The 57,239-nt window shown below is 70.0% G+C and carries 50 protein-coding genes and 1 tRNA gene (2 of these 51 only partly in view); 18 read left to right on the top strand and 33 right to left on the bottom strand.

Features of this window, described 5'->3' with window-relative positions; translation table 11 throughout:
• The 6 genes from ACYVGI_RS05315 to ACYVGI_RS05290 form a co-directional block, all read right to left on the bottom strand.
• On the bottom strand, positions 1-1,631 hold the 5' portion of the coding sequence (locus ACYVGI_RS05315) for a transglutaminase family protein (protein ID WP_460631626.1). It extends 637 nt beyond the left edge of the window; the window shows 1,631 of its 2,268 coding nt (coding positions 1-1,631); it begins with the start codon at positions 1,629-1,631; its stop codon lies beyond the left edge, outside the window.
• The gene (locus tag ACYVGI_RS05310) at positions 1,624-2,937 is read right to left on the bottom strand and encodes a DUF58 domain-containing protein (RefSeq protein ID WP_460631625.1); all 1,314 of its coding nucleotides are present in this window, start codon (positions 2,935-2,937) and stop codon (positions 1,624-1,626) included. The genes ACYVGI_RS05315 and ACYVGI_RS05310 overlap by 8 nt, the downstream gene beginning before the upstream one ends.
• Before the next feature lie 3 nt (positions 2,938-2,940).
• Positions 2,941-4,032 (bottom strand): AAA family ATPase, encoded by a 1,092-nt coding sequence (locus tag ACYVGI_RS05305; protein WP_460631624.1) that lies wholly within the window; start codon positions 4,030-4,032, stop codon positions 2,941-2,943.
• Positions 4,029-4,511: a pantetheine-phosphate adenylyltransferase gene (coaD, locus tag ACYVGI_RS05300; protein ID WP_460631623.1), complete on the bottom strand. Its 483-nt coding sequence runs from the start codon at positions 4,509-4,511 to the stop codon at positions 4,029-4,031. The genes ACYVGI_RS05305 and coaD overlap by 4 nt, the downstream gene beginning before the upstream one ends.
• A 110-nt stretch (positions 4,512-4,621) precedes the next feature.
• Positions 4,622-6,829 carry an ATP-dependent DNA helicase RecG gene (locus tag ACYVGI_RS05295; protein ID WP_460631622.1) on the bottom strand — a complete coding sequence of 736 codons (2,208 nt, stop codon included), beginning with the start codon at positions 6,827-6,829 and terminating at the stop codon, positions 4,622-4,624.
• Positions 6,826-7,566 (bottom strand): tetratricopeptide repeat protein, encoded by a 741-nt coding sequence (locus ACYVGI_RS05290; protein ID WP_460631621.1) that lies wholly within the window; start codon positions 7,564-7,566, stop codon positions 6,826-6,828. Before ACYVGI_RS05290 ends, ACYVGI_RS05295 begins: the two co-directional genes overlap by 4 nt.
• Positions 7,567-7,615: 49 nt before the next feature.
• On the opposite strand from ACYVGI_RS05290, the gene rsmD reads away from it, so the two are divergent.
• The gene (gene rsmD / locus ACYVGI_RS05285; RefSeq protein WP_460631620.1) at positions 7,616-8,182 is read left to right on the top strand and encodes a 16S rRNA (guanine(966)-N(2))-methyltransferase RsmD; all 567 of its coding nucleotides are present in this window, start codon (positions 7,616-7,618) and stop codon (positions 8,180-8,182) included.
• 19 nt (positions 8,183-8,201) lie between these two features.
• Here the strand turns inward: rsmD and thiL are convergent, their stop codons facing one another.
• Positions 8,202-9,203 (bottom strand): thiamine-phosphate kinase, encoded by a 1,002-nt coding sequence (thiL, locus tag ACYVGI_RS05280; protein WP_460631619.1) that lies wholly within the window; start codon positions 9,201-9,203, stop codon positions 8,202-8,204.
• Positions 9,204-9,227: 24 nt separating this feature from the next.
• On the opposite strand from thiL, the gene ACYVGI_RS05275 reads away from it, so the two are divergent.
• Complete coding sequence (locus ACYVGI_RS05275) at positions 9,228-9,746, top strand: DUF3515 family protein (RefSeq protein WP_460631618.1); 519 nt, start codon at positions 9,228-9,230, stop codon at positions 9,744-9,746.
• Between the two features lie 86 nt (positions 9,747-9,832).
• Here ACYVGI_RS05275 and ACYVGI_RS05270 read toward each other — a convergent pair whose 3' ends face one another.
• The 16 genes from ACYVGI_RS05270 to ACYVGI_RS05195 form a co-directional block, all read right to left on the bottom strand.
• Positions 9,833-10,927, bottom strand: a complete 1,095-nt coding sequence (locus tag ACYVGI_RS05270; protein WP_460631617.1) for a D-alanine--D-alanine ligase family protein — start codon at positions 10,925-10,927, stop codon at positions 9,833-9,835.
• A complete protein-coding gene (locus ACYVGI_RS05265) occupies positions 10,830-11,972 on the bottom strand; it encodes an NAD(P)H-dependent glycerol-3-phosphate dehydrogenase (protein ID WP_402849258.1) in 1,143 nt (380 codons plus the stop codon). The genes ACYVGI_RS05270 and ACYVGI_RS05265 overlap by 98 nt, the downstream gene beginning before the upstream one ends.
• Positions 11,962-12,726 (bottom strand): lysophospholipid acyltransferase family protein, encoded by a 765-nt coding sequence (locus ACYVGI_RS05260; protein ID WP_460631616.1) that lies wholly within the window; start codon positions 12,724-12,726, stop codon positions 11,962-11,964. The genes ACYVGI_RS05265 and ACYVGI_RS05260 overlap by 11 nt, the downstream gene beginning before the upstream one ends.
• A 58-nt stretch (positions 12,727-12,784) precedes the next feature.
• Entirely contained in the window at positions 12,785-14,155 is a 1,371-nt protein-coding gene (murA, locus tag ACYVGI_RS05255; RefSeq protein WP_055892977.1) for a UDP-N-acetylglucosamine 1-carboxyvinyltransferase, read from the bottom strand.
• On the bottom strand, positions 14,152-14,751 hold the full coding sequence (gene leuD / locus ACYVGI_RS05250) for a 3-isopropylmalate dehydratase small subunit (protein ID WP_460631615.1): 600 nt from the start codon (positions 14,749-14,751) through the stop codon (positions 14,152-14,154). Before leuD ends, murA begins: the two co-directional genes overlap by 4 nt.
• Complete coding sequence (gene leuC / locus ACYVGI_RS05245) at positions 14,751-16,232, bottom strand: 3-isopropylmalate dehydratase large subunit (protein ID WP_460631614.1); 1,482 nt, start codon at positions 16,230-16,232, stop codon at positions 14,751-14,753. The genes leuD and leuC overlap by 1 nt, the downstream gene beginning before the upstream one ends.
• 154 nt (positions 16,233-16,386) lie before the next feature.
• Positions 16,387-16,881, bottom strand: coding sequence for an FHA domain-containing protein (locus ACYVGI_RS05240; protein WP_460631613.1), 495 nt, complete (start codon positions 16,879-16,881; stop codon positions 16,387-16,389).
• A 295-nt stretch (positions 16,882-17,176) separates the two neighbouring features.
• A complete protein-coding gene (locus ACYVGI_RS05235; protein ID WP_460631612.1) occupies positions 17,177-19,573 on the bottom strand; it encodes a transglutaminaseTgpA domain-containing protein in 2,397 nt (798 codons plus the stop codon).
• Entirely contained in the window at positions 19,570-20,916 is a 1,347-nt protein-coding gene (locus ACYVGI_RS05230; protein ID WP_460631611.1) for a DUF58 domain-containing protein, read from the bottom strand. The genes ACYVGI_RS05235 and ACYVGI_RS05230 overlap by 4 nt, the downstream gene beginning before the upstream one ends.
• 31 nt (positions 20,917-20,947) lie before the next feature.
• Complete coding sequence (locus ACYVGI_RS05225; protein ID WP_460631610.1) at positions 20,948-21,916, bottom strand: AAA family ATPase; 969 nt, start codon at positions 21,914-21,916, stop codon at positions 20,948-20,950.
• Positions 21,917-21,941: 25 nt separating this feature from the next.
• A complete protein-coding gene (locus tag ACYVGI_RS05220) occupies positions 21,942-27,221 on the bottom strand; it encodes an Ig-like domain-containing protein (protein ID WP_460631609.1) in 5,280 nt (1,759 codons plus the stop codon).
• 75 nt (positions 27,222-27,296) lie between these two features.
• Positions 27,297-28,073 (bottom strand): hypothetical protein, encoded by a 777-nt coding sequence (locus ACYVGI_RS05215; protein WP_460631608.1) that lies wholly within the window; start codon positions 28,071-28,073, stop codon positions 27,297-27,299.
• A complete protein-coding gene (locus ACYVGI_RS05210) occupies positions 28,070-29,830 on the bottom strand; it encodes a serine/threonine-protein kinase (protein ID WP_460631607.1) in 1,761 nt (586 codons plus the stop codon). Before ACYVGI_RS05210 ends, ACYVGI_RS05215 begins: the two co-directional genes overlap by 4 nt.
• Positions 29,827-31,128, bottom strand: coding sequence for an FHA domain-containing protein (locus ACYVGI_RS05205; RefSeq protein WP_460631606.1), 1,302 nt, complete (start codon positions 31,126-31,128; stop codon positions 29,827-29,829). The genes ACYVGI_RS05210 and ACYVGI_RS05205 overlap by 4 nt, the downstream gene beginning before the upstream one ends.
• 11 nt (positions 31,129-31,139) lie before the next feature.
• Positions 31,140-31,952 (bottom strand): PP2C family protein-serine/threonine phosphatase, encoded by an 813-nt coding sequence (locus tag ACYVGI_RS05200; RefSeq protein WP_460631605.1) that lies wholly within the window; start codon positions 31,950-31,952, stop codon positions 31,140-31,142.
• Complete coding sequence (locus ACYVGI_RS05195) at positions 31,949-33,055, bottom strand: TerC family protein (RefSeq protein WP_460631604.1); 1,107 nt, start codon at positions 33,053-33,055, stop codon at positions 31,949-31,951. The genes ACYVGI_RS05200 and ACYVGI_RS05195 overlap by 4 nt, the downstream gene beginning before the upstream one ends.
• 202 nt (positions 33,056-33,257) lie before the next feature.
• On the opposite strand from ACYVGI_RS05195, the gene ACYVGI_RS05190 reads away from it, so the two are divergent.
• The 4 genes from ACYVGI_RS05190 to ACYVGI_RS05175 all read left to right on the top strand — a co-directional run bounded on the left by ACYVGI_RS05190 (position 33,258) and on the right by ACYVGI_RS05175 (position 36,290).
• Positions 33,258-33,485: a KTSC domain-containing protein gene (locus tag ACYVGI_RS05190; RefSeq protein WP_460631603.1), complete on the top strand. Its 228-nt coding sequence runs from the start codon at positions 33,258-33,260 to the stop codon at positions 33,483-33,485.
• Between the two features lie 62 nt (positions 33,486-33,547).
• Positions 33,548-34,237: a response regulator transcription factor gene (locus ACYVGI_RS05185; RefSeq protein ID WP_460631602.1), complete on the top strand. Its 690-nt coding sequence runs from the start codon at positions 33,548-33,550 to the stop codon at positions 34,235-34,237.
• A complete protein-coding gene (locus ACYVGI_RS05180) occupies positions 34,230-35,615 on the top strand; it encodes a HAMP domain-containing sensor histidine kinase (RefSeq protein ID WP_460631601.1) in 1,386 nt (461 codons plus the stop codon). The genes ACYVGI_RS05185 and ACYVGI_RS05180 overlap by 8 nt, the downstream gene beginning before the upstream one ends.
• Before the next feature lie 24 nt (positions 35,616-35,639).
• Positions 35,640-36,290 carry a hypothetical protein gene (locus tag ACYVGI_RS05175; protein WP_460631600.1) on the top strand — a complete coding sequence of 217 codons (651 nt, stop codon included), beginning with the start codon at positions 35,640-35,642 and terminating at the stop codon, positions 36,288-36,290.
• A gap of 89 nt (positions 36,291-36,379) precedes the next feature.
• On the opposite strand, the gene ACYVGI_RS05170 is transcribed toward ACYVGI_RS05175, so the two are convergent.
• From ACYVGI_RS05170 to ACYVGI_RS05160, 3 genes are all read right to left on the bottom strand, one after another.
• A tRNA-Glu gene (locus tag ACYVGI_RS05170) sits at positions 36,380-36,452 on the bottom strand.
• A gap of 98 nt (positions 36,453-36,550) precedes the next feature.
• Positions 36,551-37,450: a YegS/Rv2252/BmrU family lipid kinase gene (locus ACYVGI_RS05165; protein WP_460631599.1), complete on the bottom strand. Its 900-nt coding sequence runs from the start codon at positions 37,448-37,450 to the stop codon at positions 36,551-36,553.
• 254 nt (positions 37,451-37,704) lie between these two features.
• The gene (locus ACYVGI_RS05160; RefSeq protein ID WP_460631598.1) at positions 37,705-39,834 is read right to left on the bottom strand and encodes a heavy metal translocating P-type ATPase; all 2,130 of its coding nucleotides are present in this window, start codon (positions 39,832-39,834) and stop codon (positions 37,705-37,707) included.
• A 92-nt stretch (positions 39,835-39,926) separates the two neighbouring features.
• Between ACYVGI_RS05160 and ACYVGI_RS05155 the strand changes: the two genes are divergently transcribed.
• The gene (locus ACYVGI_RS05155; RefSeq protein WP_460631597.1) at positions 39,927-40,565 is read left to right on the top strand and encodes an MBL fold metallo-hydrolase; all 639 of its coding nucleotides are present in this window, start codon (positions 39,927-39,929) and stop codon (positions 40,563-40,565) included.
• 6 nt (positions 40,566-40,571) lie between these two features.
• Entirely contained in the window at positions 40,572-41,957 is a 1,386-nt protein-coding gene (locus ACYVGI_RS05150; protein WP_460631596.1) for a cryptochrome/photolyase family protein, read from the top strand.
• A 115-nt stretch (positions 41,958-42,072) separates the two neighbouring features.
• Here the strand turns inward: ACYVGI_RS05150 and ACYVGI_RS05145 are convergent, their stop codons facing one another.
• Positions 42,073-42,336: a hypothetical protein gene (locus ACYVGI_RS05145; protein WP_460631595.1), complete on the bottom strand. Its 264-nt coding sequence runs from the start codon at positions 42,334-42,336 to the stop codon at positions 42,073-42,075.
• Positions 42,337-42,384: 48 nt separating this feature from the next.
• Between ACYVGI_RS05145 and ACYVGI_RS05140 the strand changes: the two genes are divergently transcribed.
• On the top strand, positions 42,385-42,657 hold the full coding sequence (locus ACYVGI_RS05140) for a hypothetical protein (protein WP_460631594.1): 273 nt from the start codon (positions 42,385-42,387) through the stop codon (positions 42,655-42,657).
• Between the two features lie 65 nt (positions 42,658-42,722).
• Positions 42,723-43,532: a nuclease-related domain-containing protein gene (locus ACYVGI_RS05135; RefSeq protein ID WP_460631593.1), complete on the top strand. Its 810-nt coding sequence runs from the start codon at positions 42,723-42,725 to the stop codon at positions 43,530-43,532.
• A 55-nt stretch (positions 43,533-43,587) separates the two neighbouring features.
• On the opposite strand, the gene ACYVGI_RS05130 is transcribed toward ACYVGI_RS05135, so the two are convergent.
• The 3 genes from ACYVGI_RS05130 to ACYVGI_RS05120 are packed head-to-tail and all read right to left on the bottom strand — an operon-like array spanning position 43,588 to position 47,554.
• A complete protein-coding gene (locus ACYVGI_RS05130; protein WP_460631592.1) occupies positions 43,588-44,496 on the bottom strand; it encodes an alanyl-tRNA editing protein in 909 nt (302 codons plus the stop codon).
• A gap of 26 nt (positions 44,497-44,522) precedes the next feature.
• A complete protein-coding gene (locus ACYVGI_RS05125; RefSeq protein WP_460631591.1) occupies positions 44,523-46,232 on the bottom strand; it encodes an ABC transporter permease/substrate binding protein in 1,710 nt (569 codons plus the stop codon).
• Positions 46,232-47,554, bottom strand: a complete 1,323-nt coding sequence (locus ACYVGI_RS05120; protein WP_460631590.1) for a quaternary amine ABC transporter ATP-binding protein — start codon at positions 47,552-47,554, stop codon at positions 46,232-46,234. The genes ACYVGI_RS05125 and ACYVGI_RS05120 overlap by 1 nt, the downstream gene beginning before the upstream one ends.
• A 469-nt stretch (positions 47,555-48,023) precedes the next feature.
• On the opposite strand from ACYVGI_RS05120, the gene ACYVGI_RS05115 reads away from it, so the two are divergent.
• The 5 genes from ACYVGI_RS05115 to ACYVGI_RS05095 all read left to right on the top strand — a co-directional run bounded on the left by ACYVGI_RS05115 (position 48,024) and on the right by ACYVGI_RS05095 (position 52,270).
• Complete coding sequence (locus ACYVGI_RS05115; protein ID WP_460631589.1) at positions 48,024-48,992, top strand: Dyp-type peroxidase; 969 nt, start codon at positions 48,024-48,026, stop codon at positions 48,990-48,992.
• A 263-nt stretch (positions 48,993-49,255) separates the two neighbouring features.
• The gene (locus ACYVGI_RS05110) at positions 49,256-50,104 is read left to right on the top strand and encodes an ABC transporter substrate-binding protein (RefSeq protein ID WP_460631588.1); all 849 of its coding nucleotides are present in this window, start codon (positions 49,256-49,258) and stop codon (positions 50,102-50,104) included.
• A 207-nt stretch (positions 50,105-50,311) separates the two neighbouring features.
• Positions 50,312-51,088, top strand: coding sequence for an amino acid ABC transporter permease (locus ACYVGI_RS05105; protein WP_460632403.1), 777 nt, complete (start codon positions 50,312-50,314; stop codon positions 51,086-51,088).
• Positions 51,085-51,879: an amino acid ABC transporter ATP-binding protein gene (locus ACYVGI_RS05100; protein WP_460631587.1), complete on the top strand. Its 795-nt coding sequence runs from the start codon at positions 51,085-51,087 to the stop codon at positions 51,877-51,879. Before ACYVGI_RS05105 ends, ACYVGI_RS05100 begins: the two co-directional genes overlap by 4 nt.
• Positions 51,880-51,988: 109 nt before the next feature.
• Complete coding sequence (locus ACYVGI_RS05095; protein ID WP_460631586.1) at positions 51,989-52,270, top strand: hypothetical protein; 282 nt, start codon at positions 51,989-51,991, stop codon at positions 52,268-52,270.
• A 219-nt stretch (positions 52,271-52,489) separates the two neighbouring features.
• Here the strand turns inward: ACYVGI_RS05095 and sufU are convergent, their stop codons facing one another.
• The 3 genes from sufU to ACYVGI_RS05080 form a co-directional block, all read right to left on the bottom strand.
• Complete coding sequence (gene sufU, locus ACYVGI_RS05090; protein WP_460631585.1) at positions 52,490-52,936, bottom strand: Fe-S cluster assembly sulfur transfer protein SufU; 447 nt, start codon at positions 52,934-52,936, stop codon at positions 52,490-52,492.
• Positions 52,933-54,210 (bottom strand): SufS family cysteine desulfurase, encoded by a 1,278-nt coding sequence (locus ACYVGI_RS05085; protein ID WP_460631584.1) that lies wholly within the window; start codon positions 54,208-54,210, stop codon positions 52,933-52,935. The genes sufU and ACYVGI_RS05085 overlap by 4 nt, the downstream gene beginning before the upstream one ends.
• Positions 54,211-54,366: 156 nt before the next feature.
• Positions 54,367-54,693, bottom strand: a complete 327-nt coding sequence (locus ACYVGI_RS05080) for a hypothetical protein (protein WP_460631583.1) — start codon at positions 54,691-54,693, stop codon at positions 54,367-54,369.
• 233 nt (positions 54,694-54,926) lie between these two features.
• Here ACYVGI_RS05080 and ACYVGI_RS05075 point away from each other — a divergent pair, with 233 nt between their 5' ends.
• The 3 genes from ACYVGI_RS05075 to ACYVGI_RS05065 form a co-directional block, all read left to right on the top strand.
• The gene (locus ACYVGI_RS05075; RefSeq protein WP_460631582.1) at positions 54,927-56,576 is read left to right on the top strand and encodes an HAD family acid phosphatase; all 1,650 of its coding nucleotides are present in this window, start codon (positions 54,927-54,929) and stop codon (positions 56,574-56,576) included.
• A gap of 79 nt (positions 56,577-56,655) precedes the next feature.
• Positions 56,656-56,853 (top strand): hypothetical protein, encoded by a 198-nt coding sequence (locus tag ACYVGI_RS05070; protein WP_460631581.1) that lies wholly within the window; start codon positions 56,656-56,658, stop codon positions 56,851-56,853.
• Between the two features lie 6 nt (positions 56,854-56,859).
• Positions 56,860-57,239: the 5' portion of a Ppx/GppA family phosphatase gene (locus ACYVGI_RS05065; protein WP_460631580.1), read on the top strand. The gene runs 547 nt beyond the window's last position; only the first 380 of its 927 coding nucleotides appear in the window; it begins with the start codon at positions 56,860-56,862; its stop codon lies beyond the right edge, outside the window.

Raw genomic sequence — 57,239 nt, 5'->3', positions numbered from 1 at the left:
AACGCCACCCAGCCGACCCCGGCGAAGTACAGCTCCGGCCAGGCGTGCAGGTCGTCGCTCGTCACCGTGTACTGGCCAGGGTTGTTCGCCGCTCCCCCGCTGGTCGCCCCGGGCAGGTAGCCCTCCGCGACCCTGGATGGGATGCCGAGCGTGCGCGCCATCAGCGCCATCGCCGACGCGAAGTGCACGCAGTATCCGCTCTTCACCTGCAGGAATTTGGCGATCACGCGGCCGCCGTCGCCGTCGTACCCCTGCTTCAGCGGGGTCTGCGTCGAGTATGTGAACCCGTTGTCGCGGAAGTAGTCCTGCAGGGCGACCGCCTTGTCGTACTCCGACATCGCTCCCTGCGTGGCTGTGACGGCGGTGGACGCGATGATCCCCGGCAGGTCCGGCGGCAGGAACAGGTCGCGCTCGACGGAGGCAGGCACGAATCCGCCTGCGGCCTGGAGCTGGTCGGCCGTCGGCTGCAGGATGAGGCTGGTCGCCGTGTACTTCTGGCCCTGGGTCGTGGTGTTGATCGCGCCGACCGTGAGGTCGTCCGGATCCCACGACCAGGTGCCGTTGAGGCCGCTCACTCCCTGCACGGGGTACGGGACGGGCAGCCAGCGGCTCTGCATGTTGTCGATCTCGACCTTCGTCGTGATCTTCGTGGTCGCCACGGTGTCCGACAGGCCGAACACCGGCCCGATGGTGTTGCCGCTCGGCAGCCGTTTGGTGTCGCGCTCCCTGTGCTTCCAGACGCTGCCGGTGAACTGGTCGAGCGATGCAAGCTTGAGGTACTGCCCGGTGGATGCGGTGGTCGTGTACGTGAGCGCTCGCACCGCAGCCGGTCTCCGCAGGTCTTTGCCGAGATCGATCAGCGGGGTGACAGTGCCCCCGATGGAGATGCCGCCTGCGGTGAACGAGGTCGCCCCTCCCCTGTCGAAGCCGGGAGCCGTTCCGCCGAGGACGAGGGCCACGATCACCGCGGACGCCGAGATGGCGAGGGATGCGGTGGGCCTGGGCGTGCCCGGCCGCCTGGTGCGCACGTCGCAGCGCAAGAGCCAGAGGAACGCAGCGGCCGACGCTGCGAGCGCGAACGGGTCGAGGCCGTCGCCGAGCAGGGCGCCGGGGACGACGAGCACGATTCCCACGCCGATCGCGGTGAACGCGGGGGCGCGCAGCGCGATGGCGAGGGTGTCGAGGAGGACGGCGAGGACGCATCCGCCCCCGACGACCAGGAACATGAACTCCGGGAGGCTTTCCGCCGGCGTGCCCTGCTGGTAGATCGAGAGCATCGCCTGGTTGGCGTAGTCGCCCCACACCGCGAACGTGCGCGGCGTCGGGATGAGGCCGAGCAGTCCTGTGCCCCGCCCGAAGGCGACCGTCATCAGCATCGCGCCCTCGACGGTCAGGAGGACGGGGACGAGGCGCCTGCTGACGCCGAGGTTGCGCAGGCCGGCGCCGGTGACGAGCAGGAGGGCGGCGGAGGACACCAGCGCGAACCACCAGCCGGCGCCCTGGATGAGGCCGACCAGTGCGAAGCTGACGGCGACCACCTGCAGCAGCAGCGCCGCTGTGAGCCGCCAGTACCCGTGCTTGCGCGTCCTGGCGATGGGCAGCGACCCCGCGAAGGCCTGCTCGCTAGCCACGGCTCACCTCTGCTCTGCGGCGGCCGAGAGCGCGCTGCCAGCAGTCGGCCGGGTCGTCTCCCCCTGCGAAGGAGACGCAGAGCCACCCGGCGTCGGTGAGGACTTCCTCCACCTCCGCGGGCGCCGACGCTCCGATGAACGCGACGGCGGGGTCGCACATCGACCGCACGGCAGCGAGCGCTCCGAGCTCGTTGAGGGCTCCGCCGAGGAGAACGGCGAAGACGGGCACCGCGCGGCCGGACCGGCGGAGCCCTGCCGCGAGCTCGGCGACGGCGTCGTCGCGGAGCACATCGCTCGGCTCGACCGCGGCGAGGTCGGAGAGCAGCAGCCGGTCGGCGCTGCCCACGTCGTAGGTCGGCGTCGCCGCCCCCAGCGTGCCCGTCCTGCCCGCTCCGCTCCTGCCCGAGAGCTGCCGAGGCCCCGTCTCGACGACGCTCACCACGAATCCCTCGTCGAGAAGGTGCACGCCGATCGAGGCGACCAGTTCCACCAGGGTCTCGAACTCCGCATCCGGCGCCGTGGTGTCGCGCGTGTCGGCGATCAGCCAGGCCTCCGGGTTGCTGCGTCGTTCCTCTTGGCGGACCATCAGCTTGTCGTGCTTGGCCGTCGCCCTCCAGTGCACGCGGCGGAGCGGGTCGCCCGGCCGGTACTCGCGGGCGATCAGCTCATCGGCGCTCGGGATGCTGTGGCGCAGCAGCTCGTGCTCGGTGCCTTCGCTGCGCGCGACGTCGAGCTCGCCGCCCGGCAGCGCCGTCACGCGCGGGGTGACCACGAACTGCTTGGGCTGCCCGAGCGCGTACTCGGCGTACGCCAACCCGAACGGGTCGGCCCTGCTGACGATGAACGGGCCGATGGGATGCGATCCCCTGTGCCTGGCACGCACATCCTGTCTCAGCACGATCGTGTCCCTGCCGTGGCTCACGGTGGCCTGGTGCGCGCCGAGCCGTGGGAACGGGGCGAGGCCCTGGACGCCGACGGCGCCAGGGGCCGATTCGCGCCAATTGGCGGCCGGGCTCGGCCTCGGCGACTCGTTGCGGGCCGTCGTCACGACGGTCGCGGTCTCGCCTGCGGCCACGATATCGGGGTGGAAGCTGCGCGTCACCGTGAGCCGCGGCCGGTCGATCGTCACCGAGATCATCGCCGCGAGCGGCAGGACCGTGAGGAACAGCCCGACGAACAGCACGTCCGTCCTGCCGAGCGCCACCGAGGCGATGAGAGCGACGACTCCGACGGCGAACAGCGCCCACCCTCGTGCTGTCGGTCGGGGCTTCCTGACCGGCGACGAGGATCGGACGCGCCCCGGCATCGGTCAGCCGGCCTGTCCCGACCTGGCTGGCCGTGACGCACCGGCGGAGGCCCCGCCGATCGCGCCGGAGCCGACAGGGACGGGCGTCGCCGCGACGATGCGGCGCACGATGTCGGCGATGACCGGCGCGCTCTCGTGGTGGTGGCCGAGCGCCCTGCTGGTGGGCAGCAGCCGGTGGCCGAGCACGGGAACGGCGAGGGTGTCGATGTCGTCCGGCAGCACGAAGTCGCGGCCGTCGAGCGCCGCCATCGCCTTCGCGGCCCGCACGAGCTGCAGGGTGGCCCTCGGGCTCCCGCCGAGCCGGAGGTCTCTGTCCTCACGCGTCGCCCGCACGATGTCGACCGCGTACTGCTTGACCGGCGTGGAGGCGAACACGCTGCGCGCCGTCGCCATCATGGCCCGCAGCTCGTCCGAGGTGACGACCGGGCCGATCCTGGACAGCGGGCTGGAGGTGTCCCTGGTGGTGAGCATCGCGAGCTCGGAGGCGTCGTCGGGGTATCCCATGGCGATCCGCGCCATGAACCGGTCGCGCTGCGCCTCGGGGAGTGCGTATGTGCCCTCCATCTCGACCGGGTTCTGCGTGGCGACCACGATGAACGGAGCGCTGAGCGGATACGTCGAGCCGTCGACGGTGACCTGCCGCTCCTCCATGCACTCCAACAGGGCCGACTGGGTTTTCGGGCTCGCCCGGTTGATCTCGTCGCCGATGACGATGTTCGCGAACACCGCGCCCGGCTTGAACTCGAACCGACGCTCCGCCTGGTTGTACACCGAGACGCCGGTGACGTCGCTCGGCAGCAGGTCGGGGGTGAACTGGATGCGGCTGACCGTGCAGTCGACCGATTTGGCCAGCGATTTCGCCAGCATCGTCTTGCCGACGCCGGGGACGTCCTCGATGAGCAGGTGCCCTTCCGCGAGCAGCACCGTCAGGGCCGTCTGCACCGCCTCGTGCTTCCCGTCGATGACGGACTCCACATTGGCGGTGATCTGTGCCGCGGCGCGCCTCAGCTCGTCGAGGTCCATCCCTGTTGTCTGCTCGGCCTCGTCGGGGGCGACGGATGATTCGGTCGGCTGGCGCGTCGCGTAACTGTTCATGTCTCCTGCAAATACTCGTAGACGGCGGTGGGGACGTAAGGACTCACGTCACCCCCGAGCGCGGAGACCTGGCGCACGAGAGAGCTGGAGACGTGGGCGTTGGCGGGGTTGGGCAGGATGAACACGGTCTCGACGGCCGCGAGATGCCGGTTCACGATCGCCATCGGCGTCTCGTATGCCACGTCCACCTGCGACCGGATGCCCTTGACGAGCACGTGCGCGCCCACATCCGTGCAGTAGTCGACCAGCAGGCCGACGCTCCAGGATGCGACGACGATGTTGCCGACGATCCCCGCGTCCTCGATCGAGCGCTCGATCAGAGCGACGCGCTGGGCGATGGGCAGGAGGGCGCTCTTGTCCGGGTTGTGCACGACGAGCACGTGGACCTCGTCGAACAGGCCTGCGGCGCGTTCGATGACGTCGAGGTGCCCGAGGGTGACCGGGTCGAACGATCCAGGGACAACGGCGATCCTGTTCATAGACCTTCAGACTATCCCGCTGTACCCGGCATTTCGTTGTGAATCCGTTACCAAAGTACGGCGTGGTCCCCACCCCCTTCCGGGGGGCACGCCAGCGCCCCGCGCAGTGGTCAGGACTTGCCGAGGAAGGCCCGCTCGCTCTCGTCCAGCCGCCTGGCAAGAGCGGCAGCCAACGCGGGATGCGCTGCAAGCCCTGCGTCGTCGGCGAGCGTCTCCTCCGCCGCCGTCCTCGCCTCCTGGATCAGCTCGCCGTCGGTGACGACGCGCAGCAGGCGCAGCGACGACCGGCCGCCGGACTGGCGGCTGCCGAGCACGTCGCCCTCGCGGCGGAGCTCCAGGTCGATGTTGGCGAGCTCGAAGCCGTCGAGCGTCGCAGCGACCGCCTCGACCCGCTCCCTGGCGAGGGTCTCCTGCTCGGCGGAGGTGACCATCAGGCAGAGCCCAGGCACGCCGCCCCGGCCGACCCGGCCGCGGAGCTGGTGGAGCTGGGAGACGCCGAACCGGTCGGCGTCGAGGATCACCATGGCCGACGCGTTCGGCACGTCGACACCGACTTCGATGACGGTGGTGGCGACGATCAGGTCGAGGTCGCCAGAAGCGAACGCGCGCATCGTCTCGTCCTTGGCGTCGCTGCTGAGCTTGCCGTGCAGCATCCCGATCCGTGCATTCAGGAACAGCGGGTCTGCACGCAAATGGGCCGTGACGGACTCGACATTGGCGATGGGCCTCGCCGGCGCTCCGTCCTCGTCCTGCTCTGCGTCCTCGCCGTCGTCCTCTCGGTCTTTGCCGGTGATCGCCGGGCACACCACGAAGACCTGCCTGCCCTTGCCGATCTCCTCGGCCGCGCGCTCCCAGATGCGCCGCTCCCAGCCTGGACGGTCGGCGAGCGGAACGACGAAGCTCTCGATGCCCTGCCGTCCGGCCGGAAGCTGCGCGATGGTCGACACGTCCAGGTCGCCGAACACCGTCATCGCCACCGTGCGCGGGATGGGCGTCGCCGTGAGCACGAGGACGTGCGGCGGCGTGCCGCCCTTCGCCCGCAGCGCCTCCCGCTGCTCGACACCGAAGCGGTGCTGCTCGTCCACCACGACGAGGCCGAGGTCGAAGAACGTGACGGCGTCGCCGAGCAGCGCGTGTGTCCCCACCACGATGCGGGACTGGCCGGACACCGTGCGCAGCAGCGCCTTCTTGCGCTCCGCCGTGGACAACTGCCCGGTGAGCAAGGTCGGCATCAGGTCGGCGGCGAGGTCGGGGCCGAGCATCTTCACGATGGAGCGCAGGTGCTGCCCCGCGAGCACCTCGGTCGGCGCGAGCAGCGCGGCCTGTCCTCCCGAGTCGGCGACGGCGAGCATCGCGCGCAGCGCGACCAGGGTCTTGCCCGAGCCGACCTCGCCCTGGACCAGCCGGTGCATCGGGGCGGTGTCCGCGAGGTCGCGGGCGATCTCGGCGCCGACCGTCGCCTGGTCGGCGGTGAGCTCGAACGGCAGCGTCGCGTCGAGCCGGTCGAGGAAGCCGCCCTGCTTCGCCGTGCGCGGGGTGGCGGCGACGGCTCGCGATGCCGCCCGCTGCTGCAGCAGCGCCGCCTGCAGCACGAACGCCTCGTGGAAGCGCAGCGTGTCGCGTGCCCGCTGCCACTGGGAGTCCTTCTCCGGGCGGTGCATGTACTCGAACGCCGTGCGCAGCCCGAGCAGGCCGCGCTCGGCCACGATCCTGGCCGGCACAGGGTCAGGCACGTCTGTGACCGCATCCAGAGCGAGGGCGACGGCCTTCTGCACCTGCCAGCTCGCGACCGTCCCCGTGGCCGGGTAGATCGGGATGGGGGTCTGCGCCCAGTTCTTGGCGGCAGCGCTGCCGGGCACGACGGCGTTCTCAGCATCCGGCTCGAACAGCTCGTAGTCGGGATGCGCGAGCTGGAGCGCACCGCGATAGTCGGACACCTTGCCGGCGAAGATGCCGCGCACGCCGGGCACCAGCTCCTTGGAGCGCCACGCCTGATTGAAGAAGGTGAGAGTCAGGATGCCCTCGCCGTCCGTGATCTTCACCTCCAGGATGGAGCCACGGCGGGCGCGCATCGGGCGCTCCTGCACCCGGATGACCTCGGCGACGATGGTCACGTTCTCGTCGAGCGGCAGGTTCGCCAGCGCGGTCAGCTCGCCGCGCTTGGCGTAGCGGCGCGGGTAGTGGCTGAGCAGATCGGCGACCGTGCGCATCCCGAACGCCTTCTCGAACGCCGAGGACGTTCGCCCGCCGAGGACTCCGCTGAGCTTGGAGTCGAGACTGATCGCACCATCGACGGCCGGTGCGGAAACGGAACTCATGGATCGATCGTATGCGCCGCATCCGTCAGTGCGGCGAGCTCGGCGGCCACAGCCTCGTCCTCCGGCCGCTCGTGCGCGAGGGCGTGCACGATGTGCTCCGCCTCCTGGATGCGCCCGAGCTCACGCAGACAGCGCGCGACGGTCCACTCGGAGGCGAAGCGCTGCTCGTCCGTTCCGTACGCGCGAGCCGCATCCACGGCTGCTTCGAACTCGGCGAGAGCGGACACCGGCGTCCCCTCCTCGAACAGCCGCCAGCCGCGATTGTTGTGCAGCGCTACGCCCCAGCGCAGCGTGCGCGGATCGCTGGTGGCGGAGAGGAGGTCGAACGCCTCGGCCGTCCACTGCTCTGAGCGCTCTGGGTCGGAGATGGCGAGCATGTGCGCCGCGTCGACGGCGAGAAAGGTCTCCCCCTGGCGCCTGGCGGCGTCGAGAGCGTCCTCGAACAGGGCGGTCCCCTCCGCAGCGCGTCCTGCCGAGTTGCGCAGCCGTCCGCGTTCGAGCGTCACCCGCACGCCGAGGGTGTCCGTCGCCGGGCTGAGCAGATCGAGCAGGGCGTCGGCCTCGTCGTAGCGTCGCTGCAGGCCGAGCGCGCGGGCCCGCTGCGTCTCGAGCTCCGCCCTGACCAGCTCCGGCCGATGCGGTTCCGCCGCCTCGGCTGCGAAGCGGTCGGCGGAGGCGACGGGGTCGTCGAAGTTCCAGATGGCATCGAGTTCTGCCTGTTCCAGGCGGTCTACCATCCCCCCATCTTGGCCGCCCATGCCGCGCTGCCGCTAGGCTCGAAATGCCATGACACGTATCGTCGCCGGTTTCGCCGGCTCGCTCAGCCTGCAGGTTCCGAAGAGCGGGACCCGCCCGACGAGCGACAGGGTGCGCGAGGCGATCTTCTCCGCGCTCGACGCCCGCGACGCCATCCAGGGCGCGCGCGTGCTCGACCTGTTCGCCGGGTCCGGCGCGCTCGGGCTGGAGGCGGCGAGCCGCGGCGCGACCCATGTGACCCTTGTGGAGAAGAACGCCGACGCCGCCCAGGTCTGCCGCCGCAACGCCCAGTCGGTCGCCAAGGCGGCTCCGCGCTACGCCGTGCCGGTCATCGAGGTGCGGGGAGCCGCGGTGCAGAGCTACCTGGCCGGGGCGGGTTCGACCTACGATCTGGTGTTCATCGACCCGCCGTACGACGTGGACGACGACGAACTGCTCGCGGTGCTGACCGCCCTGGTGCCCAGGCTCGCCCCGCACGCGACCGTGTGCGTCGAGCGCAGCACCCGAACGCCGGAGCCGACGATGCCGGCCGGGCTCGTCGTCGAGCGGCGCAAGGACTACGGGGACACGGCCCTGTACTGGGTCGAACCCGACTGACCGGGCCGGCGCGACGCGCTCAGCCCGCGTTGCCGTCCCACCCGTCGTATGGGTCCCAGCCGCCGCGCGCGTCGAAGGCGCGCCCGCCGACGAGCACGCCGTCGCCGTCGCGCACCGTCCCGATAGCGCGGAAGCCGCCGGGCAGCTCTGTCCCGGCGGGGAAGGTGGCGAGCAGCCCGTGGTCCTCTCCCCCGGTGAGCGCGGCCTGCACGTCGTCGCCGAGCGCCGCGGGGTCGATGTCGATCGCCACCCCGCTCGCCGCGGCGACCCTGCGCGCGTCGAGCGCGAGTCCGTCGCTCAGGTCGAGCATGGCCGTCGCACCTGCGATGGCGGCGCGCGGCCCGTCCTGGATGGGCGGCTCCGGGCGCACCTGGGCCGTCACCGCATCCGGATGCGCGGCGAGCACCTCCGCGAACCGTGCGCGGTCCGGCTCCCCCGCGTCGTCGACGGCGCGCTCGAACAGCAGACGCAGCCCGGCGCCCGCCCGGCCGAGGGCACCCGACACCGCCACCGTGTCGCCGGCCCGCGCGCCGCTGCGCAGCACCGGCGCGCGTCCCTCCAGGTCGCCGAACGCCGTCACGGCGATGGTGAGGACGTCGGAGGCCGACAGGTCTCCTCCGACCACGCCGCATCCAGGCGCGAGTGCTTCGCAGGCGTCGCGGAAGCCGTCGGCGATGCGCTCCAGGTCGACCACCGGGGTGGTCGCCGGGGCCGCGATGGCGACGACGAGGGCTGTGGGGACGGCGCCCATCGCCGCGACGTCCGACAGGTTGGTCGCCGCCGCCTTCCAGCCGAGGTCGTACGGCGTCGACCAGGCGAGGCGGAAGTCGGGGCCGTGCACCATCATGTCCGTTGTGACGACGTATCGACCGTCCGGGGCGGCGAGAACGGCGGCGTCGTCGCCGGGGCCGACGATCGTGGCCGAGGAGGCGGGAAGCCGGGGGAAGATCCGCTTCAGGGCTTCGACCTCCGACGCCTCCCCGATGGTCGCTCCTGCGGTTCCGCTCCCAGACATCGTCATGCATCAAACGGTAGCCTGAAACCGATGTCCACCCGTCACCGCGCCCAGCGTCGCACCTCAGCCGTCCTCACGATCGTCCTCGGCGCAGGCATCGCCCTCGCCGGCTGCGCGCCGATCGTCTCGCTCCAGCCCGCAGCAGAGGCCAACGACCCGGGATGCGCGGAGGTCAGCGTCCGCCTGCCGGACACCGTCGCGGGCAAGGCCGAGCGTCAGACCGACGCGCAGGCGACCGGCGCGTGGGGCGATCCGACCTCTGTGCTGCTGCGCTGCGGCGTGCCGCCGATCGGCCCGACCACCAAGCCGTGCGTGTCGGTCAATGGCGTGGACTGGGTGCTGATGACCGACCCGGACGCGAAGACCATCGTCTATCAGACCTTCGGCCGCACTCCGGCGACCGAGGTCGTCATCGACCACGTCTCCGGCGTCTCCGACTCGGCGGTCCTCCCCGAGTTCGCCAGCGCCATCCAGACCATCAAGCAGACGAGCAAGTGCCTCTCCACCCTCGACACCTCGCTCACCCCCACCCCCACGCCCACCCCGTAGCAATCGAGCCCAGCCTTTTTCACCGCAAAACGCGTTTTTAGGGTGAAAAAGGCTGGGCTCGATTGCGGAGGGGCGCGGGAGGGCGGCTAGGCGGCGGCGCGGGTGAGGGCGACGTCGATGAGCTCGTCGATGAGGGCCGGGTATGACAGGCCGGACTCCTGCCAGCAGCGCGGGAACATCGAGATCGGCGTGAAGCCGGGCATCGTGTTGATCTCGTTGACGACGAAACCGTCCGCCGTCAGGAAGAAGTCGACGCGCGCGAGCCCCTCTCCCCCGATGGCGTCGAACGCCCGCGCGCCGAGCTCCTGCATCGTGGCCAGCTCGGCAGCGGTCAGGTCGGCGGGGCACACCAGGTCGATGCCCGGTGCATCCAGGTACTTCGCCTCGAAGTCGTAGAAGTCTCTGCCGGTGACCACGATCTCCCCGGCGACGGATGCGCGGGTCGCCTGCCCTGGACGCCCGCCGAGCACGGCGATCTCCACCTCGCGCCCAGACAGCCCGGACTCGATGAGCACGCGGTCGTCTTCGGCGAAGGCCGTCTCGATGGCCGCGTCGAGCTGCGACCAGTCGGACACCTTGCTCACGCCGACGCTGGAGCCGGCGCGCGCCGGCTTCACGAACGCGGGAAGGCCGAGCTCCGTTGCGGTCCTGCGGACAGCATCGGGAGCGGTGCGCCACTCGTAGGCCGTCACCGTCCGCCACGGCGCGACGGGGATGCCGGCCTGCTGCAGCACGGTCTTGGTGAAGTGCTTGTCCATCCCGAGCGAGCTGGCGAGCACGCCGCTGCCGACGTACGGAAGGTCGACGAGTTCGAGCATCCCCTGGATGGTGCCGTCCTCTCCCCACGGTCCGTGCAGGATCGGGAACACCAGGTCCACGTCGCCGAGCGAGCGCGTCTCGCCGTTCTCCGTGACGGTCAGCTCGCGCGTCGCGGCCGATTCCGGCCAGTGGATGCGCGTGCCGTTGTCCTCGACGGCCGGCAGCTTCTCCGCGTTCAGCGCGAACAGGGCCGCGTCGTCGGGCTGCAGGGTGAACGCACCGTCGCGGGTGATTCCGACCGGGATGACGTCGTAGCGGGCGCGATCAATTGCGCCCAGCACCCCCGCCGCCGTTGCGCAACTGATCGAATGCTCGCTTGAACGCCCCCCGAAGAGAAGCACGACCGCGAGTCTGTCCGTCATCCGTTGTCCTTTCACCCTGAGGTTCGTCCGAATCGGTGGTCAGATGCGGCGCAATGTCTTTCGGATCGAGCGTACCGGCAAGCACCTGGCTCACCTGGCGCACGATGGGCATGTCCACCCCGCGGGCCTCCGCGAGCGTCAGAATGGGGGCGACGGACGCCAGACCCTCCGCGGTCTGGTTCATCTGCTTCACGACGTCGTTGAAGCTGTAGCCCTGGCCGAGCAGCCGTCCCGCCGTGTTGTTGCGGCTGAGCGACGACTCGCAGGTGGCGATGAGGTCGCCGAGCCCTGCAAGGCCGGAGAGCGTGACGGCCTCCGCGCCGTACGCCACAGCGAAGTCGGTCATCTCGACCAGCCCGCGCGTGATGATCGACGCCTTCGTGTTCTCTCCGTAGCCGACTCCGTCGACGATGCCGATGGCGACGGCGATCAGGTTCTTGAGCACGCCGCCGAACTCCGTGCCGATCACGTCGGTGTTCACGAAGCTGCGGAAGTACCGGTTGGTGGCGGCCATCGCCACCGCCTGCGCGGTCTCCAGGCTGACCGAGGAGACGACGGCGGCCGTCGGCTGCTCCCGGGCGATCTCCAGCGCCAGGTTGGGCCCGGATGCGACGGCGATGCGCTCCAGCTCGATCGGCAGCCCCTGAGCGATCACCTCGCTCATCCGCAAGCCCGTGCCCTTCTCGACGCCCTTCATCAGGCTGACGACGATGGTCGACGGACCGAGGTACGGCGCGATGGCCTCGAGGTTGGAGCGCAGGGTCTGGCTCGGGATGGAGACGAAGACGAGTTCAGCATCCCGCATCGCGTCGGCCAGCTTGGAGGTGGCCTTCAGCGTGCGCGGAAGATTGATGCCCTCGAGGTAGTCGCTGTTGCGCTTCACCTCGTTGATCTCGCGGGCCAGTTCCGGCCTGCGCGCCCAGAGGGTCACGTCCGCCCCACCGTCGGCGAGGATCTTCGCGAACGTCGTTCCCCAGCTTCCTGCGCCGAGGACGGCGATCTTGCGGGGGGCGACGACAGGGCGTCTGGCAGAACTAGCCTTCAAAACGGCCGGTCTCCTTCTGGTCGTGCTCGGCGGGGTTCCACCGGGTGGCAGGCGCCTTCTCGCCGCGGAGGTCTTCCAGCAGCGCGGTGATGGCGTCCATGATCACGGCGGTCGCTTCGTTCAGCGTCGCCGCGTCGAGATTACGGCCTCGGAAGGCGGACAGGTCGACCGGATCGCCGATCTTCACGTCGATGGTCTTGCGCGGGAAGAAGCTGATCTTCTTGCCGTAGCGCGCCATGACCTGCTGCGTGCCCCAGTGCGCGACGGGGATCACGGGCAGGTCGTTCTCCAGCGCCATGCGGGCCGCGCCGGTCTTGCCGCGCATCGGCCACATGTCGGGGTCGCGGGTGAGCGAGCCTTCCGGGTAGATGATGACGATGCGGCCGTCGCGCACGATCTCCTTGGCCGCCGTGAGCGGCGCCGAGCCGCGCGACGACCCGGCGCGCTCCACCGGCACCTGGCCGGACTTGCGGAGGAACCAGCCGACGACCGGGATGCGGAACAGGCTGCCCTTGGCGAGGAACCGCGGCATCCTCCCGAGCTTCCAGCTCACCATCCCGATCATCACCGGGTCGATCTCGCTGTAGTGGTTGGGCGCGACGACGTACGCCCCGCGCCGTGGCAGCTTGTCGCCGTCCACGATGCGGAAGCGCGCCGCGATGCTCATGATCGGGATCACGAGCCCGGCCAGCACCCAGAAGATCGAGGGGGTGCTCGTCTCCTTGCGCGGAAGCTTCTCTGCGCGCCCGCTCACGGGTTTGCTCGAATCGGACACCGGGTTCTGCTCTGAAGAGGGTCGGGACACCCCTCCATTATCCTTCGAGAACGAAGTCGGCTCCCAGAAGCTGCAGCTTGGTGATGAAGTTCTCGTAGCCGCGGCTGATGATCCCGACGTTGCTGACGGTGGAGCGTCCCTCCGCCGTCAGCGCTGCGATCAGGTGGCTGAAGCCGCCGCGCAGGTCGGGAACCTCGATGTCGGCGCCCTTCAGGTCGGTCGGGCCCATGATGACCGCCGAGTGGTTGAAGTTGCGCTGGCCGAAGCGGCAGGGGTGCCCGCCGAGGCATTCCTTGTGGATCTGGATCTTGGCGCCCATGTCGATGAGCGCGTCGACGAAGCCGAAGCGCTGCTCGTACACGGTCTCGTGCACGATCGAGACGCCTTTCGCCTTGGTGAGGGCGATCACGAGCGGCTGCTGCCAGTCGGTCATGAAGCCGGGGTGCACATCCGTCTCGATGACGACGGGCTTGAGCTCGCCGCCCGGGTGGAAGAACCGGATGCCGTCGTCGTGGATCTCGAAGGCGCCGCCGACCTTGCGGAAGACGTTGAGGAAGGTGAGCATCTCCGGCTGGCGTGCTCCGCCGACGTAGATGTCTCCGCCGGTGGCGAGGGCCGCGGCGGCCCAGCTCGCGGCCTCGTTGCGGTCGAACAGCGCGGTGTGGCTGTAGCCGACGAGCTTCTTGACGCCCTCGATGCGGATGACGCGGTCGGTGTCGACCGTGATGATCGCGCCCATCTTCTGCAGGATGTTGATGAGATCCATGATCTCGGGCTCGATCGCCGCACCCTTCAGCTCGGTGATGCCCTCCGCGCGGACGGCGGTGAGCAGCACCTGCTCCGTCGCACCGACACTCGGGTACGGCAGGTCGAGCTTGGCGCCGTGCAGGCCGTTCGGGGCCGTCATCCGGATGCCGGTCGGCAGCTTGTCGACGATGGCGCCGAACTTGCGCAGCACCTCGAGATGGTAGTCGATCGGGCGGTCGCCGATGCGGCAGCCGCCGAGGTCCGGGATGAACGCCTCGCCCAGACGGTGCAGCAGCGGCCCGCAGAACAGGATCGGGATGCGGCTGGACCCGGCGTGCGCGTCGATGTCGGCCATGTGGGCGGACTCGACGGCGCTCGGGTCGAGCAGCAGCTCGCCCTCGTCTGTGCCGTCTGTCACCTTGACGCCGTGGATTTCAAGGAGGCCGCGGACGACCCGGACATCGCTGATGTCCGGGACGTCGCGCAGCACACTCGGGCCTTCGCCGAGCAGGGCGGCGACCATGGCCTTCGTGACGAGGTTCTTCGCGCCCTTCAGCTCGATCCGGCCGCGGAGCGGAATCCCGCCGTTGATCGTGATGCGGTCGCCTTTGAGGCCGACACGCGCTCCTGCTGCCTGGGCGTCCTGAAGAAGTGAGTTCAAAGTTTCACCGGTAACGTCTTGGGCCGCCAGCTCTCGCGGCGGGCTTCGTATTCTGAAATGCGCGCCTCGTCGCGCAGGGTCAGAGCGATGTCGTCCAACCCTTCGAGCAAACGCCACCTAGTGTAATCGTCGATGTCGAAAGACACCTGGACCTCACCGACGCTCGCAGTCTTGGCAACCAGATCCACCGTCGCCGCTATTCCCGGCTGGGCCTCGATGGCCTGCCACAGGCGCTCGGCGTCCTCCTCCGTGATCTGTCCGGCGAGCAGTCCCTGCTTGCCGGCGTTGCCACGGAAGATGTCGGCGAACCGGGGGCTGAGCACGGCGGCGAAACCGTAGTCGCGCAGCGCCCACACGGCGTGCTCGCGCGACGAGCCCGTTCCGAAGTCCGCCCCGGCGATCAGGACGCGGGCGCCCTGGTACTCCGGCCGGTTGAGGATGAAGTCGGGGTCCTGACGCCAGGCGTGGAACAGCGCGTCGTCGAAGCCCGTCTTGGTGACGCGCTTGAGGAACACCGCGGGGATGATCTGGTCGGTGTCGACGTTGGAGCGGCGGAACGGGACGGCGACGCCCTCGATCGTCTGGATCTTTTCCATCAGGCGCCCACCTTCTCTCCTGCGCGGGTATCCGAGCCGTCATGGCCCGGCGTGTCGCCATCCGCGTCCGGCTCCAGGTCCCACGGGCTGGACAGCGTGCCGCGGATCGCGGTTGCGGCCGCCACCAGCGGAGACACCAGGTGCGTGCGGCCGCCCTTGCCCTGACGGCCCTCGAAGTTGCGGTTCGACGTGGATGCGCACCGCTCGCCAGGCGCGAGCTGGTCCGGGTTCATGCCGAGGCACATCGAGCATCCGGCGAACCGCCACTCCGCCCCGAACTCCTCGACGATCTTGTCGATGCCCTCCGCCTCGGCCTCGATGCGCACGCGGGCGCTGCCTGGCACGACCATGACGCGGACGCCGTCCGCCTTCTTCTGCCCCTTGATCACCGAGGCGAAGGCGCGGAGGTCTTCGATGCGGCTGTTTGTGCACGAGCCCATGAAGACCGCATCCACGTGGATGCTCTTCATCGGCGTGCCCGCGGCCAGGTCCATGTACTCCAGGGCCCGCTCGGCGGCGGCGCGCTGGTTGGCGTCGGCGATGGTGGCGGGGTCCGGCACGCTCTGGCTGAGCGAGACGCCCTGGCCGGGGTTGGTGCCCCAGGTGACGAACGGCTCGATGTCGGCGGCGTCGAGGTAGACCTCGGCGTCGAACACGGCGTCGTCGTCGGTCGCCAGGGTGTCCCAGTACGCGACGGCGTCGTCCCAGTCCTGCCCCTCCGGGGCGTGCGGACGGCCCTTGAGGTAGGCGTACGTGGTCTCGTCCGGCGCGACCATCCCGGCGCGGGCGCCCGCCTCGATCGACATGTTGCAGATCGTCATGCGGCCCTCCATGGAGAGCGCGCGGATGGCACTGCCGCGGTACTCGAGCACGTAGCCCTGCCCGCCGCCCGTGCCGATCTTGGCGATGACAGCCAGGATGATGTCTTTCGCGGTCACACCGGGGCGCAGCTCGCCTTCGACGGTGATCGCCATCGTCTTGAACGCCTTCAGCGGCAGGGTCTGGGTGGCCATGACGTGCTCGACCTCGCTGGTGCCGATGCCGAACGCCATCGCGCCGAACGCGCCGTGCGTCGAGGTGTGCGAGTCGCCGCAGACCACTGTGATGCCCGGCATGGTCAGGCCGAGCTGCGGGCCGACGACGTGCACGATGCCCTGCTCGACGTCGCCGAGCGAGTGCAGGCGGATGCCGAACTCCTCGGCGTTCCTGCGCAGCGTCTCGATCTGGGTGCGGCTGGTGAGGTCGGCGATCGGCTTGTCGATGCCGATGGTCGGGGTGTTGTGGTCCTCGGTGGCGATGGTGAGGTCTGGGCGACGCACGGGACGGCCTGCCATACGCAGTCCGTCGAACGCCTGCGGGCTCGTCACCTCGTGCACCAGGTGCAGGTCGATGTAGATGAGGTCGGGCGAGCCGTCCTCGCCCTTGACGACCAGATGGTCACGCCACACCTTCTCGGCGAGGGTCAGTGAATCGGTATTCATGATGCTCAAGAACTCCTTAGCTTGCTTCCGGATCAGCCGACGACGAACTCCGCGACGAGGGAGGCCTGAAGGATCTAGGACTCGTCGCGGCAGCTAAGGAGGAGCAGACCGTGAAACACGTTGTCAGGTTATCACCGGTTCGGCGGTGATCCTGTCAGCTCAGCTCGACGCGCACGGCGAAGCGTCCGAGGTGCACCACGTCGCCGTGTGCGAGCGGCGCTGCCTCCCCAGGGGTGAGCTCTCGCTCCCGCGCGCCCTCCGCGACGACGACCACGCCGTTCGTGGAGTGCGCGTCGGTGACCGAGAGGGCTCCCCCGTCCGCCTCGAAGGCGGCGTGCGTCTTGGACACGCTCGCCGCCGGGTCGTCGACAGCCACCAGTTCCGCGTCCGTCCAGGCGCCGAAGGTCACCGGGTTGCGTCCGACGAGCACGGTGCCCGTCACGGGTACCGCCCTGCCGCCGGGGAGCACGATGCGCCACTGGCGAGCGGGTGCAGCGGCGGCGGCGGATGCGGCGGACGGCGGAGGGCTCGGTGGCGCGAACACCGGGAGCGAGCGCTCGCGCGCGGGAACCTTCGCCGTCTCCGTTCCCGTATCGTGACGGGGAGGGATGAGGTGCGGCGGCGGCACGATGAAGTCGGGCGATTCCACGCAGCCACTATACGGGGAGCGGCCTCCCCGCCCCCGCCCCTGCCACCCCGACCGCACGCCTCCTCCGTTCGGACGGAGATTCCGCCACCTGCCCGCAGTTTCTCCGTCCGAACGGAGTGAGGACCGGCGCGGCGCGTCCGATCTCCTGCCGAAGAACAGTGGATGCGGATCTTCCGTTCAGACGGAGGATGCGCGCGACGCGCCGCGTGTTTCTCCGTTCTGACGGAGTCCGGCCGCGCTGGCCGCGAGGTCTCCGTTCGGACGGGGAGCGGTGTGCGGGCTGCCCGGGCGGCGGCTAACGCCCTGCCCGCTTGGAGCGACGGCGGTAGCGGAACGCCGCGAGCCTGGCGCGCAGCCTGCCGGCCGAGGAGCGGGCGTCCGCGACGGCCGCGTCCGAGGCGCGCCAGACCGCATCCACCCGGTCGGAGCCGACCTCTGAGCCGTCGAACACGGCGGCGTCGACGTCGCGCGCGATGGTGGCGAGGCCTCCGGCGGGCACGCTCAGGTCCTGCTCGGCGCTCTGCCTCTCCAGGGCGCCGGCCGCCTGCAGCCGTGTGGCGTTGCGAGGGACGCTCAGGCCGAGCTCGTCGTATCCGTCTGCCAGTTCCTCCCACGCGCCCGCCGCTCTCCGGTCGGGCGGGCCGGTGGTGAGCCTGCGCTTGCGCCTGCGGCGTTTGAGCGCTGCGACGATGAGCAGCGGCACGAAGTACAGCAGCAGCGGGACGACGACGATCCCGCCGACCACCCACGCCCAGGCGGGGATGGCGAAGCCGCTCTTCGTCTCCTTGCGCTCGTTGTCCTTGGTCTTGACCGGCGTCAGCAGATCCTGCGCCTTCGGGTCGGCCGGCGGCGGCTGCCGCACCTGCGGCTGCGGCTCGAGCTTGGGTTTGGTCGTCTGGTTCTTCGGCGCGTCCGTCTTGGTCGGCGTCGGGAAGAACGGCACCCAGCCGACCCCGTCGAACGCGACCTCGTCCCACGCTGTCACGTCGTTGCCCGTCACCGTCGTCGCCTGGCCGTCGACCACTTTGGGCGCGAAGCCCATCACCACCCTGGTCGGGTAGCCGAGGCGCCTGGCCATCAGCGCGAACGCGCTCGCGTACTGCTCCTGGTCTCCGACCATCGGCGACTTCGCGAACAGGTCGGTCATCCGGTCCGCGCCCTCTCCGGCACGCGACGGGACGGGGTCGGATGCGCGGCCGTGGCTCAGGTAGCCGAGGGTCTTGAGGGAGCGCTCGAGGTTGCGGAGCTTCTGGATCGCGGTGGTCGCGGAGCCCGCGTACTCCTCCGCCTTCGCCGCCACGATGTCTGGGACGTTGGTGACGGGCGGCAGATCGAGCCGCGCGGGCGCGACCTTCGCCAGGGCCTTGTCGCTCGGGATCTTCTGGGCCGTCGCATCCACGGTGTATCGGAGGCCGTCCTTCACGCCGCTCGTCACCGCCGTCGTGCCGGTGGTGGTGTTGACGCGCACCGTGGTCGTCGGGTCGGTGCCCGCGTACGCGTCGAAGCCGAGCGTCGTCAGGTAGCCGATGGTCGGCAGCCAGACGTCCGAGTACTCCTTGATGTCGATCTGAGCCGTGGTGGTCGCGCCCGGCGTGAACAGCGGAGGGGACGGGATGGTGCTGCCGAGCAGTTCGAAGCTGCCGGAGGCGTCGCTGCTCTCCTTCGGGTCGGTGACCGTCCAGACCACGCCGTCGTAGCTGTCCATCGTGGCGAGCCGGATCACCTGGCCGCTGCTGAGGCCGTCGACCGTGAACAGCTCCGTCTTCTCCAGGTCTTTGGTGTACTGCCGGAACCCGGCCAGCGGGCTCGGGTAGTCGAGCGGGTCGAACGGCGGGGTCACCTCCTGCCGCAGCACGAACCGGGATGCGGGCGGCGGCGCGAGCACGGAGCCTGCGAGCGCGCCGACCACCACGGCGCCGAGCACGACAGAGCCGACGCCGACGATCCTGCGCCGCAGCAGACCGGGGTCGGCGACGACCTCGACGGATGCCGAGCGGGTGCGGCGCCAGGCGAGCCAGAGCAGCGCGATAGCGGCGAACGCGACGCCGCGCATCCCGGCGAGGTACGCATCCACGGTGCCGAGCAGGATCCCGGCGACGAACAGCGCCAGCGGCCCGGCCACCAGCACGGCGGCGCGGCCGGCTCCCCTGCCCGTGGCGCTCGGAAGCCAGCGCACCGCGAGCGAGACGGAGACGAGGGTGACGAGCCACCCGGCGACGTACGGCACGACGGCGACGTACGGCGGCGCTTCGAGCGGCGCCTGCAGGGTGACGGCGTCGCTCCAGCCGAACACCGCGCCGATCACGAGCCCGGCGAGGCTGTCGAGCGACGGGAGCACGACCAGCGTGGCGGAGCCCGGCATCGCCAGCGGCGTGCCGAAGAGGAAGTACGCTGCGACGGCGATCGTGACGGTGAGCGGCACGGACAGCCGGAACAGGCGGCAGACGACGGCGGAGCCCGTCCCGACCACCAGACCGCCGATGGCGGCCGTCAGGAACGAGAAGTGGCCGAACGCCGGCTGGAAGCCGAGCACGGCTATGGCGCTGAGCACGACGACCACCGCCACGTCGATCCAGGTCGTGGCGGACAGCCGGTCGATGCTCCCCTGCTTCTGCGCAGGCGCTGCGCGGCGCGGCCGGGACTGCTGCGCCGTCGTCTCGCGCCTCGTCGCGCCGCTCGTCGCGCCGCTCATCGTGCCGCCCGCTTCAGGAGCGCCGGCAGCTCACCGAGCGTCGACACGGTGGCGAGCATCATGCCGCCGAGCCTGCTCAGCCGCGGCTCTCCGTTCACGTCGACGCGCACGCCGATGGTCTCGGTGTCCGTGCCGTACAGGCTCGCGGCCGCCCGGATCTCGGCGGGGTCGAGCAGTGAGCCGACGACCATCACGACCAAGCTCGGCGCCGCCAGGCGCAGTGTCGACCGGCGCACATAGTCGCGCAGGCTCTGGTGCATCCCGTCCACCGGCTGGATGCGGCACGAGTCGTCGAGCAGGGCGGTCGGCGTCTCGACGCGCATCGTCTTCTGCTGCCAGACCGCGTCGAGTTCCGTCTCCTCGCGGATCACGTGGCAGCCGACAGAGGCGAGCACGGACACGCCGAGCTCGAACTCGTCGTCGTCGGCGAAGTGCGACCGCTCGGCGTCGAAGACGAGCAGGAGCTGCGAACGGCGCGTCTCCTGGTACTGCCGCACCATGAGCTGCCCGGTGCGCGCCGACGTGCGCCAGTGCACGTTGCGGATGTCGTCGCCTGGCTCGTAGGTGCGCAGCGCGTGGAACGCGAGGTCGCTGTCGGTGATGACCTTGGTGGTCTGGCCTTCCAGGTCGCGCACCAGGCCGCGGGCGGTCGCCGCCAGCCGGGTGGTCTTCGGGTGCACGAACAGCTCGACCTGGCCGGTCCACGCCGTCGTGCGGCGCAGCAGCCCGAGCTGGTCGCCGCGCACGGACAGCGCGGGCCCGGCGAGGATGAGGGCGCGCCGCGCAGTCGGCACGGCGAACAGCTCCTCGTTCTCCTCACCGGCCGCGAGCCTGGGCACCATGAACTCGGCCACACCGGCGCCGACCGGCAGCTCCATCCTGGTCGGCAGCACGGGACGGCTGCCGGAGTTCCGCACCACCATGCGGCCGAGCGCCCTGTCGCCCGCGACGACGCGGCGCGGGTTCAGCTCGATGGCGACGTCGTAGGTCGAGCGGCCGAACACGAAACCGACGGCGATCAGGAACGCAGCGCAGAGCGTCGCCCCGAGGAACGCGAACTCGGCCCAGCCGAGCACGGCGAGCAGCGCGAACGACACCACGGCTCCCCCGAGCACGATCCAGCCGAACGTGCTCACCACCCCGAGCACGGGTGCGAGCCACCCGGTGACCGCACGCCAGGCAGGGTGGATGCGGCGGCCGAGCGTTCCGAGCATCCCGCGCAGTGCATCCAGGAGCTGCCCGAACGCGATACGGGTCTGGGACAGCGGGCGCGCTCGGCGCCGGCGGCCGGTGGATGCGGCGCCGGGCTGGGAGGCGGTGGCGGTGTCGGGAGCGGCGGTCATCGGTGGGGCTGTTCGTCCGTTCGGTGGCAGGTCACGCGGCGCGGTAGGCGGGCGGGGTCGCCTCGGCGATGGCGCGGGCGACGATGTCCTCGGCGGTCACGCCGGCGAACTCGGACTCCGGGTCGACGATGACGCGGTGCGCGAGCACGGGGATGGCGAGCTCGCGGATGTCGTCTGGCGTCACGAAGGTGCGCCCGGAGGCGATGGCCCAGGTCTTCGCCGCGCGCGCCAGCGACAGGGCGCCGCGGATGCTGACGCCGAGGGCGGCGTCCTTGTCCGCGCGGGTGGCGGAGACGATCTCGCTGAGGTAGCCCATCACGGACGCGTCGGCGTGCACGTCGGAGGCGAGCTGCGCGAGCGCCGTCACCGAGTCGGAGGCGATGATCGGCCGCACACCGGCCGCACGCGAGCGGTTCGACGAGTCGAGCAGCAGGCTCACCGTGGTGTCGTGGTCCGGGTAGCCGAGCGAGGTCTTGATGAGGAAGCGGTCGAGCTGCGCCTCCGGCAGCGAGTACGTCCCCGCCTGCTCGACGGGGTTCTGCGTGGCGATCACCACGAACGGCGCCCCGACGGGGTGGCCGACGCCGTCGACGGTGACGACGCCCTCCTCCATCACCTCGAGCAGTGCGGACTGCGTCTTCGGGCTCGCCCTGTTGATCTCGTCGGCGAGCACGACGGAGGCGAAGATCGGCCCAGGGTGGAACTCGAACCTGCCGTTGCTCTGGTCGTAGATGGTGACGCCTGTCACGTCGGACGGCAGCAGGTCCGGCGTGAACTGGATGCGCGACTGCGTGCCCTCGATCGTGTTGGCGAGCGCCTTCGCGAGCACGGTCTTGCCCGTGCCAGGCACGTCCTCGAGCAGCACGTGGCCGCCGGAGAGCATCGCGGTGATGACCAGCCGGATGCTGTGCTCCTTGCCGAGGATCGCCTTGTCGACGTTCGCGACCAACTGCGAGAAGGCTCCGGAGAACCAGTCGGCCTGTTCCTGGGTTACTGCCACGGTGTTCCATCCATTTCTGTGTTGATCACGGAGCCCAGTCCTGCACGCTGCTCTGCACGCCGCCCGCTGTCACGTACGCTCCGTGGTAGCCGCAGTAGGCGTGCAGCCTGTTCGGGGCGCCGCGATAGTGGGCGTATCCACTGCCGTTCGTCGTGATCGACTCGCTCGTGAGCTTGCCGCCGTTGCAGTAGAAGTTCATCGTGTACGTGGTGTTGCCGCTGAAGTGGTTGAGCGTCACGTCGTAGGTGAAGCTGTGCGCGTATCCGGGTTCCAGGTCGCCCTGGGCGAGGTCGATCGACGGCTGCGGGTCCGGCTTCTTGGCCACGGACACGGTGTTCGAGGTGTCGGCGCCACCGGTCTTGTTGCTGTGGTCGTTCACCGCGCGAACCTGGAACGAGTAGCTTCCGACGCCCTGGTTCGAGACGGTCGCGCTGGTGCCGGACGTGCTGTTCCAGCCGCCCCCGTTCAACCGCCACTGGTACGTCACCGGCCCGCCACCGGTGCCGGACGGGTCGGAGAGCGCGTTCCAGCTCAGCGAGAGGTCGCTCGGCGCATACTGGTCGGCGCTGATCTTCGCCCCGCTCACGGACTGCGGCGTTCCGTACGGCGTGACGGACGCGCTCGGCGCCGACAGCTCGCTCCACCCGTCGGCGTTGTGCGCGCGGACCGTGAAGGTGTACGCCGTGCCGTTGGTGAGTCCGCCGATCGTCACCTGGCCGATCGAGGTCGTCGTCACGGCCTTCGGGCCGCCGCGCACCTCGTACTGGTCGATCGGCTTCCCGTTGTTCGCCGGGGCCGCGATCTCGACCGTGGCCTGTCCGTCGGAGGCCTTGGCGTTGGCGGGGGCGGACGGCTTCTCCGGCACGTCGTGCACGGTCACGCGGTACTGCCCGATCGCCGCGGCCGTCCGCTTCGGATCCTTGGTCGCATCCTGCACGTGGTAGACCACGTTGACCGCGCCGATGGCGGCTCCGGATGCGGCGCTCACCGTGATCGAAGACCCGGTGTACGTCACCGTCACCCCGGCCGGCGCGCTGTCGGCCTTCGCATCGGTGATGGTCAGCGGATGGCCGGGGAACGGGTTCACCCAGGCGGAGTCGCTCGCCGCTCCCGTCAGCGTGGTCGACTTCCCGCGCTGCAGCTCCTGCGTCTGCGGCGGGTTCTTCTGGCTCGCCACCGGCCGGTTGGAGCTGACGACCTGCACGTTCACCGTTCCGGTGATGGTGTGCGTTCCCGAGCTGATCGTGACCGTCACGACCGTCGACTCCCCCGGCTGGACGCCGAGCGGGGCGGACAGCGACAGCGACGATCCGCTGAGCGCGACCTGGATCTTCTTGTCGGTCCACTGCGGGTTCGAGTACGCGAGCTTGGCGAGGATGTCCGGATTGGGGTGGAAGCTCGACGACCGCAGGTCGATGGTGAGCGGCGCCTCCCCCGGCTCGATCTTCTCGCTCGGCGACGTGAAGGTGGGCGCGACGTCCGACTGGTCGGGGCTGCCGACCGTGATCGGCAGCACGAGCGTGGTGATGCGGTCGCTGGTCTGGCCGGCGTCCCGCCCGTCGTCGACCTTGAAGGTGATCGCGGCCGGACCGCGGTAGTCCTTCGCCGCGGTGAAGCGGAGGGTCTGTTCGTCGCCGAACGGCGACGCTCCCGTGCTGTTGGTGGCGCTGACGCCGCTCGCGCCGGTCAGCTTCACCGAACGACCGGAGGGCACGTCGAGGATCTCCGAGAGCTTCCAGCTCTTGCTGCCGCCCATCTCCACGATCTGCTGCGGCAGCGACTTCTTGATCGCCGGCGGCGCCGTGGCGTCGCCCTTCGGCGGTACGACGATGAACGCGTCGCCGGTGAGCCCGGTCACCCCGTCCTTCACCTGGTAGGCGATGGCGAGCCGTTTGGCAGCCGGATGCACGGTGATCGACCCGCCGGAGCCGACCTCGGCGGCTCCCGCGTTCGGGCCGGTGAGCGCGACCGTGAGGTCTTCGACGAGGCCGGACGGGTTGGTCGCCCCGGCCAACGCATCCACTTTCACACTGTCTTTGTTGGCGACGGCGTCCGGTTCGATCAGGTGGTCGATCGCCGACGGGTACTGCTCTTTCGCGTTCGGGGTGACGGTGACCTGGATGAACGCGCTGGCGATGCCGCCCTGCCCGTTGCTGATCTGGTAGCGCACGATGTATGCGCCCTCGGTCTTCGGCGCCGTGACGAGCACCACCTTGCCGTGCACGGACGCCTTCAGGCCCGCATCCACCTGGAGCAGCTTCTTCTGCACGGCGATGGTGTAGCCGTTCGGGTCCGAGTCGTTGTCGAGCACGGGGACGGAGACGGTGCGGCCGGGTTTGACCTGCACGGGGTCGTTCCCTGCGATCGGCGGCTGCACGGCGGTCGGGCGCGGAATGACGCCGATGGTGACCGTGCCCGTCGCCGTCTTCCCGTAGGTGTCCTTGACCTGGTAGGTGAAGGTGTCCGTGCCCGCCGAGGTCGGATACGCCTCGTAGGTGAACGACGTGCTGGAGCTGTCCGAGATGCGGCCGAGCGTGGGCTGGCTGCCGAGGCCCGCGAGCGTGACGGAGTCGCCGTCCGGGTCGATGCCGTCGAGCGGCACGTCGACCGGCACCGTGGACCCTGCGAACGCCCGGATGGTGAGCGGCTGCGGACGCGGTGCCCTGTCTCCGCCCTTGTCCGGCGCGGTCACCACGAAGCTCACCGTCGCCTGCGCTTTCTGGCCGAGCTTGTCGGTGACGCCGTAGACGACGCTGTACTGCCCTGGCTCCGTCGGCGCCTGGTAGCGCACGGTCGTGCCGCTCACGAACGCCGTCGCGCCCGTGCCGGCCGCCGCGACGTCACGCAGGGCGGGATCGAGCGAGAACGGCGCGTTGTCCGGCGAGTAGTCGTTGTCCATCACGGGCACGGTGATGATGTCGCCCGCGCGCACCATCGCGGTGTCGTCGACCGCGATCGGCGGCTGATGGGTGACGAGCGGAGGAACAGGGACGACGGTGATCCCGGCCGTGGCCTCGTGGATGCCGTCGGAGACCGTGTAGACGAGCTGCACCTGCTCGGCGAGCACCGTCGGGGCGGTGACCTTGACCACGGCGTTGTCGAGCACCTCGACGTTGAGGTCTCCTGCCCCTGCCTCTGCCGTGACCGATCGCACCACGAGCACCCGGCCGGACGGCGAGACGTCGTTGTCGAGGACGCTCACCGACGTCGGCTCACCCGGGCGCACGTACGCCGTGTCCGTCACCGCGATCGGTGGAGCGTCCGAGCCGCCGTCCGGGGCGACATCCACCCGGATCAGACCCGTGGTCGACTTCGGGCCTGCACCGAGCGTGTACGTGACGTAGTACTCGCCCGGCGCGTTGCTCAGCACCGTGACGGTGCCGCGGGAGGCGTCCGTGGTGACATCGGCGCTCGCCTGGCCGTCGATGGATGCGCCGACCAGGCTGAGCGGCTGCCCGGACGGCGACTGGTCGTTGTCCAGGGGATGCACAACCACCGGCTTGCCGGTGAACCCCGCTCCGAAGTCCGGCACGGCCACCGGGTCGAGCGTCCCCGCCGCCTTGACCGTGATCAGCAGGCTGCCCGTCGTGCTCTTCTTGCCGTCCGAGACGGTGACCTTGACCTCTTTGGAGCCGGTCTGGCCCGTCTTGCTCGTGAAGGTGACCTCGCCGTTCGGCTTGAACTGCACGTCGTCCTCGGTGGTCGACGCCGCCGACACCAGCGAGAGGTCGTCGCCGTCCGGGTCGAGCCAGTCGTTCAGCACGTCGTACTTCACGGACTGGCCGACCTCGGTCTGCGCCGTGCTCGCGCGCGTGGATGCGGGGGCCGCGTTCTGCGCAGGCTGGTGCAGTGTCGCATCCACCTGGGCGGTGGAGGTGCCGCCGCGCCCGTCGTCCACGGCGTAGCGGAACGAGATGGTGCCGCTCAGGCCGGACGCCGGGGTGAACTGCAGCGCTCGTCCTCCCTCGACCCGTTCCAGCGTGCCCTGCGCCGCCGGCAGCGCAGAGACGTCGGAGATGGTGAGCACATCGCCGTCCGGGTCGGTGTCGTTGGCGAGCACGGGCAGCACCGTCGAGCGTCCGGGGCGCACGCCGAACGCATCGGGGACGGCGGTGGGAGGACGGTTCACCTTCGTTCGCTGCGCGAGGGTGTCGGAGAACGACTGCAGGACGGGCTTCTCCTCGCCGGTGTCGCCCTGCACGGTGGTCTCGTTGGGCTTGAGCTGCGCCCAGTTCTGCACGAGCCGCATGTTCGACGACACCACCCAGGCGTTGCCGTCGCGCAGGTTGTTGAGCGCGATCACGCCATGGTTGACGCGGAATTCGAGATCGTCGCCATTCACCGGTTGGTCGATGTCGATGCCGACGTCGTTCTTGCCGTCGCAGGCGTAGAGGTAGCGCGCCGTGCCAGCCCAGGCTCCGTATGAGCAGTCGCCGAGGCGCACCGGGGCGGAGACCGCCGCCGCTCCTCCCGTCGCCGTCGCCCCTGCGGGATGCGCGACCACGGTCCCTCCGCCGAGCGGGACGCTGAGCAGGCTGGACGCCGTCGCGACCAGCGCGGACGGGTCGTCGGCGGACGGCTGCTGGAGCCTCAGGCCCTTCGCCGGCAGGTCGACCGTCTTCCCGTCCCCGGTGATGAGCCGGTTCGCCTGCGCATCGAGCACCACCGGATGGTCGCCGACGGCGGAGACCTGGAACTTTCCCGGCACGGGGAACGACGCCGCTGTCGCCTCAGCGCCCGGATGGTCGACGGTGTACAGCTTCTTGCCCTGCGGAGCGACGACGAACGTCTCGCCGGTCTTGCTCACGGCGAGCTGCGCATCGGCGCCGACCTTCGCGGCCGGCTTGGTCTTCGCCTTGTCGAAGTCGAGACGGCCGCTGGCGTCGAGCACCCAGAGCTGGCCCGTCGGCGACAGCACGGACAGCGTGTTCGCGCCGTACCCGAGCTGCGACTTCTCCGGCACCTGGATGCGGCCGCCGAGCGACACGAAAGCCGGGTCGATCTTGTCGACCGTGCCGTGCGGGGAGTCGGTGAGGAAGTACGCCGATCCGTCCTGGAGCACGTCCAGGTCGGAGCTCGCGCCGGTGACCGCCGCATCCAGCTCGTTGATCTGATGGTTGAGCCTGCCGCCCATCAGCTTGTCGCCGTTGGTCACCCACACGTCCCTGGTGTCCAGGTCGACGGCGTTGACCGGGAAACCCTTGTGCAGCACCGCGATCGTCAGAGGGACGCCTGCGACGACGGCCAGAGCGGTCACGGAGGCGAGCGTCTTGCGCTTGCGTATCCACGCGCTCAGCGATGCCACTACTCTGCTATCCCCCCGGGTTCGAGAACGACCACTACGCTAACACGGCCCCCGGACGGGCGTGGATGGGGAGGTCTACCCATCCTCCCGTGCCGCCGACGGCTCTGCTGACTCTGTCGCATCCGCCTCTGTCCCTGCATCCGGCTCGGCGCTGGATGCCCTCGCGGTGTCGGCGTCGAGCAGGGCGAGATCGTCCAGCCCGACGAGCCTGGTGGTGACCGCGTACTCCACGAGCCGCGCTCGCCGGTTGGTCGCGAGCTTGCCTCTGCCTCCGCGGAGCCCGGCCACTCCGAGCTTGTCCAGCTTGTCGCAGACGTTGTCGAGCTTGCGGTTGAACGTCGTCATGCTCCAGCCGAGCCTCGCAGCGGCCTCCGCCGAGGTCGGGATGGTGCCGCGGCCGGGCACGGCCTGCGTCAGCACGCCCTCGGAGAGCGCGACGATGAGCTGCCGCTGGCTGGTGGTGAGCGTCACCGGCAGGATCGTCGTCGAGCCGCCCGCGTCGTTGACGGAGACCGCCGTGTTGAAGAAGTCGTCCTCGCTGCTGATCGTGAAGTCGTACGTGGTCGCGCCAGCGCTGAACATGACGTGCATGGTCTGGAACACGATCGGCAGCTTGGCGCCGGGAGCCAGCCACGCCTGCACGGTGCCGGTGGAGTCGCTGACGGTCGCGGTCAGGAGGGTTCCGACATTGGAGAGCCACCACATCCCGAAGTCGCTGCTGATGCTGAGGAACCGGCGGTGCAGGTACGGGTTGTCGTCGATGCTGAGGTCGGCCTCGCGGCCGATGCCGAACTCGGCGGGCTCGGTCACGGTGTAGAGCTCGCCGCAGTAGTCGATGGTCAGCGGTTTCACTGCGAGCACGCTTTCAACGGCTCCGACGTCCTGCCGGAGCGCACGGTGGCGACGTCGATGCAGACCGGAACGCCGGCGGTGAGCCCGGTGAGCTCGGCCTTCGGCTGCGCGGTGACCTCCGGCACGTCCGTCGTCCCCTCCCGCACCCACTGGTACTGGTCGCCCTTCTGCGGCTTCGCCGTCTTCCAGACGATGGTCGCCGTGGTGCCCTGCGCGTTGCGGGTGGCGGAGACCAGAGTCGGCGGCGGGACCACGGTGACGGCGACCGTCCCGTCCTGGTCGCTGCCCGGGCGCTGCGTCGGCGACGCCGCGGGGGTCGCCGACGGCAGCAGCACGGCGGCGAGCACACCGCCGGCGACCACGAGCACGGCCGCCGCGGCGATCACGGGAAGCAACCAGCGCGGGCGGGATGCGCGGGAGGCGGCGCCGGACTCGGACGTGCCGTCCTGTGCCCGCTCGGCCTCCTGCTCGGCCTCCTGCTTCGTCCGCGCGTCGCCCCTGGGGCGCAGCATCGTGTTCTCGGGAGCGGTCTCCCGCTCCGGACCCGGATGCACGGTCGGCATGGCGCCGCGCACCACGGTCGGTCCCGCGAGCAGCTCAGGAGGAACCTCGACCAGGCCGGAGCGCGTCACCGTGCTGTCCTGTGCGGCGGGCGACTGCCGCTCGTTCGTCGGCGCGTTCGGCGTCAGCGCGTTCGGCGTAGGGGCGTTCGGCGTAGGGGCGTTCGGCTTCTTCTGCGCGGCGAGTCCCTGCGCATCCACGGTCTGCACCGAGCGGGCGCGCGTCTCGTCCTCGCCGGACGCCGACGGCGGCGACTCGTCGAGCGTCCGCAGGTTCGGCACGTCGATGCTGGTCGGGGCGAAGCCGAGCTCCAGCTCCACCCGCTGCAGCGCCCTGGCGAAGTCGACCGCCGTCGCGAAGCGATCGGCACGCGACGTCGCCATGCCCTTGCGGAGCACGGCGACGAGCGACGGAGGGAGGTCGTCCCTGTCGATCGGGGTGATCATCCCGCGCTCGATCCTGCCGATGAGGTCGAGGGTGCCGTTCGCCCTGCCCGGCACCTCGAACGGCGTGCGCCCGGCGAGGATGGTGTGGATGGTCGCGGCGAGCGAGAACACGTCGCTGCGCACATCCGGCTGGGGGTCGTCGTCGAACATCTCGGCGGGCGACCACGGCACGCTGAGCCCCACCGAGCGGCTGCCGCTCGTGCCGGTGTCAGCGTCCCCGCCGCGGAGCGAGCTGAGCGACGCGGTGTGCACGGGCAGTTCCTCGAGCGCCGAGGCGATGCCGAAGTCGGTGAGCGCGGGCCAGCCGAAGTCGGTGGTGAGCACGTTCGCCGGCTTGATGTCCCTGTGCAGAATGCCGACGCTGTGCGCCGTCGCGATGGCGCTCGACAGCCGCACGCCGATGCGCAGGGCGTCCTCGACGGTGAAGCGCTCGCGCTTGAACCGGTCGCCGAGCGACGGGCCTGAGCAGTACTCCATCACCAGGTACGGCCGGTCGTCCGCCGACATGTCGGCGTGATAGATCGTGACGATGTATGGATGCGCGGACAGCCTGGCCATCACGTTCGCCTCCGCCACGAACCGGGCGCGAGCGGAGTCGTCGACGCTGTCGGTGAGCAGCACCTTCACGGCGACGCTGCGCTTCGGCAGCTCCTGCTCGTAGAGGAACACATCCGAGAACCCGCCGGAACCGAGCAGCCGAATGAAATGGAACCCCGGCAGGGCCGGCGGCTGCGAGGCGAGACGCCTCATGCGTCCTCACCGACCGTGAGCGTGACGCCGCTGCCCAGATCCACGACCGTTCCCGCGATGACCGCGGTCGGCTCGCCGCTGCGCAGCTTCTGCGGCTGCTTGCCCGGCAGCACGATCATCGTGCCGTTGCGGGAGTGCAGGTCGGTGACGACGACCGTGTCGCCCTCGACGGCGATGGTCGTGTGCGACCGGGAGATGTCCCGCTCGGCGCTGTCCACGGTCACCGGGCGCGGGGCCGGTCCGCGCGCGGTGGTGGAGGCGACGGGGGCGCGGCCGACGACGATCGGCGGCTCGAGGTACTCGCGCCTGCCGTCGGCGAGGTCGACGAAGAACCGCGGAGACGTCGCGACCGGAGGCTGCTCGTGCGCCTGATCCTGCTCGTGATCGCCGTGACGGCCGTCGCGGTCACGGAGGCCGCCGAGGCTACCCGACATGATGGTGAGGCCGTCGTGGTCGCCCGCTTCCGCGCTCGGACGCGCGGGAGCGGAATCGGTGATGAACCGCGGCAGGTCGATACGCGCGGGCTCCGCCTCGTCCGCCGGGCGCACGGCGGCGTCCTCGACGCTGCGCACCATGGTGGCGCCGAACAGGTGGTCGTAGCCGTTCGCGTCGGCGTCGGCGTCTGGATCGGTGTCCGGGTCCTGGTCCTGGTCGGCCGGCTGCGCGATGGTCGCCTCGCTCACGGTGGTGTCCGGGATGCGCGTCTCGTCCGCGACCGCATCCACGGGCTCGGGATGCACGGGCTCCGGCTCGACCGGCTGCGGCTCCACCGCGACCGGCGCGGTGATCGGCGCGCGTTTCCGCTCCTGTGCGACGGCCGGTGCGGCAGAGCCGACATCGCCGGCCCAGCTCACCGCCGTGCCCCAGACGATCCCCTCGGCCAGCGGCAGGGCCGGGCGGCGCGCATCCCGTGCATCCGCCGCTTCCCGTGCATCCGCCGCAGCCCCGGCCTCGACCGCGAGCAATACCGCTGTCGCCTCCGCCACCTGCTGCTCCACCCAGGTGGAGACGCCATCCGCGTCGATGCGGCGCTCCCCCGCCGCCGTCTGCACGGTCGCGACCACCGGGCCGCGGACCGCGATCATCGCCCGTCCTGCCCCGCCGTCGATCAGGCCGAAAGAGGGCGTCCTGGCGAACCCGTCCGCCGCAAGCGCCTCCAGCGTCGCGGCGAAACCCGAGGCGACGGCGGACGCCAGCGTGCGAAGGGACGACGCGTTCTGCGCTTCGACGACGAGCGCGCGCGTTCCCGCCGCGACCACCGCCCAGTCCCCGGTTGTCGTCTGCTGCACGTCGAACACGTCGGTGAAACCTACCCTCTCGGCTGCGTGTCTTCGAGAGAGCGGCTGTCTTCCGGCCTGTCTTCCGTGACATCGGAAGCCGGTTCCGCATCCCCCGCCGTCGATTCAACCACGATCACGGTGACGTTGTCGCGCCCTCCCGCGGCGATGGCCGCGGTGACCAGCCGGTCGGCGACGTCCGCTCCGCCGTCCGCGAGGATGCGCGCGATGGCCTCGTCGCTGAGCTCCTTGGTGAGCCCGTCGGAGCAGATCAGGAACGTCTGGCGACCCTCCTCGCGCAGCAGCAGCGAGTCCGTGTCGACGAAATCCTCAGCGCCGAGCGCACGCGTGATGACGTTCCGCTCGGGATGCACGGCCGCCTGCGCCTCTGTGATGAGGCCCGCGTCCACCAGCTCCTGCACCGCGGAGTGGTCGACGCTCAGGCGTGTGAGCGCCCTGCCGTCCCACAGGTAGACCCGCGAGTCGCCGACGTTGACGACCATCCACTGCTCTTCCGCGAGCTCCGGCACCCGCACGCGCACCACGCCGGTGAGCGTCGTGCCCGCGACGGCGACCCCGGACTCGTCCGCGCCGGACAGTGCGCGCACGGCGGCGTTCGCCTCGTCGATCGCCGCGATGACCTCGTCCGGGGTGGGAAGGCTGCCCGCGGCGATGGTGCGGCCGATGGACTCGACCGCCGTCTGGCTGGCCGCATCCCCTCTGGCGTGGCCGCCCATCCCGTCGGCGACGGCGAACACCGGGTCCACCGCGATCATGCTGTCCTCGTTGACGTGCCGTACCGCACCGACATCGCTGCGAACGCTCACGCCGACGATTGACGTCATGTACCGGTTTCCTCCTGCGTCTTCGCGGTCGTTGCCGGTGCGCGCCCGGAGTCCGTGGACCCGTTCGCGCCGTCCGTGGCGTCCGCGTCGTCTTCACCGTCGCCGTGGATGGCGGCGGCGACAGAGGTGCCGCTGAGCTTCAGCTTCACCAGACTTGCAATCGTAGCGACTGCCATGGATCCCACGATCACGCCGAGCGACATCATGGTGCTGATATCGGGCGCCCACTCGATGTGCTGGCCGCCGTTGATGAACGTCAGCTCGTTCTCGTGCATCGCGTGGAACACCAGCTTGACGCCGATGAAGGCGAGGATGAACGCGATGCCGTACTTGAGGTATTCGAGCTTGTCGAGCAGGTGACCGAGCAGGAAGTAGAGCTGTCGCAGACCCATCAGAGCGAACACGTTGGCGGCGAACACGATGAACGGGCTCTGCGTGATGCCGAAGATCGCGGGGATCGAGTCGAGGGCGAACAGCAGGTCGGTCGTGCCGAGCGCGAGGAACACGATGAGCAGCGGGGTGAACATCCTGGTGCCGTTCACCGTGGTGCGCAGCTTGTTGCCCTCGTACTGGTCAGAGACCTTCAGGTGCCTGCGGGTGAAGCGCACGAACCAACTGTCTTTGGTGCCCTCTTCGTCGTCGTGCTTGCTGAGCGCCTGGTGGATGGCCGTCCAGAGCAGGAACGCGCCGAAGATGTAGAAGATCCAGCTGAACGACGCGATCAGCGATGCGCCGAGGATGATGAAGATGCCGCGCAGGACGAGCGCGATGATGATGCCCACCATCAGCACTTCCTGCTGGTACTTCCTCGGCACGGCGAACCTCGCCATGATCAGGACGAAGACGAACAGGTTGTCGATGCTCAGGCTGTACTCGGTCAGCCAGCCCGCGACGAACTGCCCGGCGTGCTCCGCATCCCCGATGAGGAGCATGGCGAGGGCGAACAGCAGCGCGAGCGCCACGTAGAACGACACCCAGAGCGTCGACTCTTTCGGGCTCGGGATGTGCGGTCGCTTGAACACGATCAGCAGGTCGAACGCCAGGATCAGCAGCAGAACGACCATCGATCCGATTTCGAACCAAGCGGGAAGAGCAAGCTCCACGGGGAAAACCTTTCGAAGGGCACCAGAAACGGGTCCGAAAGTCTCTCCCGCACCCGATATCGGGTGCCGCTGTGCCCGGGCTCGAAGACTCGAACCGTGATGACGTCCACAGCGCCGACCCGTAAAGGGCCGTCCGGGATACTCCCCTTCGCTCCGAACAGTCTACCGGATGCGCGTGGCCGGGCGGTCTACAGTGCGCGCTATGAAGCGGCGCCCCCTGACCAGCAGCGTGCTCGCGTCCGGCGGATACGACCGGGAGGCGCGCATCCTGGAACTCGAGTTCGTCAGCGGGGACGTGTACAGGTACTGGATCGTGCCGGAGCGGGTGTGGCGCGGGCTCTGGGAGGCGGAGAGCGCGGGGCGGTATTTCGCGGAGGAGATCAGGGACCGGTATCCGGTGGAGAAGGTCGGGCGTGAGAGCGGAATGTAAAGAAGCGGTAAGGCGCCTGCGAATCGCGGCGTCGTCGTCGTGCTCGCAGCGAAGATGGAGCCGTGGGCGATGACAAGGGTCTGGTGCTGGTCGTGGAGGACGAGTCGACGATCGTCGACCTCGAACGCCTGTACCTGACGAGGAGCGGGTTCGGAGTCCACGTGGAGACGGAGGGTCGCCGCGCTCTGGACGCCGTCTCCCGGCTCCGCCCGGCCGCGATCGTGCTCGACATCGGCATCCCTGGACTGGACGGCCTTGAGCTGTGCAGGGCGCTCCGGTCCGCCGGGGATTGGACGCCGATCGTGTTCGTCACCGCACGCGACGACGAGGTCGACCGCATCCTGGGGCTCGAACTCGGCGCGGACGACTATCTCACCAAGCCGTTCTCGCCCCGCGAACTGGTCGCGCGCGTCCGCGCGCTGATCCGGCGCTCCCAGGTGCGCACCGGTCTGGAGCAACGAAGGATCGGTGTTCTGTTCCTCGATGCCGGTCGGCGCGTCGTCGAGGTGGCAGGCGTCAGAGTCGAGCTGACGGCGACCGAGTTCGACCTGCTGGACCACCTGATGAGTCAGCCGGGACGGGTGTTCACCCGCGAACAGCTCCTCTCCTCGGTCTGGGGCGTCGCCGACTACAGCAGCAGCAGGACGGTGGATGTGCACGTCGCGCAGTTGAGGCTCAAACTGGCCTCGGCGTCCGGACTCGTCCGAACGGTGCGCGGAGTCGGCTACAGCGTGGCGGAACCGGATGCCTGACGAGCGGGCGCGCACCCGATGGCGGCGCGCATCCATCACAGGGCGGATCGTGCTCGCCACCTTCGCTGTGAGCCTCATCGCCGTGCTCGTGACAGCGCTCATCGCCGTGCAGGCGGTGCAGAGGGTCGCGGAGGACCAGGCCAGGAAGGAGCTCACGGCGCAGGCGACGGCGCTCGTCTCCGCTCGCGAGACGGGATCGCACGTCGCAGCCGCCCGGCTTGCCTCCCTCGGCGACAGGTTCGCCACCGTCGCTCCCGGCGGTGCCGTCTCCGGCGGTGCGCGCGCATCCGTCTCCCCCTCCGTCGTGCGTGCGTTGCAGGACGGGCGCACCGTCTCCGGCACGACGACGCTCGGCGGCTCGGATGCGGTGCTCGTCGGGATCCCGTCCGCGGACGGCGGCGGCATCGTGGGTGTGCGGAAGGTCGCCGACATCGCTGCGGCCAACGCCGACCTCGTCCGCTGGCTGATCGTCGCCCTCGTGATCGGTCTCGCCGCGGCGAGCATCGTCGGCGTCCTGCTCGCGCGGCGACTCGGCCGGCCGCTCAGCCGTCTGGCGGGCAGTGCGCGCGAACTCGCCGCGGGACGCCGCGGGGTGTCCATCGCCGACGAGTCGATCGCGGAGATCGACGACATCGCCCAGGCCATGCGCAGCCTCGACTCGGCGCTCGCTGTCAGCGAAGACAGGCAGCGCGAGTTCCTGCTCTCCGTCTCTCACGAGATCCGCACACCGCTGACGGCGATCCGCGGCTACGCCGAGGCGCTCGCCGATGGCCTGGTCACCCAGGACGACGCGGCGGACGTCGGTATCACCCTGACGGCGGAGGCCGAACGGCTCCACCGTTTCCTGGGCGACCTGCTCGAGCTCGCGCGCCTGGAGGCCGACGACTTCACCATCGACCCGCAGCGGTTCGACGCCCGGCAGACCGTGCAGCGGGCGGTGACCGCGTGGAGCGGCGCCGCGACACGCGACGGCGTGACCGTGCGCGCCGACATCCCGGACGCGCCACTGATGGTGGCAACCGACGAGTTGCGCCTGCGTCAGGTCGCGGACGGTCTGATCGAGAACGCGCTGAGGGTGACGCCGGAGAACGGGACGATCGTGGTGGCCGCGGCTGCGACGGCGGGCGGGGTCCGGCTCACCGTCCGCGACGGCGGCCCAGGGCTGAGCGCCGACGATATGGCCGTGGCGTTCGAGCGTGGTGCGCTCCACGCGCGCTATCGCGACGTCCGCTCGGTCGGGACGGGGCTCGGCCTCTCCATCGCGAGCCGCCTGATCGGCCGATTGGGCGGCTCGATGGCGGTCGACGCCGCGCCAGAGGGCGGGGCGGCGTTCTCGGTGTCCTTACCGTCCTCGTACATTTCGCCCGCGGAGCGCTGACATTCCGGTGCGAGTCTGAGGGACATGGACACGAACGATACCCCCGATGCTGCTCCCGGCCCCGGCCCTGACGAGCAGCCCACGGTCCCGCTGAATCAGCAGGCGGCGCAGCCCGCGTACCCGGCGCAGCCCGCGTACCCGGCGCAGCCCGCGTACCATGCACAGCCCATCGCGGCGCCTGGACGTGCGGCCGCGGACGGCTCCCCCGCCTTCCTCCGCAGGCACTCCGTCGGACTCGCCGTCACCGCTGCCGTCCTGGCCGTGATCGTGGTCGCGGGAGGCACAGCGTGGGGCGTCTCCGCCGCGGTCGCGGGAACCCAGACCGCAGCATCGCCTGCGTCGATGACGACGGCGTCGCACACCACCGCGAAGCACGGCAGGACGCACACCACGCACAGAGCCCGCGGCGCGGTCGGAACCATCTCGGCTGCAGGCCGCGACACCTGGACGCTGCACAGCGCATCCGGAGCGACGGTCACCGTGAAGCTGACCCCGCACACGGCGTTCGGCACCGCGAAGGCACCGGTCGCGAAGAGTTCGTTCGTCGTGGGTGACAGGGTCGGCGTGCTCGGAACCCGCACCGGCCACACCGTGACCGCATCCCGCGTCGTCCATGTCCCCCTGCGGGCGAAGACCGCGGGAACGCCGACCGCGACGCCCACGCCCGGCGCCTGACGGACGCGACAGGTCGGCCAGACGGCGCACGACGACGGAGGCATGAAAAAAGCCCGGATGTCAGTGAAGAACTGACATCCGGGCTGTTGTGACCCCAGCGGGATTTGAACCCGCGTTACCGCCGTGAGAGGGCGACGTCCTAGGCCGCTAAACGATGGGGCCGTTTTTGCAACTCAATGAGTATGCCACACCCTTCGCCGCTGTTCCAAAACGGGCGGTGCATCCCGGGCGTGGCGCATCCCAGGCTCCGGCCGAGCAGGTCAGGCGAGCACGAGCAGTGCGCCGGGAGCGACGGAGACCTCGACCGGAAGAGGACCGATGCGCTCTCCGTCCGCGTACGCCACGACGCCCGGCGCGTCGATCGTGACGGTGCGCACCGGCGCGAACGAGACCTCATCCAGGTCCGTATGCGTTCCGGAGAATACTTTGGGGAACATCCGCAGGAAGCGCCATTTCGGCATCTCCTTCACGATGAACAGGTCGAGCATCCCGTCGTCGACGCTGGCGTGCGGAACCACGCGCATCCCGCCGCCGATGGACCGGTTGTTCGCGACGGCGATCAGCAGCGCCTCCCGCTCGACGGGCACGCCGTCGGCGACGACGCGGTACGGGATGGGGCGGAGCGTCGCGAGCTCGCGCAGTAGCGCGAAAACGTAGCGGCTGCGCCCGCGCGGCCTGGTCATCAGGTTGGCGCGTTCGTTGACGGTCGCGTCGAACCCGGCGGACAGCACACAGCCGAACCAGGTGCTCAGACCGCCGTGCCTGACCACGCCGGCGTCGATCCGCCGCGGAGGACGCTGCAGGGCGCCGAGCAGGGCGTCGATGGCCGCCTCGGTGTCCGCGACCGGGATGCCGAGGCCGTCCGCCATGTCGTTGCCCGTCCCGCTCGGCACGATGCCGAGAGGGACGTCGGTCTGCGCGACGATGTTGACGCCGAGGTTCACCATGCCGTCCCCGCCGACCACCACGAGCGCATCGGCTCCGGCCGTGACGGCCGCCTTCGCCTCCCGGCGCAGCAGCTCGACGTTGGCCTCGTCGAGCGCCACCACCGTGTGCCCCGCCGCGTGGAGCCGCTCGATCACGCGCGGCCCGACCTCGCGCCGCTTGCCGAACGACGCCATCGGGTTCACCGCGACGACGACGGTACGGGAGGTGGCCATAGTGCACGATTATGGCCGAACTTCCGCGCCCGCGATCTCCGTCCGAACGGAGACCCCGCTCGACACGCCGCCGCAACCTCCGTCCGAACGGAGTCTGCGCGGCATCCGCGCGAGAACTCCTGCCGAACGGAGAGACGGACGGTGCGCCGTTCTGCAGGAGGTTTCGCGCGGAGGGCGCGCGATCTCCGTTCGGACGGAGGAGACGCGGGGTGCAGCGACGGAAGCTCCGTTCGGAAGGAGAAGGCAGCGCGCGGCTACAGCCGCACGCGCCGCAGGAGCTGCGCGTTCAGCGCCACCACGATCGTCGACACGCTCATCAGCACAGCGCCGAACGCCGGGGACACGACGATGCCGATGCCCGTCGCCACCCCGGCTGCCAGCGGCAGAGCGATCACGTTGTAGCCGGCCGCCCAGGCGAGGTTCTGCAGCATCTTGCGGTAGGTGGCCCTCGACAGCGTGATCACCTTGGCGACGCCCCGCGGGTCGCTGGAGGCCAGCACGATGCCCGCCGACTCGATCGCCACATCCGTGCCTGCGCCGATCGCGATGCCGACGTCCGCCTGCGCGAGCGCGGGGGCGTCGTTCACGCCGTCGCCCACCATCGCCACCCGGGCCCCGCCCTGCTGCAGCTGCGCCACCGTGCCGGCCTTGTCGCCCGGAAGCACCTCGGCGAACACCTCGTCGATGCCCAGCCGGGCGGCGACGGCCTCGCCGACGGCTCGCGAGTCCCCCGTCAGCATCGCGACGCGCACACCCCTGCTGTGCAGGATGCGCACCGCCTCCTCCGACTCCGGGCGCACCACGTCCGCCAGTGCGATCATCCCGGCGACCTCGTCCCCGCGCAGCACGTACACGACGGTCTGCCCCTCCGCCTCGGCGGCCGACGCGGCGGCGGAGACCTCCGCGCTCGGCGCCACGCCCCGCTCGGCGAACAGGCGCGGCGCGCCCACCGTCACCACGGCGCCGCCGACGCGCGCGGTCGCGCCACGCCCGCCGAGCGCTTCGAAGTCCGCTGCGGCGGACACCGCGAGCCCGCGGTCCGCGGCCTCCGCGACGATCGCCCTGGCGATGGGATGCTCGGCGGGAGCCTCGACGGCTGCGGCGAGCGCGAGCAGCGCATCCGCATCCCCATCGGTGGCGGCGACGGCTGAGACGCCCTGGCGCCCCTCGGTGAGGGTGCCGGTCTTGTCGAAGAGGACGACGTCGATGAGGCGGGCGTCCTCCATCGCGTGCCTGTCGCGGATCAGCAGTCCGTTCTTCGCGCCGATGGCGGTGGAGATCTGGGCGACGAGCGGGATGGCGAGACCGAGGGCGTGCGGGCAGGCGATCACGAGCACGGTCACCACGCGTTCGAGCACGAACGATGGATCCCCCGGCCGCAGGATCGCCCACACGACGAGGGTGAGGGATGCGGCGGCGAGCGCGACGTAGAACAGGAGCGCGGCCGCGCGGTCGGCGAGGATCTGTGTGCCGGACTTGCTGGCCTGGGCGTCGGAGACCAGCCGCATGATTCCGGCGAGCGCCGTGTCGCCGCCCGTCCTGGTCACCCTGACCACGAGCGAGCCGCTGCCGGAGATGGAGCCGGCGACGACCTGCTCCCCCGCCCCGCGCGCGACCGGCTTGGACTCCCCGGTGAGCAGGGACTCGTCGAGGTCGGAGCGGCCGTCGACGATCTCCCCGTCCACGGGCACGGCGGCGCCCGGTCGCACGCGCACCAGGTCGCCGACCGCGAGGGCGCTCACCGGCACGAGCTCGGCGGTGGGTGCGGTCGCCCCGCCTTCCGCTCCGGCGCCGCCAGTGGATGCGGTCCCCAGGCGCTCCGCTTCGTCCGGCAGCAGCTTGGCGAGCTGTCCGAGCGCATCCTGGGCGCCCATCACCGCGGACATCTCGATCCAGTGGCCGAGCAGCATGATCAGGATGAGGGTGGCGAGCTCCCACCAGAAGTCCATGCCCGGCAGCCCGAAGGTGACCGCCAGGCTGTAGCCGAACGCGACGACGATCGCGAGCGAGATGAGGGTCATCATCCCCGGCTGGCGGCTGCGGAGCTCGTCGACGGCGCCGCGGAGGAACACCAGGCCGCCGTAGAAGAAGATCGCGATGCCGAACGCCGCCGGGATGTACTGGCTGCCGGGGAACCGGGGGCCGCTGAGGCCGAGGATGTCCTGCAGGCCGTGCGAGAACACCAGGGTCGGGATGGTCAGCACCAGCGTGAGCCAGAACTTGCGGCGGAAGACCGCCGGGTCGTGCCCGGCGTGGCCGGAGTGGTCGTGGGCCGAGTGGTCGTGCGCTGAGTGGTCGTGGGCCGAGTGGTCGTGCGCTGAGTGGTCGTGCGCTGCCTGGTCGTGCGGGGTCTCGTGCGCCTGATTTTTCGTCGTCTCGTTCATATCCACATCAGAACAGTACCCCCAGGGGGTATATTCCTCAAGCCTTTCTCAGCCGAGTTGCACCGGCACCCTTTTGGGTATTTCCTGAAGTCATGAGACTGACGAAGTTCGAACACGCCGCCCTGCTCCTCGAAGAATCGGGAAAGAAGCTGTTCGTCGACCCGGGAAGCCTGACCTCCCCCCTCACCGACACCGCCAACACCGTCGCCGTGGTCATCACGCACGAGCACGCCGACCACTGGACTCCTGAGCAGCTCGGCCGCATCCTCGACCTCAACCCGGACGTGCAGATCTTCGCCCCCGAAGGCGTCGCGACCGCCGCGACCGACTTCAACGTCACCGTCGTCCACGCCGGAGACACCGTCGAGGCCGCCCCGTTCACCCTCCGCTTCTTCGGCGGCCGGCACGCGGTCATCCACGAGAGCATCCCGGTGGTCGACAACCTCGGCGTGCTCATCAACGACGAGCTCTACTACCCTGGCGACTCGTTCACCATCCCGGAGGGCGTCGACGTGGATGTGCTCGCCACCCCGGCGGGCGCGCCCTGGCTGAAGATCGGCGAGACCATCGACTTCGTGCTCGCCGTCAAGCCCAAGCGCAGCTTCCCCACGCACGAAATGGTGCTCTCCCGCGGCGGCAAGGACATGTCGAACGCACGTATCAAGTGGGCGACCGAGCAGAGCGGCGGCGAGTTCTTCCCGCTGGAGCCGAACGACACGCTCGACATCTAGGCGCACGTGAGCAGACAGAACGCGCAGCGGGATGACCGGCCTGCCGTCGTCTGGTTCCGCGACGACCTCCGGGTCGCCGACAACCCGGCTCTGACGGCGGCGGCAGGCAGCGGGCTGCCCGTGGTCTGCGTCTACGTGCTCGACGAGGAGTCGCCCGGCGTGCGAGCGCTGGGCGGCGCATCCCGGTGGTGGCTGCACCACAGTCTCGTGTCGCTCGCGGCGGCAGTGGATGCGCTTGGCGGTTCCCTCACCGTCCTGCGCGGCCCGGCCGAGCGCGTGGTCGGCGACCTGCTGCGCGAGACGGACGCCGCCGCCGTTTTCTGGAACCGGCGCTACGGCCTCGCGGAGCGCACGATCGACGAGGCCGTGAAGTCCGCAGCGCGGGCGGACGGCAGGGAGGCGTCGAGCTTCGGCGCGAACCTGCTGTTCGAGCCGTGGACGATCCGCACGGGCTCCGGCACTCCGTTCTCCGTCTACACGCCGTTCTGGCGGGCCTGCCTCGCCGCACCGGCACCGCGCCGACCGCTGGATGCGCCGGCCTCCATCGCCGGAGCCCCACCGCATCCCGGTCTCAGCGTCTCCGACCTCGGGCTGCTCCCGACACACCCGGACTGGGCGGGCGGCCTCCGCGACTCCTGGCAGCCGGGCGAGGACGCGGCGCACGACGCGCTCGATCGTTTCCTCGCCGAGGACGTCGCCTCATACAAGGCAGACAGGGACACCCCCGGCATCGACGCGACCTCGCGGCTGTCGCCTCGCCTGCGCTGGGGGGAGCTCAGCCCGCACCAGGTCTGGCACGCGACGGCAGCGGCCAGGGACCGGAGCACCGCGGAGGGCGCTGCGACGTTCCTCTCCGAGCTCGGCTGGCGCGAGTTCGCGTACCACACGCTGTTCCAGCGCCCAGCGCTGGCCACCGAGAACATCCGCAGCGAGTTCGACGACTTCCCCTGGCCCCGCCTGCACCCGGCCGCGCTGCGCGCCTGGCAGCAGGGCCGGACGGGCATCCCGCTGGTGGATGCGGGGATGCGCGAGCTCTGGCACACGGGCACGATGCACAACAGGGTGCGCATGGTCGTCGCGTCGTTCCTGATCAAGAACCAGCTCATCGACTGGCGGCACGGCGAGCAGTGGTTCTGGGACACGCTGGTGGATGCGGATCCAGCGAGCAATCCGTTCAACTGGCAGTGGGTGGCGGGCAGCGGGGCGGATGCGGCGCCGTACTTCCGGGTCTTCAACCCGGAACTGCAGCGCGAGAAGTTCGACAGGCACGGCGACTACGTGCGCCGCTGGGTGCCGGAGTGGCAGACGGAGGCGTACCCGGAGCCGATCGTCGACCTGGCGGAGACGCGGAGGGCGGCGCTGGCCGCCTACGACGTGGTGAAGGGGCGCTGACTCGCGCGCCGCATCCACCACCGAGTGGTCCCGAATTGCCGTGTGGGCACGCGTTCGCGCGGCAATTCGGGACCACTCGATGGTGGATGCGGTCGGCGGGCGCGTCGGGCGCGCGTCAGCGGCCGTGCTCGGCCAGGATCTGGTCGACGTCGATGCGCTTCAGGAGCGCGCTCCAGTCGATCCGGCTCGCCTCGTCCGCCCTGTCCTCATCCGCGAAGACCTTGCCGCTGCGCTCCACGACGATGCCGGAGGGGAGCATCCTGTTCAGTTCGGCGAGGATCGCGTCGTCGACGGCCTCGGTGTCGAAGTCGGCTCCGACCGTGGCGTAGTAGTCGCCGGAGAGGGTGTACGACACGATTCCGGTCTCGATTCGGCTCATGCGCGGCAGTGTAGTCCCGGCATCCGACGGGAGCGTAGAGTGCGCCGCATGAGCGAACAGAACGCGCCGAAGCCCGCCCCGCCGCGCACCCAGGACCAGGCCGAGAAAGCCGAGGAGCCCCGCGAGGCCGACCAGCCTGAAACCGAGCCCAGGGACACCGAGCCCAGGGACACCGAGCCCCGCGACGCCGACGAGCTGACCGACGCCGTCACCGAGCTCGGCGCCGACGACGACGAGCGCCTCGACACCGTCGCCGAGCGCAACGCTTCCCTTCAGGAGCGCCTGCCCGGCGACGACGAGCTGCCCCTCACCAAGGGGTAGGCCGCACGGATCGCGCCCTGGTTGGGGGCCTGGAGGGCCGCGCATCCACTCGGTACGGTTGCGCGGTGGAGAACAGCCAACGGATGCGCGACAGGGTCGCCGGATACGCGGTGATGGAGCAGGTCGTCCGGTTGCACGACGACGTCCCTCCGCGGACGGCCGTCGCCCGCGCGTTCGGGGTGCGGCCGGTGACGCCCGACGCCCGGCCGTGGTTCGCCGGCGCCCTCGGCGAGCGCGAGGTGGGCGCAGTGCTGGACAGGCTCCCCGACGGCTGGACGGCGTTCCACGCGCTCCCCGTCGGCTCCGGCGACGCCGACATCGACCACCTCGTCGTCGGCCCTGGCGGCGTGTTCGCCGTGAACACGAAGAGCCACCAGGGCGCAGAGGTGTGGGTGGGCGAGCGCGCCGTCCTGGTGAACGGCGCGAAGAAGCCGTACCTGCGCAACTCCGAGTTCGAGGCGTCGCGGATCAGGAAGGTGCTCGCCACGGCGGGCTTGATCGCTCCGGTGAATGCCGTCGTCGCCGTCGTCGGTGCGAGGAAGCTGACCGTGCGTCAGCAGCCGGCCCGCGTCGCCGTCCTGAGCGCGGACGGCCTGAACCGCTGGCTCACCCGGCGTCCTGCCGTGATCGACGCCGCGACCGTCGCCGCGATCGTGCGGGTCGTCGACGACCCTGCCACCTGGCGCACCAGCCTGCAGAGCCCGGCGCCGGAGCGCTGCGACCCGGCGAACGCCGACACCGTCGAACGCTTCGACGCCATCGCCCGCGAAGACCGCTCCGCCCGCGTCGTGCGGCTGGGCTGGCTGCTCGCGGTCGCGCTGAGCGCCGTCGCGATCGCGCTGCCGTTCCTGCCGGGCGCCCTGCTCGGGCGCTGAGCCGCTCGGGCGCCGAGCCCGCTCGGGCGCCGAGCCCGCCCGGCAGCCGACGCCGCTACTGCACCGCCGGGGTCGCCGCGGTGCGCATCCGGAGCTCGATCGCGCCGTCCGCCTCCTCCAGGGCGAGCGACACCACGACTGACTGCAGCTCGGACAGCGAACGTAGGTGCGTCCCGCCGCACGGGATCTCGACCGTCCCGTCCGGCAGGGCGCAGCGCCAGGTGCGCCGCTCCCCCAGGCCGTCGCCGTCGCGGACGATCGACACGGCCGCTCCGGTGGTCAGCCACTCCGCGAGCTGCGCGTTCGCCGCCGCTTCGACGCCCGCCAGTGCCTCGGCGAGTTCCGCGGCCCGGAAGCCTTTCTTCCGCAGGCTCTTGCCGATGCGGTAGGTGTCGAGCGACCCGTCGGGCAGGATGCGCGACTCGGTGATCGCGAGCTGGTCGAAGTTCGGATTGCCGCGCCCGTCCACCGCGACCTCCTTGCTCCACAGCGACGCGAGTGCGCCGTTGAGCGCGAGCGACGCCAGGTGGCAGCCGGTGTGCCCGGCCGACAGAGCGCGCCGCACCGCCGGATCGACGGTCACCGTGACGGGTGTGCCCGGCTCCAGGCCTGCCGCGTCCTCCACGAGGTGGCAGACGACGAACGCCCAGCCCTCCGTGCCCGTGCGGACCGGCGCATCCCCGACGAACAGGCTCTCGCCGTCGATCGCCCCGACCACGGCGCCGACCAGTGGATGCACGACCCCGTCCGCCGACAGCGTCCCCTCATCGGCCGGCTGGTCCGGCCAGACAGGGTCGACGGCGTGGAAGGCTGTCCGGTCGAGGACGATCGCCGTGCGGCCGCCCTCGACCGGCTGTGCGATGAGCACGGTGCCTGTCGAGGTGACGTCGCCGTCCGGGTATGTGACGATGGTGTCCGCATCGATGCTGGTGGTGTCGACGGGATGGGCGAGAGGGAAGCTCATCCGTCCAGCGTACGAGACGCGCTGCCCTACTCCTTGGTGAGCGAGTCGACGTACTGCTGGTGCTCGTGCATCCACTTCGTCACGATCGGGTCGTAGTTGCTCGTCGTCTTGCCGTTGAACATGTCGTTCTCGAGCGAGTAGAGCAGCTTCGAGTCGAGCGTGAATGACTTCACCCAGGTGGCGACCTCCGGGAACTTCTTCTCGAAGTCGGCGCTGCCGATCGAGTGGATCGACTCCGCCGTGCCGAGCGTGTTCTTCGGGTCCTTGAGGTCCTTCAGGTCGAACTGGTCGTACGCCCAGTGCGGGCGCCACAGCGTGACGGCGATGTTGTCCTTGCTCTTCATCGCGCTGGTCAGCTCGGCGAGCATAGCGGGCGTGGAGGACGTCATGAAGTCGAGCTTCCCGAGGCCGTACTCGGGGATGACCTTGTTCTGCGTCGCCTCGGTGAGGCCGGCGCCCGGCTCGATGCCGACCAGGCGGTTGCCGAACTCGTCCGCGTGCGCAGCGAGCTCATCCAGCGAGTCGATCGGGGCGTCCTTGTTCACCGCGATGGTGAGCTTCGCCTCGTCGTTCCAGGCTCCGAGGTCGACGAGCGAGTCGCCGTACTTCTTCAGGTACGCCTCGTGCGTCGTCGGCAGCCAGCCGTCGAAGGCCACGTCGTAGTCACCTGTGCTGAGACCGGCGAAGGCGGGGCCGGCGTCCGCGTACTCGAACTTCACGCTGTAGCCCTTCTCCTCCAGCACGTGCTTCCAGAGGTAGGACGCCGCCTCGCCCTCCGGCCAGCCATTGAAGACGGCGACCGTGATCTCGCCCTTGGACGCGTCCGCCTGCGAGACCGCAGCGATGCTGGTGCCGGCGACGGCGACGAGGGCCGCAGCGCCCAGCGCCGCCAGTGCCCGCTTCGGCATCCTGGTGCGGGCGGCGCCGACCGATGCGGTGAGCCTGTCGAGGATGATGGCGATGATGACCACGGAGAGACCGGCTTCGAAGCCGAGTCCGACATCCACCCGGCTGAGCGCCTGGACGATGTCGCGGCCGAGCCCGCCGGCGCCGACCATTCCGGCGATGACGACCATCGAGAGCGACAGCATGATCACCTGGTTCACCCCGGCGAGGATCGACGGCATGGCCAGCGGCAACTGGATCTGACGCAGGATGCGCCGCGGCGACGATCCGAACGCCCGCCCCGCCTCGACGATCTCGCTGTCGACGCCGCGGATCCCGAGCTCGGTCAGCCGCACACCAGGGGCCATAGCGAAGATGATCGTCGCGACGATGCCGGGGACGACGCCCACCCGGAACAGAATGAGGGCCGGAATGAGGTACACGAACGCCGGCATCGTCTGCATGAAGTCGAGCACCGGCCGGATGATCGCGGACGCCGTCTTCGACCGCGCGGCGAGGATGCCGAGCGGAACGCTCAGCGCGACAGCGATGGCCGCGGCGACGATCACGAGGGCGAGCGTGTCCATCGCGTTCGACCACTGGTCGATGCCCGCGATGACCAGCAGACCCACGACCGTGCCCGCGCCGAATACCCACCCGCGCAGCCAGACGCCGAGCACAGCGAAGATCAGGATGATGCCCCAGAACGGCGGGGTCTGGAGCACCCAGTCCATGCCGTCGTACAGGCCGGTGAACGCCGTGCGGATCACATCGAACACGGGACCGAAGAACTCCGTGACGAAGTCGACGACGCTGGTCGCCCAGTCGCCGAGAGGAAGCCGGACATCCATCAGCGCACCCCCTCGAGCTCGGTCTCTCCTCCGTCTCGCGCAGCAGCTCCCGCCGCCGTGTCGAGCAGAGTCTGGTTCATGACATCCGCGGGAATGGTAGCCGGCGGCTCCACGATGATCGGGATCTCCGTGGTCTCGCTCGTCACGTTGCCGAGCGCGGCCAGGAGCGTGACGCGCGGGATCACGCCGAGAAGACGGTGGTTGTCGTCCACGACGGCGAGCGGGAGGTCGCTGCCGACCGACAGCTCCACGAGCTCGCTCAGCACCTCGTCGCGGGAGACGGAGGCGATGCCGCCGTCGATCACGGTCGACAGGTCGGACTGGCCGTCGCGGACCTGGCGCATCACGTCGCGGTCGCGCACGGCGCCGAGCAGACGCCTGCCGTGGCCGACGACGAACGCCGCAGAGGTCTGCAGGTCGCGCATCGTCCGCACCGCGGCGCGCGGACCGGCCGCGACGGTGACGAGCGCGCGAACGGGCTCCATCACGCTCGCCGCGGTGAGCACGCGGGCGCGATCGACGTCCTGCACGAAGCTCTCGACGTAGTCGTTGGCCGGGTCGGTGAGGATCTCCTCCGGCGTCCCGATCTGAACGACGCGGCCGTCGCGCATCACGGCGATCCTGTCGCCGAGGAACATGGCCTCGTTGAGGTCATGGGTGATGAAGACGATGGTCTTGCCGAGCTGGCTCTGCAGTTCGAGAAGCTGCTCCTGCATCTCGCGCCGGATGAGCGGGTCGAGTGCGGAGAACGCCTCGTCCATCAGGAGCACGTCGGTGTCAGCGGCGAGGGCGCGGCCGAGACCGACGCGCTGCTGCATCCCGCCGGAGAGCTCGCCGGGCAGCTTGTCTCCCCAGCCGGACAGACCGACCAGGTCGAGGACGGTCTCCGCCTTGGCGCGTCGCTCTGCGATCGGGACGCCCTGGACTTCGAGTCCGTACGCGATGTTGTCGAGCACGGTGCGATGCGGGAGCAGGGCGAAGTGCTGGAACACCATCGAGATGTGCTTCTGGCGCACCTCGCGCAGCTTCCCCGACGGCAGACCGGTGATGGTGGTGCCCATCACATCCACGTCGCCTGCGGTCGGCTCGAGGAGGCCGTTCAGCAGGCGGATGAGGGTGGACTTTCCGGAGCCGGACAGGCCCATGACTACGAAGATCTCCCCGGCCTTCACGGAGAAGCTCGCATCGATGACCGCCGCCGTCCCCGAGGCGGTCACGTCGTCGCGGGTCGCCCCGCTCTTCAACCGGCGGACGACGTCACCGGGTTTGCGTCCGAACACTTTGTACAGATTCCGCGCTTCGACGGCGGCAGTTTCGCTCACGTTATCTCCGTGGCACGCGCAATACAGCCTCTGCGTGCTCGTGGTTGCGCCCGGGTGGGCAGCGTGAACAGCGGGCGACTCAAGCGCATCGTTCGACGCGCGAATCACCGGCTGCCGACGCGCCATCGGGGCACGCCCACACCGCCCGACCGTACGCTCCGACCTGCAGGGCCGGTGTACACCTCGGCCCCGGTTCCCGGAGCGCGGGCTGGGTTATTGCGGCCCCGTCTCAGTCGGTCGCGGTTCAGCCGGTGGCGGCGAACGGGGCGACTCGACGCTATCAATGTGTTTGTACAGAAAGCCAATCGGGATTCAGCATTTGACCATGCATTCCCCTGTCGGCATATGCCCGCATCCGCGCCGTGATGCGGATCGCTCGGGCACTGGCATCGTTACCTTTCCGTTACCTGGGTGCGCCTCCCGCAGACCCCTCTTCCACCGGAGCGTGGATGTGCGGCAGACTCTCCCCATGACCTCGGACACCGGCGATCACGCCTGGCAGCGCGTCCCGATCGACGCCCAGAGCGTCGACGCGCCCCTGTCCCGTTCCGCCGTCTTCCTCGTGGTCTCCGTGGCCGACAACGACGAGGCGTTCGCCATCGTCAAAGACGTGCTCTCCGGCCTCTCCGACCTGGTGAAGACGGTCGGCTTCCGCGACCTGAACGCGCACCTGTCCTGCAATGTCGCGGTCGGCGCGGCGATCTGGTCCAGGCTGACCGGCCGCGGCCTCCCCCGCGAACTGCACCCGTTCGCCGAGATCCGCGGGCCGGTGCACACCGCCGTGTCGACACCGGGCGACCTGCTGTTCCACATCCGGGCGGAGCGCAGCGACTTCACCTTCGAGTTCGAGCGCCTGCTGCTGTCAGCGCTCGGCGACGCGGTGGAGCTGGTGGACGAGGTCACCGGGTTCCGCTACTTCGACTCCCGCGACCTGCTCGGCTTCGTCGACGGAACGGCCAATCCGACCGGAGGCGAGATGGCCTCGTCGACCCTCGTGGGCGACGAGGACCCGGAGTTCGCCGGGGGCAGCTACGTGGTGGTGCAGAAGTACCTGCACGACCTCGGGAAGTGGGGCTCGCTTCCGGCCCAGGCGCAGGAGGGCGTGATCGGTCGGACCAAGATCGACAACGTCGAACTGGACGACGCCGAGCACGGCCAGAAGTCGCACAAGACCCTCGCGACCATCACGGACGAGTCCGGCGTCGAGCACGACATCCTCCGCGACAACATGCCGTTCGGCCGCGCAGGTCACGGCGAGTTCGGCACGTACTTCATCGGATACTCGCGCGCACTCTGGGTGATCGAGCGGATGCTGCAGCGCATGTTCGTCGGAGACCCTGAGGGCAGCTACGACCGCATCCTCGACTTCTCCACGGCGACGACGGGCACCACGTTCTTCGCCCCGTCCCGCGCCATCCTGGACTCCCTCGGCGACTGACCGCCCCTCCGCCACGCCCCAGCGTGCCGGACACCCCCGTCTCCGCAGGAGAAGCGGCTCGCATCCACCGCAGACTCCGTCCAGAAGGAGAATCCGTCGGCGTGCCGGCCGAGTTCTCCTGCAATACCTCGCGCATCCCGTAACACTGCGACCCGCGCATTGCCCGCGCAGCACGGGATGCGCCATGCTGAAAGACCCCCCGCAGCACCAGCACCAGCACCACACCCTCAGCTCACCGCTCTCTCACACAGCCCGGAGTCGCCATGTCCCGTCGTCGCATCCTCACCGTCGCAGCCGTCGTCGCTGCCGCTCTCGCCCTCACGGGATGCGCGTCCGGCTCCGGCTCCACCGGCACCAGCAGCGCGAAGGCCGACGACGCATACATCACGCCAGGCAAGCTCACCATCGGCACCGCTGAGCCCGCGTACTCGCCGTGGGTGATCGACGACAAGCCGGAGTCCGGAAAGGGCTTCGAGTCGGCCGTCGCGTACGCCGTCGCCGACAAGCTCGGCTTCGCCAAGAAGGACGTGACCTGGGTGCGCACCACCTTCGACCAGGCCATCGCGCCCGGCCCGAAGACGTTCGACTTCAACCTGCAGCAGTTCTCCATCACCGACGAGCGCAAGAAGGCCGTCGACTTCTCCTCTCCGTACTACGAGACCACGCAGGTCGTCGTCACCATCGGCTCCTCCCCCGCAGCGAAGGCCACGTCGCTGGCCGACCTGAAAAAGCTCGCCATCGGCGCCCAGTCGGCGACCACGAGCTTCGCCGCCGCAGAGAAGGAGATCGCGCCGACCGGCGGCGTGCAGGCGTTCAACTCGAACGACGACGCCAAGCTCGCCCTGGAGAACAAACAGGTGGATGCGATCGTCGTCGACCTGCCGACCGCGTTCTACCTGCGCGACGCCGAGCTGAAGGACGGGAAGATCGTCGGCCAGCTCCCGAAGGCGTCCGGTCAGGACGGCGACCGGTTCGGCCTGGTGCTGCCCAAGGGCAGCGCCCTCACCGCCAAGATCACGGCGGCCGTCGACGCGCTCCGCACCGACGGCACCCTCGACAAACTCGCCGAGAAGTGGCTCGCCACGGACGGCAACGCCCCGGTGCTCAAGTAACGGCGCGAAAGCGCTAGCGTTCAACGGGTGAGCACCATCCAGCCGCCAGGAGCGCCCGAGCCGGGCGCGCCAACGCCGGGCGCTGCGCAGCCCGGCCGCGTCGAGCCCAGCGCCGTCGAGCCCAGCCGCGTCGAGCCCAGCCGCGTCGAGCCCAGCGCCGTCGAGCTCGATCGCCGCGCCTTCCGGAAGAAGCAGACCACCCGCTCGGTGCTGATCAGCCTCGCCAGCACCATCGTCGTCGCCGTGCTTGCCTGGATCTTCGTGATCAACACGCCGGGCTGGGCGGCGGTGCAGCAGACCTTCTTCGATCCCGCCGTCGCCGTGCAGGCGTGGCCGAGGGTGTTCGACGGGCTGCTGTTGAACATCCGGGTGCTGATCGTCGCGGCGATCGGCGTGCTGATCGTGAGCATCCTGATCGCCACCACGCGCACCCTGCGCGGGCCGATCTTCTTCCCGCTGCGCGCTCTGGCGGCCGGCTACACCGACCTGTTCCGCGGGATGCCGCTCATCATCGTGCTCTACCTGGTCGGCTTCGGGCTTCCCGGCCTCGGCGTCTTCCCGCGGATGCCGGCCGAGTTCTGGGGCACCATCGCGCTCATCCTGGTGTACTCGGCGTACGTCTCCGAGGTGTTCCGCGCCGGGATCGAGGCCGTGCATCCATCGCAGCGGCTCGCCGCCCGCGGCCTGGGCCTCAGCCACTACCAGACGCTGCGGCTCGTGATCCTCCCGCAGGCCATCCGCAAGGTCACGCCGGCGCTGATGAACGATTTCGTCGCCATGCAGAAGGACGTGGGCCTCATCTCCATCCTGGGAGCAGTGGATGCGGTCCGCGCCGCCCAGATCGAGACCGCCGCCACCTACAACTTCACCCCGTACGTGCTGGCCGGTCTGCTGTTCGTGGTGCTCGCCCTGCCGATGATCCGGCTCACCGACTGGTACTCGGCCAGGGTGCGCAAGCGCGAACAGGTGGGGAGCATCGTATGAGCGAGCAGACGACGACGCCCGCGCCGGGAGCGGCTCCCGCCCCTGGTCCCACTCCCGTCCTGCGGCTGACCGGGCTGCGCAAGCGGTTCGGCGACACCGAGGTGCTGCGCGGCATCGACCTCGACGTGCAGCGTCACGAGGTGGTCGCGCTGATCGGCGCGAGCGGTTCGGGCAAGTCGACGCTGCTGCGCACGATCAACCTGCTGGAGCGCATCGACGACGGCCAGATCTTCCTCGGCGACGACGACATCAGCGACCCCCGCACCAGGATGGACGCCGTCCGCGGCCGGATCGGCGTCGTGTTCCAGCACTACAACCTGTTCCCACACCTGTCCGTGCTCGACAACGTGACGCTCGCCAGCCGCCGGGTGCACCGCATCCCGAGGAGAGCGGCGGAGGCGAAGGCGCACGAGCTGCTGGACGCGATCGGCCTCGGCGACAAGGCGAAGGAGTTCCCGGATCGGCTCTCCGGCGGCCAGCAGCAGAGGGCGGCCATCGTGCGCGCCATCGCCACGGACCCCGAGCTGCTGCTGCTCGACGAGGTCACCAGCGCCCTCGACCCCGAGCTGGTCGGCGAGGTCCTCGAGCTCGTGCGCGACCTCAAGGCGTCCGGCACGACCATCGTCATGGCCACCCACGAGATGGCGTTCGCGCGGGATGTGGCCGACCGGGTCGTGTTCCTCGACGCCGGTGTCGTGGCCGAGCAGGGACCGCCCGCTCAGCTCTTCGGAGCGCCACGGGAGCCGCGCACGCGCGCGTTCCTCTCCCGCTTCTCCGGCTGGGTCGCGTAGCGCCGGAGTCAAGCCGGAACGGGGCGTGTTACGGCGGCCCCGCAACAAAAGAAACAGGCTGTCATCTTCGTGGCACCGGATGCGCGGACCGGGATACAACTGTCCGATCATGTCGCGCATCTTCACAAGCAGATTCAACCCGGGCAAGGCCCGCTGGGAGCTGGTCGTCAGCCCGAAAGGCGACGTGTACGCGTTCCCGCTGACCCTCGCCATCGCGCAGCGTCAGGTGCTCGACGGCCACCGCCGCTACCTTGTCGGCCATGTTGTGAAAGGCACGCAGACCTGGACGGCCAGCGGCCCGTCCGGCCTCGTCTTCGGCACGACGTTCCCGTCCCTGCCGTCCGCGCTCGAAGCCATCGCAGACGAGGTCGACCTGGCGCCGGTGCCGTAGCGCGCGCTTCCGCAGGACTTCCGCGCCGACACGCCGCCCGAATCTCCTTCCGAACGGAGTTCACGCCCAGTGTCTCCCGTACCTCCGTCCCAGCGGAGTACAGACCTGCTCCGGCATCGCCTTCCTGACGGAGGAACACGGGTGTCGCGCCGGGAACTCCGTTCGGAAGGAGATTCGCGCGGCGTGGCGCGACGGTTCTCCTTTCGGACGGAGACGCGGCTACGCGGCCGACTTCGCCAGGGCGTCCTCGAGGGCGACCCAGGGCAGCATCGCGCACTTGATGCGGGTGACGTACTTCGAGACGCCGGCGAGGGCCACGGCGTCGCCGAGCAGTTCCTCGTCGCCGTCGATCGCGCCCTTCGACTGCATCAGCTCGCGGAACGCCGCGACCGCATCCGTGAGCTGCTCGCGCGACACGTCGTGCACGATGTCGCTCAGCAGCGACGCCGACGCCGTGGAGATGGAGCAGCCGTGCCCCTCCCAACTGATCGACGCGACGCCCCCGGCGGCCGATGGATGCACGTTGAGCGTCACCTCGTCGCCGCACGTCGGGTTGAGCTGGTGCGAACTGCCGGCCGCCCCGAGCTGGAGGCCGTAGCCGTGCTTCTGCTTGGCGTGGTCGAGGATGACCTGCTGGTAGAGGTTCTGAAGGTCGGACGAGCTCATCGGTCCACTCCGAAGAAGGCGCGGGCGTCGGCGACCGCGGCGACGGCCGCATCCACCTCGTCCGCGGTGTTGTACAGGTAGGTGCTGATGCGCGTGCTGGCGGTGGCGCCGAACCGGCGGTGCACCGGCTGCGCGCAGTGGTGGCCGACGCGCACGGCGATGCCGCGGTCGTCGAGGAACTGGCCGACGTCGTGCGAGTGGATGCCGTCCACGACGAAGCTCGCGAGCCCGACGCGCGGAACCCCGCGTCCCGGGCCGAGCACGCGCACGCCGGGGATCTCCGCCAGGCCGTCCAGGATGCGCGCCCCCAGCGCTTCCTCGTGGGCTTCGATCGCGCGCATCCCGACCTGGTCGAGGTAGTCGACGGCCGCGGCGAGCGCGACCGCCTGCGAGACCCGCTGCGTGCCCGCCTCGAAGCGCTGGGGTGCCGGCAGGTACTCGGCTGCCGTGAGCGTGACGGTGGTGATCATCGAGCCGCCGGTGAGGAACGGCGGGAGCGCGCCCAGGAGGTCGCGGCGTCCGTAGAGTGCGCCGACCCCGGTCGGGCCGAGCATCTTGTGGCCGGAGAACACGGCGAAGTCCACGTCGAGCGCGTGCAGGTCGAGCGCGAGGTGCGGCGCGGACTGGCAGGCGTCGAGCACGGTCAGCGCGCCGACCTCGCGGGCGAGGGCGACGAGCGTCTCGACCGGGTTGATCGCGCCGAGCACGTTGGAGACGTGCGTGAACGCGACGATTTTCGTGCGCCCGCCGATGACGCTCGCGGCTTCGTCGAGACGGAGCCGGCCGTCGTCGTGCAGGCCGATGACCCTGAGGGTCGCGCCCGTGCGGGCGGCGAGCTCCTGCCAGGGCACCAGGTTGGCGTGGTGCTCCGACTCGGTGACGACGATCTCGTCGCCCTCCCCGATCCGGAATCGGGCGGCCTCGTCTCCCCCGCGCCCGAGCGACGCGTTGGAGATGCTGTACGCGAGCAGGTTGACGCCCTCGGTGGCGTTGGAGGTCCAGACCAGTTCGTCAGCGTCGATGCCGACGAACGCCGCGACCCGCGCCCTGGCGTCCTCGAACAGCTCGGTGGCCTCGCCGGCGGTGGTGTGCGCGCCGCGGTGCACGGCCGAGGTGTACCGCTCGACGAACGCTCGTTCGGCGTCGAGGACCTGGCGCGGCTTCTGCGAGGTGGCGCCGGAGTCGAGATAGACGAACGGATGCCCGTTGACCTCGCGCGCGAGGATCGGGAAATCCGCACGGATGCGGGCGATGTCGATGGTGTCGGTGTACATGCGTTGAAAACCTTACTTCCTCTGACTGCAATGCAGTCGAGGGTTACGGCATTCCCGGATGCGCGACCCGGCCACCATCGAGTGGTCCCGAATTGCCGTCGCGGCGTGCGGGCGCACGGCAATTCGGGACCACTCGATGCTGCGTGAGGGCGGCGGTCAGGAGTCGCGGCCGACGGGCGGCTCGCCGACGAACTGGTGGGCCTCCGAGGCGAGCTCCGGCCAGTCTTCGACGTCGGCGATTCCGACCCACGAGCCCCGTGCATCCACCACGCCTCCGGATGCCAGGGACGCGACCCCGCGGTCCACCAGGTCGAGCGCACGGGAGGCAGGCAGGTCGAGCACGAGCGTGTCGCCGTCGAGGAAGGCGAACAGCTTCCCGTGCACGTGGAGACCCTTCTCCGTGGCGACCACGTCGTCGTCCGGATCTTCGAGCAGACGGGTGGCGAGCAGGTCGAAGGCGACGTTCGGTGATGCGTCTGTCATGGCGCGATGCTAGGCCAGGATGCCCACGCGCGACAAGCTTCGCGCCGCGATTCGCCGAGTGGTCCCGAATTGCCGTGGCAGCGTGCCGGCGCACGGCAATTCGGGACCACTCGACGGGTGAACCGGCCCGAACCCTGGCGCGTCGGACCGCATCCCGCTATCGTGCTCGCAGACCCCCATTCGGGGGTGGACCCCCTCGACCGATTGGTGTTGCGATGTTGCTCCGGTCCTCTGTGAAAACCTCCCGTCCCCGCCGCCTGGCGGCCGGTGCGGCCGGCGTGCTCGCGCTCGTCGTCGGCTTCGGCGTCGTCGACGCGTCCGCCGCGTCCGCCTGGGACCCGGGGCCGGGCCACGGCCAGCAGCAGCAACTCGCGCCGCGAACGGCGTTCACCATGGCGGCGGACGGGTCGAGCGGCGCGACCGCCGGGGGCGAGGGCATCCCGAACATCGACTCGGTGAAGAAGACCATCGCCACCTACTACGGCGACCCGGGCACCGGCATCGCGAACAAGACCGCGTCGCCGTACATCAGCGAGATGTCGACGATCATCGCGGGCGAGACCGCCAGACTGCAGGCCGAGTACGCGGCGGCGAAGGCGAAGGGCCAGAAGCCGGCGATCGTCTTCGATGCCGACGACACCACGCTGTGGACCTACGACATGGAGGTGGCGGACATGCACTTCACCTTCAACCCGGCCGAGCAGGACGTCTGGGTGCAGGACCAGCGCTTCCCCGCCACCCCGGCGATGGTCGCGTTCGTGAACAAGGCGGCGGCCATCGGCTTCACCGTCTTCGGCCTCACCGGCCGCAACGACAACCAGAAGGCGGCCACCCTCGGCAACCTCGGCAAGGTCGGATACACCCCGTTCACCGCCGCGAACTTCTACACCAAGTGGACGGGGGTCGGCGCATCCCAGCAGCCCTCATACATCACCTGCGCCGCCGCTGCGTGCACCACCGTCGAGTACAAGGCCCTCACCAGGAAGCACATCCAGGACCTCGGCTACACGATCGACCTCAACGTGGGCGATCAGTGGTCCGACCTGCAGGGCGGCTACGCCGAGCGCGCGCTGAAGCTGCCGAACCCGACCTACTACCTGCCGTCGCCTGACCTGCCGGGCGTGAACGAGCCGACGCTGACCCCGCGCACGCACTTCACCATGGCGCCGGACGGCTCCAGCGGCGCGACGGCGGGAGGCGAGGGCATCCCGAACATCGACTCGGTGAAGAAAACCATCGCCACCTACTACGGCGACCCGGGCACCGGCATCGCGAACAAGACCGACTCCCCGTACATCCGCGAGATGCGCAGCCTGGTGCTGCGGCAGTTGCCCGTGCTGGCGGCGACCTGCTTCGTCGAGAAGAAGCTGCACAAGAACCCGGCGATCGTCCTCGACGCCGACGACACGACACTGTGGACCTACGACATGGAGGTGGCGGACATGCACTTCACCTTCAACCCGGCCGAGCAGGACGTCTGGGTGCAGGACCAGCGCTTCCCCGCCGCCCCGTCGATGACCACGCTCGCCACGGTCGCCCAGAAATCCGGATGCACGCTCATCGGCCTCACCGGACGCAACGACGACCAGAAGGCGGCCACCCTGGGCAACCTGGCGAAGGTCGGATACACCGGCTTCACCGCACCGAACTACTACACCAAGTGGACGGGTGTCGGCGCATCCCAGCAGCCGTCGTACATCACCTGCGCGACCGCCAAGTGCACGACCATCGAGTACAAGTCGCAGACCCGCAAGCACGTCGAGTCGGCGGCGGGCGGCAAATACGACATCGTCGCCAACTACGGCGACCAGTTCAGCGACCTGATCGGCGGCTCAGCCGACCGCGCGGTGAAGCTGCCGAACCCGACGTACTACCTGCCGTAGCTCAGCTCGTGCGAAAGGTGCGGTCGCGGGCGTCGCGACCGCACCTTTCGCACGAGTCGCACCCGGTATTCTCTTCCTCATGGTCGAACGCACGAACGGGTCCCCTTTGTATTTGATCGGCGGGATCGTCCTCGTGGCGGTCGGGCTCGGTGTCCCCCTGCTGATCGACGCCGCGAGCGGGTCGACGCAGTGGATCGTGCGCGGGGTCGGTGTGCTGGTCGCCGTCGGCGGCGGCGTGCTGATCGGGTTCTGGGTGCGTCACCGGCAGGGACGCTGACCGGCGATGAGGCTCGGAGTCCTCGACGTCGGTTCGAACACCATCCACCTGCTCGTCGTCGACGCGCATCCCGGCGCCCGGCCGATACCCGCGGCGACGCACAAGTCGGTGCTGCGTCTGATGCGGTACATCACGCCGGACGGCGCGATCAGCGACGAGGGCGCTCAGGCCATCCTCGACGCCATCGCGTCGGCCATGCGGGTCGCCGAGGCCGAGGGCATCGAGGAGCTACTGCCCTTCGCCACCTCCGCCATCCGTGAGGCCAGCAACGGTCCTGCGCTGCTCGCGCGCATCGCGGCAGAGACCGGCGTCGACCTGCAGGTGCTGTCCGGTGAGGACGAGGCGAAGCTGACCTTCCTGGCTGTGCGCCGCTGGTCCGGCTGGTC

This window comes from Leifsonia lichenia, from assembly GCF_054780215.1.
This window is presented reverse-complemented; position numbering and strand designations above follow the sequence as displayed.

What these genes read in the sequence shown, in the direction of transcription:
- ACYVGI_RS05180 (WP_460631601.1), top strand. Translation starts at nt 34,230, where the DNA reads ATGCCTGACGAGCGGGCGCGCACCCGATGGCGGCGCGCATCCATCACA.
- ACYVGI_RS05230 (WP_460631611.1), bottom strand. Translation starts at nt 20,916, where the DNA reads ATGACCGCCGCTCCCGACACCGCCACCGCCTCCCAGCCCGGCGCCGCA.
- ACYVGI_RS05085 (WP_460631584.1), bottom strand. Translation starts at nt 54,210, where the DNA reads ATGTACACCGACACCATCGACATCGCCCGCATCCGTGCGGATTTCCCG.
- ACYVGI_RS05210 (WP_460631607.1), bottom strand. Translation starts at nt 29,830, where the DNA reads ATGAGGCGTCTCGCCTCGCAGCCGCCGGCCCTGCCGGGGTTCCATTTC.
- ACYVGI_RS05270 (WP_460631617.1), bottom strand. Translation starts at nt 10,927, where the DNA reads ATGACGGACAGACTCGCGGTCGTGCTTCTCTTCGGGGGGCGTTCAAGC.
- ACYVGI_RS05175 (WP_460631600.1), top strand. Translation starts at nt 35,640, where the DNA reads ATGGACACGAACGATACCCCCGATGCTGCTCCCGGCCCCGGCCCTGAC.
- ACYVGI_RS05200 (WP_460631605.1), bottom strand. Translation starts at nt 31,952, where the DNA reads ATGACGTCAATCGTCGGCGTGAGCGTTCGCAGCGATGTCGGTGCGGTA.
- ACYVGI_RS05305 (WP_460631624.1), bottom strand. Translation starts at nt 4,032, where the DNA reads ATGAACAGTTACGCGACGCGCCAGCCGACCGAATCATCCGTCGCCCCC.
- ACYVGI_RS05160 (WP_460631598.1), bottom strand. Translation starts at nt 39,834, where the DNA reads ATGAACGAGACGACGAAAAATCAGGCGCACGAGACCCCGCACGACCAG.
- ACYVGI_RS05295 (WP_460631622.1), bottom strand. Translation starts at nt 6,829, where the DNA reads ATGAGTTCCGTTTCCGCACCGGCCGTCGATGGTGCGATCAGTCTCGAC.
- leuD (WP_460631615.1), bottom strand. Translation starts at nt 14,751, where the DNA reads ATGGAAAAGATCCAGACGATCGAGGGCGTCGCCGTCCCGTTCCGCCGC.
- ACYVGI_RS05095 (WP_460631586.1), top strand. Translation starts at nt 51,989, where the DNA reads ATGTCGCGCATCTTCACAAGCAGATTCAACCCGGGCAAGGCCCGCTGG.
- ACYVGI_RS05310 (WP_460631625.1), bottom strand. Translation starts at nt 2,937, where the DNA reads ATGCCGGGGCGCGTCCGATCCTCGTCGCCGGTCAGGAAGCCCCGACCG.
- ACYVGI_RS05080 (WP_460631583.1), bottom strand. Translation starts at nt 54,693, where the DNA reads ATGACAGACGCATCACCGAACGTCGCCTTCGACCTGCTCGCCACCCGT.
- ACYVGI_RS05290 (WP_460631621.1), bottom strand. Translation starts at nt 7,566, where the DNA reads ATGGTAGACCGCCTGGAACAGGCAGAACTCGATGCCATCTGGAACTTC.
- ACYVGI_RS05115 (WP_460631589.1), top strand. Translation starts at nt 48,024, where the DNA reads ATGACCTCGGACACCGGCGATCACGCCTGGCAGCGCGTCCCGATCGAC.
- ACYVGI_RS05235 (WP_460631612.1), bottom strand. Translation starts at nt 19,573, where the DNA reads ATGAGCGGCGCGACGAGCGGCGCGACGAGGCGCGAGACGACGGCGCAG.
- sufU (WP_460631585.1), bottom strand. Translation starts at nt 52,936, where the DNA reads ATGAGCTCGTCCGACCTTCAGAACCTCTACCAGCAGGTCATCCTCGAC.
- leuC (WP_460631614.1), bottom strand. Translation starts at nt 16,232, where the DNA reads ATGAATACCGATTCACTGACCCTCGCCGAGAAGGTGTGGCGTGACCAT.
- ACYVGI_RS05155 (WP_460631597.1), top strand. Translation starts at nt 39,927, where the DNA reads ATGAGACTGACGAAGTTCGAACACGCCGCCCTGCTCCTCGAAGAATCG.
- ACYVGI_RS05140 (WP_460631594.1), top strand. Translation starts at nt 42,385, where the DNA reads ATGAGCGAACAGAACGCGCCGAAGCCCGCCCCGCCGCGCACCCAGGAC.
- ACYVGI_RS05100 (WP_460631587.1), top strand. Translation starts at nt 51,085, where the DNA reads ATGAGCGAGCAGACGACGACGCCCGCGCCGGGAGCGGCTCCCGCCCCT.
- coaD (WP_460631623.1), bottom strand. Translation starts at nt 4,511, where the DNA reads ATGAACAGGATCGCCGTTGTCCCTGGATCGTTCGACCCGGTCACCCTC.
- ACYVGI_RS05130 (WP_460631592.1), bottom strand. Translation starts at nt 44,496, where the DNA reads ATGAGCTTCCCTCTCGCCCATCCCGTCGACACCACCAGCATCGATGCG.
- thiL (WP_460631619.1), bottom strand. Translation starts at nt 9,203, where the DNA reads ATGACGATGTCTGGGAGCGGAACCGCAGGAGCGACCATCGGGGAGGCG.
- ACYVGI_RS05125 (WP_460631591.1), bottom strand. Translation starts at nt 46,232, where the DNA reads ATGGATGTCCGGCTTCCTCTCGGCGACTGGGCGACCAGCGTCGTCGAC.
- ACYVGI_RS05070 (WP_460631581.1), top strand. Translation starts at nt 56,656, where the DNA reads ATGGTCGAACGCACGAACGGGTCCCCTTTGTATTTGATCGGCGGGATC.
- ACYVGI_RS05275 (WP_460631618.1), top strand. Translation starts at nt 9,228, where the DNA reads ATGTCCACCCGTCACCGCGCCCAGCGTCGCACCTCAGCCGTCCTCACG.
- rsmD (WP_460631620.1), top strand. Translation starts at nt 7,616, where the DNA reads ATGACACGTATCGTCGCCGGTTTCGCCGGCTCGCTCAGCCTGCAGGTT.
- ACYVGI_RS05145 (WP_460631595.1), bottom strand. Translation starts at nt 42,336, where the DNA reads ATGAGCCGAATCGAGACCGGAATCGTGTCGTACACCCTCTCCGGCGAC.
- ACYVGI_RS05110 (WP_460631588.1), top strand. Translation starts at nt 49,256, where the DNA reads ATGTCCCGTCGTCGCATCCTCACCGTCGCAGCCGTCGTCGCTGCCGCT.
- ACYVGI_RS05165 (WP_460631599.1), bottom strand. Translation starts at nt 37,450, where the DNA reads ATGGCCACCTCCCGTACCGTCGTCGTCGCGGTGAACCCGATGGCGTCG.
- ACYVGI_RS05190 (WP_460631603.1), top strand. Translation starts at nt 33,258, where the DNA reads ATGAAGCGGCGCCCCCTGACCAGCAGCGTGCTCGCGTCCGGCGGATAC.